This window comes from Priestia sp. ST2, from assembly GCF_055810735.1.
Genome location: NZ_JBVVNT010000003.1, coordinates 865,071 through 922,741 on the forward strand (window position 1 = coordinate 865,071; position 57,671 = coordinate 922,741).

A 57,671-nucleotide genomic window follows, 5' to 3' on the forward strand; every position below is an offset into this window, starting at 1 on the left:
CACTGAGGTACACCTGGGAACCAAAACTCCATATATACTCCCACAGCTGTAATTTCAGCCATACATGTAATAATCCACATAAACCAGTAGTTCCAGCCTGTTAAATAACCAGCAAGTGGTCCTAAATAATCGTTAGCATACTTACTAAAAGAACCGGCTACTGGATTTTGTACTGCCATTTCACCTAGCGCTCTCATAATAAAAAACATAATAAGACCACTGATTCCATACATGATAAGAATACCAGGACCCGCTAACCGAATAGCGGATGCAGAACCTAAAAACAGTCCAACTCCGATAGCTGCACCTAAAGACATTAAGCTAATATGTCTTTCCTCAAGTCCACGGCTTAATTCTTTTTCTTGCGTGTTCCCTTGCATAATTCTCTCTCCTAACATATCCATTTCATTTAATAGCGATAGCGGCTACGTGTATAGTATTAACTTATTTTTTAGCTAAATAATTCTAAACAGTGTATGTACTAAAAATCTGATATTGCAAGTTTCACACCTACACTTTTACCGTTCTCACATCTATAAAATACAATATTAAAAAAACTTCACTTTGTTCATTTTATCAAAAATCACAAAAAATGCGATAGTTTTTTGTGATTTTCACAAATAAACTTACGATCTAAATATAATAAAAACCATTTTTTACATTATATGTTCTTATTCCACTATAGTTATCTAACTATTAAGAATAATCAATCGATTATTCTTCTATATTTTCAATTATAGATGCTTACTTTTCCCTAAAAAGGGTAAAGATAAGATAACTGTTTAAACACTATTATGAACATCATCATGAAAAGATCAGTAGGAGGGTGCTATGAATTGGTATGAAAAACTAAGTCAATATTTTCCCATTGAAGAAATGAAATCAAAGAAGCATATCGAAACGCTTTTACAAGAACGCAGCGATATTTATCATAAAAACGAAGGACCTCATCACGTATTAATGTACGTGGAAACAGACCAATTTATCTTTATTGATTACCTCTTTGTTTCAAAAGACGCTCGAGGTCAAGGGCTTGGCGGTAAATTAATTGATGAGTTAAAACAGCATAACAAACCAATTATCTTAGAAGTAGAGCCTGTAGACTATAAAGATTCAGACTCGGCAAAACGACTGCATTTTTATAAACGTGCAGACTTTAAGCATGCTCAAACAATTGGCTATAACCGCCGGTCATTAGCCACAAATGAAATTAACCAGATGGAAATTCTATATTGGTCTCCTACTTCTGAAACAGAGGAAAGCATTTTAAATAAAATGAAAAAAACGTACGAGTTAATTCATACGTACAAAGACAAAGAAATATATGGTGCGTCTTATCAGCCGGCAGATCAAGTATTAAAAATTGACAAAAATCGTAAAGACGGCGATATCTTAGCAGATTTATAAAAAGAAGGTAGACGCATGTCTACCTTCTTTTTATAAATCTTGAATTATTATTCAATAAAAAACATTATTAATCACTTATATTCCTTTAGTTATAAGGTTTAAGCATAGATATTTTGTCTTAAATATAAAATTCTGAAAATTTTCAATAGTATTTTTCAATCCTTTACTGTATAATACCTGTAAAGCGCTAATGTTACTTGTTCTTACATGTTTTTTGCAACTTGAAGCTTAGTGTTCTTTGATAACTAAATAAAAAACGACCTCGTTGTGAGATCGTTTTTGTTATGTTGTATATGTGGCAAATTCTGCTTGAGAACAAGACACGTAGTGACCGGGAGATACTTCTCTAAGCTCCGGTTCTTCACCGTTATAGTCATGGATACTTGGATCATAAATTTTGCGCTGACGCGTTTTTTCACTGTCAGGATCGGGAAGCGGAATAGCTGAAAGTAACGCTTTTGTATATGGATGCACAGGGTTTCGATAAAGTTCATCACTTGGTGCAAGCTCTACAATCTTACCTCTGTACATAACGCCGATACGGTCACTGATGTATTTTACCATTGACAAATCATGGGCGATAAATAAATATGTGAGTCCACGTTCACGCTGTAACTTCTTCATTAAGTTAACAACTTGAGCTTGTATAGACACGTCCAACGCTGAGATTGGTTCATCTGCGATGATAAAATCAGGTTCTACTGCCAGTGCTCTTGCGATACCGATACGCTGACGCTGGCCGCCACTAAACTCATGTGGATAGCGATTTGCATGTTCTTTGTTAAGCCCCACTGTTTCAAGAAGCTCGTGAACTTTTGCCATACGCTCCTTTCTCGTCTTAGCTAAACCGTGAATATCAATGCCTTCTGCTATGATATCTGCTACGGTCATACGAGGGTTAAGCGACGCATATGGATCTTGGAAAATCATTTGCATTTTACGATTAAATTTTTTAAGCTCTGAGCGAGATTTGCGACCATGTACATTTTCGCCATTAAATAGTACCTCACCGCTAGTAGCGTCATATAAACGAATAATCGTTCTCCCTGTCGTTGACTTTCCGCAACCGGATTCACCTACAAGCCCTAATGTTTCTCCGCGGAAGATGTCAAACGTCAGACCATCAACTGCTTTAATTGTTCCTTTACTTGTGAAAAAATGTTGTTTTAAGTCTTTAATCTCTAATAATTTATCTGTCATGTTATTCACCATCCTTCGCTACGAGTACAGGTGTACTGTATACATTGTCAACTTTACGCATGCGGCGCTGAACTGAAGCAGGCGGCTCTACTTTTGGTGCATCGGGATGTAACAGCCATGTTTTCGCATAGTGCGTATCAGATATTTTGAACATTGGAGGTTCTTGCTCAAAATCAATTTTCATTGCGTATGGATTTCGCGCTGCAAATGCATCTCCTTTTGGAGGATTCGTTAAATCTGGCGGCGTTCCAGGAATAGCAGCCAGCTCTTCTTCTGCCTCGTTATCTAAGCTTGGCATAGAAGCTAGCAGTCCCCACGTATACGGATGTTTTGGATCGTAAAACACTTCATCCACTGTGCCCATTTCAACAATTTGACCAGCGTACATAACGGCTACTCGATCTGCTACATTTGCTACTACACCAAGATCATGGGTAATAAAGATAATAGAGGTATCCGTTTTTTTCTGAATGTCTTTCATCAGCTCTAAAATTTGGGCTTGAATTGTTACATCAAGCGCCGTTGTTGGTTCATCAGCGATCAATAGCTTCGGATTAGAAGCAAGAGCCATCGCAATGACAACACGCTGTCTCATCCCGCCGCTGAATTCATGCGGATATTGATTCACACGCTGTTCTGGAAAAGGAATTCCTACAAGCGTTAATAACTCGACTGCCCGTTTTTTCGCTTCTGCTTTAGACACTTTGGAATGCTTAATTACGACTTCGCCAATTTGAGCCCCAACTTTCATCGTTGGATTCAAGGAAGTCATCGGATCTTGGAAGATCATACCGATATCTTTACCGCGAATAGCTTCCATTTCTTTATCCGTTTTCTTAGCTAAATCAATGCCGTCAAACAGCATTTCACCGCTTTTGATTCGGCCAGGAGGCATCGGAATAAGGCGCATGATCGTTTGTGAAGTTACACTTTTACCAGATCCTGACTCACCAACAATTGCTAAAGTTTCACCTTTATTTAAGTGGAAGTTAACGCCGCGAACAGCTTGAACTTCTCCGCCATATGTTTTAAATGATACAGCTAAATTTTTTACTTCTAATAAACGTGACATATGAGTCCACTTCCTTACTTACGTAGTTTTGGATCTAACGCATCTCGTAATCCATCACCAATTACGTTGAACGCTAAGATTGTTAAACAGATAAACAAACCTGGGAAAAATAAGCGCCAAGGATAGTATTCCAAAGCAGGTAAGCCTTCTGAAGCCATTGTTCCCCAACTTGCAAGCGGTGCCGGAACGCCTAGTCCCAAGTAGCTTAAAAATGCTTCTGTAAAGATTGCTGAAGGAATCGTTAGTGTCATTGTTACTAAAATTGGACCTGTTGCATTAGGAATAAGATGTTTAAATAAAATACGTTTTGTTGTTGCTCCTAATGTTTGTGAAGCCATTACGTACTCTTGGTTTTTTAACTGCAATACTTGTCCACGTACAATACGGGCCATGTTAATCCAGCCGGTAATAGTCATCGCCAAAATCATCGTGCCTAACCCTTGGCCAAGCATAACCATTAAAATAATAACGAGTAAAAGGTAAGGAACACCATATAAGATATCCGCAACACGCATCATTGTTTCATCCGTACGGCCACCGCGGTATCCAGAGATGCTTCCCCAAACTACGCCGATAAATAAATCAATTAAAGCTGCTGCTAACCCGATAAATAATGAAATACGCGCGCCTTCCCACGTACGAGCAAAAACATCACGCCCTAATTCATCTGTACCGAACCAGTGCTCAGAAGATGGAGCCTGATTAGCATTCAATAAATCATTGGTTGCATAATCATATTTCACCATCAATGGACCAAATATAGCCATAAAAACAAGGAGAACCATTAGTACTACCCCAAACATAGCAAGCTTGTTTTTGCGAAAACGAATAAAAACATCTTGCCAGAATGAAAGACTCGGTTTTTCAATCTTTTCTGCCTGAGCGCGGTCAATCCCTGCTGTTTCAAACATTTCTTTAGGAATTTTTGGAAGTTGCTGCATAGTTACTCTCCTTTCTTAGCACCTGTAAGTTTAATTCGAGGGTCAATGAATCCGTATGCAATATCTACAAGCAAGATACAAAAAAGTAGTAAAATACTGTAGAACACCGTTACGCCCATAATCGTTGTATAATCTCGGTTTGAGATACTGAGTACAAAGTGTGAACCTAATCCCGGGATACCAAATATTTTTTCAATAACAAAGCTACCTGTTAAAATCCCTGCTACTAAAGGTCCCATATAGGATACGACTGGAAGCATCGCATTTCGCATGGCGTGCTTAACTGTAATCACGCCTCTGCTTAAACCTTTTGCTTTCGCTGTACGAATATAATCATTGCTTAATACTTCAAGCATACTCGAACGAGTTAATCGTGCGATAAACGCCATAGGGGTTGAAGCAAGCGCGAGAGCTGGTAACACCGTGTGTGCCCAAGATTCCCAGCGTGCAACCGGAAAAATTTGTAGTTTCATAGCCAGAACGTATTGTAATACCGCTGCCATGATAAAACTCGGAACTGAGATTCCTAGAACTGCAATAACCATCGCCGTATAATCTTGCCACTTATTATGTTTTAAAGCAGCAATAACACCAAGTACTACACCAATAGCAATTGCTATTAAAATAGCTTCCATCCCTAGCATGAATGAAACAGGGAATCCGCCGTTAATCAAATCATTTACCGTTTGGCCTTTATATTTGAAAGATGGACCAAAATCCCACTTTAAAATTGATGTTAAATAATCAAAGTACTGATGGTACCAAGGCTGGTCTAAACCGTAATACTGATTTAGATTTTTTTGAATTTCAGGGGGAAGCTGCTTTTCTGATGTGAATGGACCTCCTGGAACAGCACGCATTAAGAAAAAGGTCGCTGTTACGATCAGCCATAATGATAGAAACATATAAATAAGTCGTTTTCCTATATATTTGAACACCCTGACACACCTCCATATTTTTACAAAATCCGCGCACAAGAAAGAAAAGTATATGGAGCACCAGGCCCCATATACCCTTTGTCACAATTGATGTTACTTACTCAAAATGAGCCCACTTAATCTGAATGTCTCCAAGTCCAGACATCACAACATCTTTCAGCTGCTTGTCTTGTACCCAAGCGTTTGTGTAGAAGTAGATTGGTGCCACTGGCATTTCATCCATAAAGATACCTTCTGCTTTTTTCAACATTTCCAGACGTTTTTTAGGATCTGTTTCTTTTTGAGAGTCAATTAATAACTTTTTATATTCTGGGTTTTCCCAGTTTGTATCATTATTTCCGCCTTTTTTATCACGGAACAATTCTAAGAAGTTGATTGGGTCGTTAAAATCTCCTAACCAGCCCATACGTCCAACTTGATAATCTCCTTGGTGTAACTTTTCAATGTAAACAGCCCACTCAGAGTTGTCTAACTGTACTTTAATGCCAAGGTTTTTCTTCCACATATCTTGAACAGCTTGTGCAATTTTTGCATGTTTTTCATCCGTGTTGTATGAAACCTTAATTGCTGGTAGTTCTGAAGCATCTTTAAGGCCCATTTCTTTCAAGCCTTTTTCTAAATATTCTTTTGCTTTTTTCACATCATTGTCTTTGAAGTAACCTTTTTTGTTATCTTCAAACATTGTTGGTGGTACAGCCGCCATCGCTGGAACTGAACCGTCTTTTGTAATTTGTTCTGTAATACCTTTACGATCAATTGCATAAGCTAATGCTTTACGAATGTTCACGTTGTCTAAAGGTTTTTGTTCTGTATTAAACTTGTACCAGTAAGTACCTGCAATCTCTTGAATGTTTAATGAACCGTCTTTCTTTAATTCAGGAAGTGCATCAGCTGGTAATTGACCAGTAGGCATACCCGCCCAGTCTAATTCACCGTTTTTGAACATTGAAAGTTCAGTGTTGTTATCATTGATCATGTACATTTCAACTTTTTTAAGTTTTACAGCATCTTTATCCCAATAGTTTTCATTAGGAACTAACTCGATTTTGTCATTATGTTTCCAAGCTTTAAGCTTGAAAGGACCGTTTGACGTATAGTTTTCGCCTGCATTTGTGTACCATTTTTCATTTGATTCAGCAATTTTCGTATTCACTGGGAAGTACGTATAGAAAGCTGTTAATTCTAAGAAATATGGCGTTGGGTTTTCTAATGTTACTTCAAGCGTTTTATCATCTGTTGCTTTAACCGCAACATCATCTAATGAACCTTTTCCTTCATTAGCAGCTTGTGCATTTTTAACATAGTATAATTGATATGCATATTGAGATTCGTTTTTAGGATCTAACGCCCATTTCCATGCATATTCGAAATCTTTTGCTGTTACAGGGTCACCATTTGACCATTTTGCATCGTCGCGAATTGTAAACGTATATTTAGTTTGATCATCGCTGACCTTCACATCTTTCGCCATTGCATTTTCAGGTTTTCCATCTTTACCGATACGAGTTAAACCCTCAAATGTTTGTAATAATACGTTTGATGACGTTGAATCATTAGCTAAGCCTGGGTTTAATGAAAAAGGCTCAGTTTTAATGTTTACGCGAAGCTCTTGCTCTTTTTTCTTTTCGCCGCCATCACTGCTAGCATTTTCACTGCCACCAGATTCTTTGTTAAATCCACATGCAGCTAAAAACAAGCTCATTACAAGCAGCAAACTGAAAAGAATCGACAACCTTTTCTTCATTGCGTGTTACCCCCTATTAAATTTTGTTTGTGTGGCAACCATATTTTTTTGATATGTACTAATTTCTTAATCCTCTTTCAATACAAAATAATCAGTTATTTTTTCACGTAGTAGAGCATTAAAGACCTCACTGCAAAATTATTCTTCTACTCTATGAAACTGTCATCAATTGTTTACATGCTGTAAATCCAATGTATGCGCTTAATATGTAGAAGACTCATTCATTACAAAATTCGCTAATTGAAACAAAACATTGTCTATTTTGTGTTTTCTGAAAAATTAAGAAATTGTAATACCTTTGTAAAAAATATGTTTGTTACGCCTATTATAAATATTTTAAAAATTTATTGCAATACTATTATTTAATGGTATTTTTTTGTCATGAGGGAAAAAACCTTATCTTATAAGGATTGTGCCTACTTGTCAGACTTCTAAAATCTTTTTTGTAGTATAGGTATTACGATAGTATTACAAAGCCATTAGAAATATTAAATAAAAGATTTTTACCAAATCCTCCACCAAATTTTCATTAAGAAATGCTTTAATTAAAAGGTTCTTGTCTTTTTTTGCCGCTGAAAAATTCCAGTAAATTGTCTTATAAAACTTTTTAGCGATAAGATGTTTAAATTCCTGCTTTTTCGCGTTATAATAACGAATAACTATATAATTAAAGCTGTGAAAAAGAGTAGTATGCAGAATTTTCATTTTTAGAGAGTTTGTGGCTGGTGAGAACAAACATTGAAACCTGCAGAATGGACTTTGGAGCTTTCAAGTGCAAAGCTTGAACGTTGACCTCAACGTTACATGAATAAAGATAGTTCACAATTATGTGTGCTAATTAGGGTGGCAACGCGGTCCATTCGCCCCTAGCTTATGCTAGGAGCGGATGGGCCTTTTTATGTTGTATCCGTAAATTAGCATCATATATGTGCAGATGAAAGGAAGATTTGATGAAAACAATTTTTTCAGGTATTCAACCAAGCGGTACAATCACTTTAGGTAACTACATTGGAGCGATGAAGCAATTTGTTGAACTTCAACATGACTATAACTGTCATTTTTGTATTGTAGATCAGCATGCAATTACAACGCCTCAAGATCGTTTAGCACTTCGTAAAAACATTCGAGGCCTTGCTGCTCTGTATGTAGCGGTAGGAATTGATCCAGCAAAATCGACTTTATTTATTCAATCGGAAGTGCCTGCCCACACAGAAGCGGGATGGATGTTACAGTGCGTAGCGTATATCGGTGAACTTGAACGTATGACTCAGTTTAAAGATAAGTCCGCTGGAAAAGAAGCAGTATCAGCAGGATTACTAACTTATCCTCCATTAATGGCAGCGGATATTCTTTTATACAACACCGATTTGGTTCCAGTTGGTGAAGATCAAAAGCAGCATTTAGAATTAACGCGTGACTTAGCTGAGCGCTTTAACAAAAAATACAATGATATCTTCACTATTCCTGAAGTACGTATTCCAAAAGTGGGCGCACGCGTCATGTCTCTTCAAGATCCTACGAAAAAAATGAGCAAGTCCGATCCAAACCAAAAAGCTTTCATTACGCTTTTGGATGACGCTAAAACAATTGAAAAGAAAATCAAAAGTGCCGTAACGGATTCAGAAGGTATTGTTCGCTACGATAAAGAAAATAAGCCAGGTATTTCAAACTTATTAAGTATTTATTCAATCCTAGCCAATAAATCGATCGAAGACATTGAAGCGATGTACGAAGGCAAAGGTTATGGTGACTTTAAAGCTGACACAGCCAAAGTGGTAGCTGAAGCACTTGCTCCAATTCAAAAAAGATATTATGAATTAGTTGATTCTAGCGAGCTAGATGATATTTTAGATCAAGGTGCCGATAAAGCAAATGCAACGGCTAATAAAATGCTTCGCAAAATGCGAAACGCAATGGGAATTGGCCGTAAACGTTAAAAAAAACGACTGCTATGCAGTCGTTTTTTTTAATTAACTTTTGGCTCTTGTTCAATTTCCCAAAGTTTTTCAAAGAAAGGTTGTCCTTTTACTAAGCGCTCGCATAATAATTTATGCTTCGGTGACCACCCTGACTTCGTTTCATCGTATAGCTGACTCCACACGTCTTGAAACGGCATCTCTTGAATGTCTTCGTACTTCGTTGGATTCCACTCCGTGTACCAGTAGCGGATTTGAGCTGTATTTTTTGTTGTATGTAGCTGATCAAGTGCCATAAATAACAGCTGTTTTAGCTGACGTTCTTTACGTGTTAGTCCTCTCATCGTTTCAGGAGACGGTGAAAGAATATGATGCTCTTTTTTATTCAGCTCGTCTTCACTGAACTTATATTCTAGCTCTTCTTGATCCGCAATCATCTCATAGACTAACTGTTCCTGTCTTGGAATTAAGCGGCTTTTTCGAATTGGAATATGATATCCCATCGTATCAATTGCTAAAATATTCGTTCCATCTGTAACAATAAAACAATATTCAACCTGCGTGCGTTCATGATTTTTCCGAATGTATGCTTTCTGATAGACATCTTGTAGTAGTTGTTGAGGTAGCTCGGAAAGATCATTTTCAATGTAATGAAATAAAAGCGGATTTACTTTTAATAACGGTGCTTGATCGAGCAGTTCTACACAATCGTCTTTTCTCCACTCATGGAAATGACACACATTATAACCGTTTTCTTCGCCTTCAAACCAATTAACCCATACATCATGAAGATATAGCATAATTTACCCCTCACTTACTATCTGTTTGTTATCCATCAGTATAGGCAGAGAAAGGAATTTTTATTCCAAATGATGTTATTTTTCTAAAAATTAATTGTAAAATGCCTTCGTTTTTGGCTATTATTCAAATGCACTTGTTTCGAAGCTCAGATATAACGCCAGTGCTAATGATTGCTAAAGGCTTCATGAGCTATATTCACACCTATAAGCAAAAAAAATCCGAGTTTCTTCTATAGTAATAGGTTTGTCAGGAGGTCTGACAAACCTAAAAAAATCTATCACACTTTTGTGATAGATTTTTAACGAAGAGATTTGGGATTCAAAGCATCTTTTAATCCTTCACCAATGAAGTTGATAGCTAGGATCGTAAATGTAATAGCTAAACCTGGCGGAACCCACATCCAAGGCTTATTCTGCAGCACATCTGATTCCCTTGCTTCTGTCAGCATATTCCCCCAGCTTGGCGTATCAGCCGGCACGCCAAAACCGATAAAGCTAATCGCTGACTCAAACACAATAAGGATCGCCATCTGCAAACTGGCTTGAACCACAATTGTTGAAAACACATTTGGCAGCAAATGTTTAAAGATGATTTTAAACGGGCTGCACCCAATCGAAACGGCTGAAAGCACATATTCATTTTCTTTTTCAGCCAAGATTTTGCTTCGAACCAGCCGGGCCGTACTTCCCCAGCTTAAGAAACTAACAACTAGGATGAGCGTCCAAACGCCTGAGATCTTTCCAATTAGGATTGTATTTAACACTACAACGAAAACAATTAGCGGAAAGTTTAATACAAAGTCTGTAAAACGCATTAAGAATTGATCCACTTTGCCTCCGTAATAACCCGCAATCGAACCAATAAAAGTTCCGATTAAAATAACGAGTGTTGTACAAGCAACTCCAATCAGTAACGAAGTTCTTCCTCCATACAATGTACGTGCAAATACGTCTCGTCCATTTGTATCCGTTCCAAACCAATGCTCACTAGAAGGCGCTGCATTCATCGCCATATAGTCGATACGTGTAATATCTGCTTTTGTAAGCAGCGGTGCAAAAATGGCAAGAAGCGTAATCACAATCATGAAAGCTAAACTTATCATGGCTAGTTTATTTTTAACAAACTTCTTTCGCGCAATCGCCCATGGAGAAAGGTTTTTAGGAGCTTTCATATTCACTTCTGGCTGTACATCTTTTTTCGTTACAATTTCCATACTTTCTCCTCCTAATCCAAACGAATACGCGGATCTGCTACGCCGTATAACAAATCAGCAACCAGATTCCCAACCAGTGTTAAAATTGAAAACAACATTGTAAGCGACATCATAACTGAGTAGTCACGAGTTGCTACAGAGTCAACAAACAATTTTCCAATTCCTGGATACGTAAAGATCGTCTCTGTAATGATAGAACCGCTAATGATTGTTACAAGATCAAATCCTAAAAACGTAATAAGCGGAATCATTGAGTTGCGTAAGATATGAACATTATAAATTTTAGATTCTTTTGTCCCTTTTGCTCTAGCAGTGCGCACAAAATCTTTGCGACTGTTTTCAATAATATCATTGCGCAAAAACTGGGTATACTGCGCGGTCGACATCAAGCCAAGAATCAGCGCGGGTAATATAACGTGATGAATTCTACTTTGAATAAATTCCCATGATCCCTCTTTCAATCCTACTTCAACAGAACCGCTAAACGGAAACCAACCTAACTGAAAGGAAAATAAATAAATGCCTACGATCCCTGCAATAAACGATGGAACCGCTAATGCAAAGTAATTATATCCTGCAATAAAGTTATCTGCTAAGGTATACGGTTTTCTTCCTGCATACATACCTAAAATAAATGCAAACACATACGTAATCAAAAGCGAAGTCAAAGCTAAAAAGATAGTATTAGGCATACGCTCTAAAATAATATCTAATGTCGGTAACTTATGAGTTGTTGACTTTCCTAAATCTCCTTGTGCCACTCCCTTTACCCAGTTCCAATATTGAACGTAGATAGGATCGTTATATCCTAGCTTATCACGCATTTCCTCAATGTATTTTGGATCTGTATTACTAGGGTTGATTTCTCCCCCAAAAGGGTCCCCTGGCATCATTTTTGCCAGGGAAAACACAACAAAGGAGATCAGAATCAACATTGGAATCATCCCTAAAATACGTCTTAGTGAGTATTGCAGCATGGTTGACTCTCCTTTACATGTAAAATACTTATTCCGTTACAGACCATTTCTCCGGATCTACAACTACCGTTGATGGATCTAGAGTTACGTTTTTCACACGCTTATTCACAGCATAAATATTGATATTTTCCCATAAAGGAAGTGCTGGCAGCTGCTCATTAAAGAATTTTTGCCATTTTACATATACATCTTTACGGTATTTATCATCAAATGATTTTTCACTCAAACCGTCTTTAAGCATTTCATCAGATTCCTTATTTACCCAACGGCCATAGTTCCATTCAGCATCAGAGCTCCATAATCCTGTAGGATCTGGATCGGAACCAGTGTCCCAAGAACCAAAGAATGCTTCTAACGCCTTATCGTCGTTATCTTTCATTTCATTGTACAAGTTAAATTCAACAAGTGAACCCGTTGCTAATTTTGTTTTAATACCAATATCATTCCATGCTTGCATAATAGCCTTCGCACGACCCTCGAAGTTGGCTGGACCAGCATAGTGACCGAATGAAATCGTAAATGGTTTTCCGTTTGGATCTTCTACAAAACCGTCATTATTCTTGTCTTTATAACCAGCTTCAGCTAATAATTTTTTAGCTTTTTCAGGACTATACTTGTACTTTGTTAAATCTTTTTGGTCAGCAGCAATCCAGAATACAGACGGAATAACTGTGTTAGAAACAACCGCTTTGTCGTTCATAAATGCTTTTACCATTGCTTTTCTATCTATTGCATAAAGCAATGCTTGACGAAGTTTTAGATCTTTGAACTTTTCGTAATCATCTACGTTTTTACCAGCTTTTTGATCACGATGTCCAAATCGTAGACCAATATACGAATAACTAGTTGATTTCCCTTCCAAAAAGTCTAAGTTTTCTGCTTTTTCAACTTGCCCTAGATCAGCTGGGCGAACATCCATAATGTCGACATCGCCTTTTTTCAATGCTCCGGCGGAAACAGATGGATCCAGTACTTTTACAACAACACCATCAAGGTGAGGTTTACCTTTCCAATAATCATCATTACGTTCCATTTGGACATATTCACTTGCTACTACTTTTTTCACTTTAAACGGTCCAACACCAATAGGCTCTTTACGAACTTGTTTGGACTCTGCAAGATCTTTTACAGCAATTCCTTCGTAATACTTTTTCGGCATTGGATACGGCCATAGATTGTCTAAGTTATTTACACGAACTTCTTTAAACGTTACTTTAAATGTTTGTGGATCTACTACTTCAACTCCGGAAATAGAATCCGCTTTGCCGTCGTGATATTCTTGAGCGCCTTTAATGTGCTCAACGTTTACATAGCGTGGACCTGTATAGTCTTTATCGGCAATCGTTTCATACGTATATTTAAAATCATCTGCAGTTAATGGATCTCCGTTATGCCACTTAATCCCCTTTTTTAATTTAAACGTGTAAGTTAGTTTATCACCACTCACGTCCCAAGTAGCTAAGTCAGATTTAATTTTTAATTTCTTATCATAAGTAAAGAGACCTTCATTGATAAATTCCAATATTTGGCTATCATATGCACTACCATACAATGCGTACTCAAAAAGCCCTTCCGGCGCTCCGTCAATCCCATACGTAATCGTTCCGCCATCTTTTGGCTTGTCTGTTTTTGCACCTTCAGTTTTTGTTTCTCCGCCTTCTTTATTACTAGAAGATGAAGAACTGCTTCCACCGCTGCATGCCGCTAGAAAAAGCGATAGCACAAGCAAAATGGAAACAAGTGATAAAAACGATTTCTTTTTCATCATGACGTTCCCCCTATTTAACTAATAATCTGTTCGTATGTAGCTTTTACGAGTTATATAAATGGCAAGCTACTTGATGGCCAGGTCTCACCTCCTTTAAGGCAGGTTTCGTTTGGCTGCACTCCGCCATTGCATGTATACAGCGAGGATGAAACGCACAGCCTTTTGGCGGATCAATTGGACTTGGTACATCTCCCTGTAAAATAATACGCTGTTTTTTCTTTCGCGGATCTGGTTCAGGTATAGCCGATACAAGCGCTTGCGTATAAGGGTGCAATGGCTCTGCGTACAGACTTTTCTTATCAGCAATTTCCACTAAACCGCCTAGGTACATAACACCGATACGGTCACTCATATGTTTAACAACACTCAAATCATGGGCAATAAATAAAAAGGTTAGGTCGAATTCTTGTTGAAGTTCTTTTAGAAGGTTTAAAACTTGTGATTGGACAGAAACGTCGAGTGCCGATACCGGTTCATCAGCAATAATAAGTTTTGGACGAAGTGCAAGTGCACGTGCAATTCCAATCCGCTGACGCTGTCCACCGGAAAATTCGTGAGGATATTTATAGTATGCATCTTCCGGTAACCCTACTTTTGTAAGTAGATTCATAACTTCTGATTTTAATTGATTGGTTGATTTTCCTGTAAAATTCCGAATTGGTTCAGAAATAACATCTCCAACCATTTGCATTGGATTGAGGGAAGCATAGGGATCTTGAAAAACCATTTGAAAATCTTGTCTAATTTTACGGAGAGAAGTTCCTTTTGCTTCTGTGATATCTTTACCATCGAAAATAATTTTTCCGCTAGTTGGTTCCAACAGTCTTAGAATTGTTCTTCCTGCCGTGGATTTTCCACAGCCAGATTCTCCTACTAGACCGAGCGTTTCTCCTTTTCGAATAGCAAAAGAAATACCGTCAACTGCTTTTACATCACCAATTTTCTTTCGGAAAAATCCGCCGTGAATAGGATAGTAGGTTTTTAAATGCTGAACTTCTAGCAATACATCTTTCACTGCTTTAGTCATTAGCTTGTCTTCACTCCTTTTGACGGATAGCTATTTTTATACAGCAGACATGCGACATCATGCCCCTGTGAATCCTGGCGAAGAACAGGCGTAACGGAACTGCAGTCTTCCATTGCATGAGGACATCGGTTAACGAAACGACAGCCTGTCCGCGGCATGTTTACAAGAGAAGGCACAATTCCTTTGATCGTATTTAATACTTCTACATCATCTTCCATGCGTGGAATTGAGTGAAGAAGCGCTTTCGTGTACGGATGTTTTGGCGCATAAAATAACGTATCAACATCTGTATGCTCCACAATTTTCCCGCCATACATGACAATCACTTCATCACACATCTCAGCAACTACTCCTAAATCATGTGTAATCATAATAATAGACATATCATTGCTTTCTTGAATTTCTTTTAGCAATTCTAAAATTTGAGCTTGAACCGTAACATCTAGGGCCGTTGTCGGCTCATCAGCAATTAAAAGTTTAGGCTGACAAGCTACCGCCATGGCAATCATGACACGCTGCCTCATTCCTCCTGACAGTTGATGCGGATATTCATCGATGAGCTTTTCGGATCTCGAAATACCAACGCTTTTTAAAAGCGCAATGCTTTTTTCACGCGCTTCCGCTTTCGATATATTCATATGGTTAAACAATACTTCCTGCAGCTGATACCCAATGGTTAACACAGGATTAAGGGATGTCATCGGTTCTTGGAAAATCATTGAGATGTCTTTCCCCCGAACGTCATTCATCTCATCTTCTGATAAGTGCGTAAGATTCTTTCCGTTAAATAAAACGCTTCCGCTTCTAATTTGACTATTTACTTTAGGTAATAGCCCAATGACGGATAAAGACAATACGCTTTTTCCACAGCCAGATTCTCCTACAACCCCTATAATTCGCTTTCGTCTGACTTGAAACGACACGTCGTCCACAGCATTATGCCAGGAATCATTAATGGAAAAAGCAGTTTGTAAATTTTTCACTTCTAGTAAAGGTGTTGATTCGACGGGCTTTTTATCCATTTATAATGCACACCTCATTTTTCTAAAAATTGTTATATTTGAATAAGATATTATTACAATTTCATTACAAAATCAATATATTTTGAAAATTAATTATATTTTTTATTTTTAAAATAATGATTTCTGAATATCTCTTCGGCACTTTAACGCATAAACCTCCTAATTTTTTGTTGAAAATAGGATAAAATTTACTATTTTTAACTTTAGGTATATAGAACTTGTTTTTTTACAGTTGGAACGCAGATTTTTTTAAGATAGTATTGGTGCTAAGAGGAAGCAGCTCGGTAGTAGTTAAAGTGTGAGGCTTCATACATGAAGTAACAAGGTGATAACCAATATTGTAGCCCATCATTTCTGGATACCAATTTTGGCCGAATAACAGTTGATCATATTTCTTTTCGTCGGCGCGGAGATTGTAATAAGGTTTAACATGCTTTTCCCACATTTTTTTAGCTTCTTCAATGGTATAATAATTTGTCCACGGAGCTAAATATTTTTTACCACAATACTCCTCTACAGCTCTTTCAGCTAACCCTTCCATCATCATAGCGTCTAACAAAGTAATCGTTTCATCAGATTTATTAATGGCTTTTAGCCTGCAAACGTGATGGTATTCATGGGTAAGCACCGCTAACATTTCTTCATCGGATGTATGACTTGTCATAAACACAAATAATTTATCGGTAAAAGCGACACCTGCTCTTCCATTAAATTCACGCTGCATTTTTCGATTTCTAGGATTGCTTGGAAGCACTAGCACCGCTACATCGGGCCCATTCCATGCTTTTTTAAGCTTCTCATAATGTGCTTTAACTTTCTTCCAAACCTGTCTTTTCTTCATTTCTTCTAATTCTTTTATAAACATTAAAGAAGGCGGACACATTCCATAGTTAAAAAGTAATTCCATATATTCTTTTTCTTTTAATTTCTTAAAATAGCGCGCAAGATAACGGCTTATTTCTTTCGGCTCCGTCCAAGTAGAAGTTGAAACAATCGGCATGTTTTCCCCTCACTTTCTTCTTCCTTTTGTTTCATGATATGTTCACAGCTACTCTTTTGGTTATTAAAAATAAAAAAAATTCTAGGCATCAGCCTAGAATTTTTCATTATGCTTCGTATTTTTTAAAGATGATTGTTGCATTGTGACCGCCAAATCCAAGTGAGTTGCTTAGCACCGCTTTTACTTCTTGCTTACGCGCTTTGTTTGGAATGTAGTCTAAATCACACTCTTCATCAGGTGTTTGATAGTTAATTGTTGGAGGAAGAATACCGTCTTGAATTGCCTTCACACTAAAAATAGCTTCTACTCCGCCAGCAGCTCCTAACAAGTGTCCAGTCATTGACTTTGTTGAACTAATTGCTACTTTTTGAGCGTGGTCGCCAAATACTTCTTTAATAGCCATTGTTTCAAATTTATCATTGTATCCTGTACTTGTACCGTGAGCATTGATGTAATCAATATCACTTGGCTGTAGGCCTGCATCTTCAATGGCATGACGCATTGCACGAACGCCGCCTTCTCCTCCTGGAGCTGGCGCTGTGATATGGTGAGCATCTCCTGTTGAACCATAACCCACAATTTCAGCATAAATACGTGCGCCGCGCGCTAGTGCATGTTCAAGCTCTTCAAGCACAATAACACCCGCACCTTCTCCCATAACGAAGCCGTCGCGGTCTTTATCAAACGGACGAGATGCTGTTGCAGGATCTGGATTTGTAGAAAGTGCTTTATTCGCACAGAAACCAGCAATAGATAAACGCGTGATTGGCGCTTCCGTACCGCCCGTCACCATCACGTCTGCATCTCCGCGTTGAATGACTTTAAACGCATCACCAATAGAGTTTGTACCTGTTGCACATGCCGTTACCGTACAAGAGTTCACGCCTTTGGCCCCTAAAGCAATAGAAACTTGTCCTGTTGCCATATCAGGAATCATCATCGGAATGAAGAATGGACTTACGCGGCGGGCACCTTTTTCTAATAACGTTGAATATTGGTTTTCAAACGTTTCCATACCGCCAATTCCAGAACCAATCCAAACGCCGACGTTTGGAGCAATTTCTTCTGTAATAGTCAAATCCGCATCTTTAACAGCCGCCAATGCAGCTACCATTGCATATTGAGTAAAGCGATCCATCTTACGAGCCTCTTTGCGGTCAATAAAATCTTCCACGTTAAAATCTTTTACTTCAGCCGCTACTTTAGCCGGGAATTCATCTGCATCTAGTCTTGTTAAAGGACCAACGCCAGACACGCCTGCTACTGCGTTTTTCCAAGCTGTTTCTACGTCATTTCCAATTGGTGTAAGCCCACCAAGTCCTGTTACAACTACACGTTTTTTATTCATCGTACATTCATCTCCTTCAGTTGCTTTAAAAATGTAGTGTTATTTTCCCCATCTAATAGCAATAGCTCCCCATGTTAAGCCGCCTCCGAAGCCAACCATTACAATTAAATCATCATCTTGAATTTTCCCTGCTTCAAGCTCATGAACAATTGAAATTGGAATCGATGCTGCTGATGTATTGCCGTAGTATTGGATTGTTTTAGACATTTTTTCTTCAGGCAAGTCTAATCGCTGTCTTGCAGCTTCCATAATACGAATATTCGCTTGATGAGGTACGAGAAAATCAACATCCTCTTTTGTTAAACCTGCTTTTTCAATTACATTAACAGCAGATTCCCCCATTTGTCGAACAGCAAACTTAAATACTTCACGTCCGTTCATGACAATATGATCAAGCTCGTTTTGATACAAGTGCTTGCCTCCCGTACCGTCGGACCCTAGTTCAAAGGATAAAATACCTCGTCCTTCTGATACAGGTCCCATTACAACTGCACCTGCTCCGTCTCCGAATAAAACAGCCGTGTTACGGTCGTCCCAATCTGTAATCTTAGAAAGCTTTTCTACACCGACCACTAATATATGCTTGTAAGCATTGGTTTCAATAAATTGCTTAGCTGTAATCATGCCGTACATAAACCCTGCACATGCGGCACTCACATCGTAAGAAGCTGCTTTTTTTGCTCCCAATTTTTCTTGTAGCATACATGATACTGTAGGAAACGGTTGATCTGGCGTTACCGTAGCAACAATGATCATGTCAATATCTTCTGCCTCGACGTTAGCTTTATGTAAAGCTTCAACTGCTGCTTTATAAGCTAAATCAGATGTGTCCTCGTTATCGGCTGCAATTCGGCGCTCTTGAATACCTGTGCGCGTACGAATCCACTCATCTGATGTATCCATTACTTTTTCAAGATCTAAATTTGTTACAACTTTCTCTGGTACATAACGTCCAATTCCTAGAACACCAGCGTTCATATCAACCTCTCCTTTAAATAAAAGGCTTATATTCCTATAAAACCTATATCCGTCATTTCATTTATCGATTATATAATCAATTATTATGAGTTGGTACTAATTTTACTTCATTTTTTATTTTTTGTCTATATAGGTGTTCGTCCTACTCAGGTATCTATCATGCTACATATAGTAATGATACGGGACCCTCTTACTCTAGTATGGGACATTAGGTAAGAACTTACCCACCATTAAAATAGTGAAAGGAATGAGTATCATGGCAAGAAGACAAAGAAATGAAGGTTTTTCTGATTTTATGTTTGGAGCTGGGCGCAGAAAATCAAAAGAAGAAAGAGAGCGAGAGGAGTGGGAACGATTATTTAAACAAATCGATGAAATTGTACTCGCCGTCGAAGAACTAGCTCCTCTTCTTAAACAGTTTGCCCCTTTAGTCGATTTATTTTCCAAACAAAAATAACAGCTCGGATTCTACCGAGCTGTTTTCTTTAGTTGTTTTCATTTTCAGCTAATGCATCTTGCTTGCCAAGCTCATAGGCATCGTTCATTACTTTTGTTAGTAATGTCAATACCGGCTGTACGTGTTCCATTGATAACTCAACGCCTGTTTCATCTAAGATCTGTTTTGCTTCTGGCAAGTACTTCATTGCAATTTGCATGAATTGCATATTTTGCTCTTCCATAGTGAAATCTCCTTTATTAAAAACATTTATTCCTCCTTATATTAGCGAATCTATTCTATAAGTACAACTTTCTCCTTTTAATGAAGAGGTAAAAAGAATGTTCTCATATGTTTTTTTTGCAGATAAATGCCTTCTTTAGCCGTTACTTTTGAAGAAAAATGCAGCAGTTCTTTCGCTTTCCTGCTGATTTCATATTTTTCTTGAGCCGCTTCTTCCTTCACCTCCATATGAGTAATGTTTGCTCCTGCGCTCCAAGGCTGTAACTTTTCTTCAACTAAATGAACGACTTCATATGAATATGCAGCAGTTTTACAGCGTCTAAGTGCACTGACGGCATCTTCAATATAAATAATAAAATCCGTGCCTTCCATAATGTCAAAAGCCTCTTCGTACCCGGCAATATTTTTGGAATAGCACATTGACAACGGCTGCCAAGGTCCGTAAAGAGTCGGCGTTCTGACAATTATAATGGGCCATCCATCATCTTTATATTTCTCTATCATTCGCTCAAAATGAACGTATAGCCTTCCTTCACTACTGTCCGGTTCTGGAATCGTTGTTTCTTCAATTTTTCGCTGCTGGTCTCCAAATACGCGCATGGTAGAAACAAACACAAATCGAATGTTGAATTGACGGCATTTGTTAAGCGCTTGAATGAGCACTTGCTGTGCTTTTTGCATTTCTTGTCTTAAAAAATCAGGATGATAAAAATCTCCTCCATCGAAATACGTAAAGTAGACAACATCCGTTTCTGAGGTAATCATATCTAATGACTCTCCAACTTCAGTCGATGCATAATTAGCGTTTCGCCCTAAGAAAAATTTCATCTCTTCCTGCAAATCATCTTCTTCTTTATGAGCAGAATGTGTATACCCTTTTACTTCTGTACCTTCGTCTAAAAAAGCCATACATAAATGAAAACCAATAAAGCGGTTTGCCCCTATTACTACTACATTTCCCATATCGCTTCCTCCAATTCTTCATTCATCATTTATTCAACAAAAAGCTTAAATCCCTATAGTTATAGAGGGCACTCATTCCTTATTTCAAAGAGGTTCATCTGTAAAAGCATCATGAACTCTTTTTTCATTTTATCTCTTATACAAAAAGCCCCTATGATATGTATAATCATAGAAGCTTTGCTTATAACACTTTTTCATGCTGTTTATAAAATTGGAGAAGGGACCGTTCAAACAAATAGTTTTTTTCCGGTAAATAAAGTGAAAGCATAATCGGAGAGTGAAGTTCTTCACGATGTAGTTCATATTTTTTACTGTGTGCAATTGGATAATGAGTAGAGGCATTAGGCGCCGTCCATATCTTCACGGGCAGCGTTGATTTTAATTCTGTAACAGAAGGGTACTCCTTAATTAACTTTGATACTTGCTTCCGCTCCACTTTATAAGCTTGAGTCAAGTCCTTCGTGAATTGTTTATAAAAGAATTTATTATTTTTTTCATGTTCTGCATGCGTATGAAGATCAATACATGGATTTAGTAAACCAGCTGATCGAACGAACGTATTCCCGTCATTTTCCATTAGCTGCAGCGCTAACAGAGCCCCCATTCCTTCAGCTAAAATATGAATTCGTTTATTTAAAATTTCTTGTTTCATTACTAAATGATAAAGTTGTTTTGCAAGGTGATATGCTTCAGGAGACCCCCAATGCCGGGCATATAAATTGGAATAAAATACTGTGTATCCTTCATCTTGTAAACATTGCAACAGCTGTGACCTTCCGCCGTGCTGAATCCATAAGCTAGTTGAACTTTCAACAAAATGATCTTTATCACCCAATACTAACACACCGAAACCATTCGGTCGTTCAGGGACATGTACGACATTCCATTGCGTATCTAAGCTAAAAAAGCGTCGATGTATCATAGCTCTTCCTCCGTAACTTACTAGTTGTTCCATACAGTGTATGATAGAACCATCAAAAAGCGCACTAGAATAATGCCTATTTCTGACTTATTGCTCTTTTGTTTCTGCATGGGAACACGCCCCTTATTTATTCATAAAAAATTCAATTTCTTATTTGACTGCTATATGCTAAAATGAAATCAAACTGTACTGTAAACGAGGTGAATAGAATGCGTGTCGTAATGGCTTTTGTTTGGGGCTTTTTACTAATGAATATGGCAGTGTACGTAATCTCTGCAATGACGGGCGGTACTTACAGTTTCGCAACCGCTTCCATTCTTGGAGTAGTTTTCACGCTAGTTGTAATTTTGATTGGAGAACTGGGTGTACCGAATAAACCAGCAAATAATCATCACTAAAAAGTGTTGGCTGTAAAGCCAGCGCTTTTTTTATCTTTTGGCATAAGCTCTTCTCAGCAATTTCTTTCGTTAACTCGTATTCAAAACAAATGACTGAAGCTGTTTTTTACATTTATATACATTCATAATCATTGATTATCCCAACCTTTAACTATATAATTTTAGAATAATCAAACTATTAATTTTAGGAGTGAATACTGCTGTGACTAAAGAAAAAATTGGTTTTATCGGAACAGGCGTTATGGGTCAAAGCATGGCCGGGCATTTAATTGACGCAGGATATGAAGTCCTTGTTTATACGCGAACAAAAACTCGTGCTCAAGCACTACTTGAAAAAGGGGCCAACTGGAAAGAAACCGTTCAAGAAGTGGCAGAACAATCTGATGTTATTATCACCATGGTAGGCTACCCTCACGATGTAAAAGAGATTTATTTAGGAAAAGACGGCATTATACATAATGCAAAGAAAGGCTGCTATACAATTGATATGACGACATCAAGCCCTATACTTGCTCGTGAGATTTATCAAGCAGCAAAAGAGAAGCACATTCATGCGCTTGACGCTCCTGTTTCAGGAGGCGATATTGGGGCTCAGAAAGCAACATTAGCGATTATGGTAGGAGGCGATTCTGAAGCATTCTCTGCCGTTACGCCTATACTTGAAAAAATGGGGACAAATATCGTTCTTCAAGGAAGCGCTGGTGCTGGTCAACATACAAAAATGTGCAATCAAATTGCTATTGCCTCTAATATGATGGGCGTGTGTGAAGCGATACTCTATGCTGAAAGAGCTGGGTTAGATCCAAACACCGTTTTAAAAAGTATTGAAACAGGAGCAGCTGGAAGCTGGTCGTTAAGCAATTTAGCTCCTCGCATGATTAAAGGAGACTTCGAACCAGGTTTTTATATTAAACACTTTATTAAAGATATGAAAATTGCCATTGAGTCAGCTGAAGAAATGGAGTTGTATACACCAGGGCTAAAGTTAGCAAAATCGCTTTATGAACAGCTCGAAAAACAAGGCGATGATAGTAAAGGGACACAGGCTCTGTACACCCTTTTAAAACAGCATGCCCTAACTGTATAAAAACAGGCAGCTCATTACGAGCTGCCTGTTTTTATTAATGATTTACGCTTCATTTAACGAATTCATAAAACGACTGAATGCGAGCTGCCCTTCAGTGTTTTGTTTAAACACACCTGCATGTTCTAAAATAGTTGCAAAGACCAAACCGAGCTCTTGTTGGAGAATGCTTTGGACATTTTGCTCTTCAATATGTGGATATTTTTTCTTGATTTGTTCCGCCCACTTCACGTGTTTTTGCACTTGATCATGTCTGCTGGCTAACTCGCTCAGGTTATTCTGAACTAACCCTTCGGCCACTAGACTCATTTCGTCTTTCAAACGACCGGGTAAAACCGCAAGCCCCATTACTTCGATTAAACCTATGTTCTCTTTTTTGATATGATGAACTTCTGCATGGGGATGATAAATGCCATCTGGATGTTTGCCGTTTGTTCGATTGTTTCGCAGTACTAAATCTAATTCGTACAAATCCCCTCTTTTCCTAGCAATAGGCGTGACCGTGTTGTGAGGAGTTTGATCTGTAAAAGCTAAAATATCAGCACTTTGATCACTATACGATTTCCATTTCCTCAAAATGAAATCCGCTGCTTCTACTAATGGTGCAAGGTGCGAACTTTGAAGACGAACGACCGACATCGGCCAATGAACAATTCCAGCTTTCACGTTTGGATATGCTTTAAGAGAGAACAATTTATTTATTTTTGCTTTAGCCATAGGAAAATCATGATAGCCGCCTTGAAAGTGGTCATGAGTTAAAATAGATCCTCCTACGATGGGTAAATCTGCATTTGACCCTAAAAAATAATGTGGAAATTGTTCAACGAAGGCAAGCAGCCGCTTAAACGTTTGCTTTGAAATATGCATGGGTGTATGTTCACTCGCAAAAACAATGGCATGTTCATTATAATAGACATAAGGTGAAAACTGCATGTACCACAGCTCTTCCTGCAATTCCACAGGAATAATCCGGTGATTTTGACGAGCTGGGTGGTTAATACGACCTGCATAACCAGCATTTTCTTTACATAGAAGACACAGCGGATAGTTGCTTTCCTTCAATGATTTGCTTGCTGCAATTGCTTTTGGATCTTTTTCCGGCTTTGATAAGTTGATAGTAATTTCAAGTTCTCCAAAGTCAGTTTTTGTTACCCACCTTTCGTTTTTAGCAATTCGATCTCTGCGAATATAGTGAATGTCTTTTGACAGCTTATAATAATAGCTTGTGGCTTTTTGGGGGCTTTGCTGATAGTGATCATAAAATGTCCGATTAACCTCTGAAGGCATGCTTGCAAAGCATCCCATTATTTTGGTATCGAATAAATCTCTATACGTGATAGAATTCTCGGCGATTCGATTGTTTTCTGCAGCCCAATCAAGCATGTTGTCTAAAATAGCAGCTGGATGTTCTAGACGTTCTTCTTTGACTTCTACTATAATACATTCGTCGAGCTTTAACACTTCCAGCAGTTTATTTCTCACCACATCTATATCCCATTTTGTTAATAGATTCTTTTGTAAACCATATTGAATAAGTCGGGTGATTTCTTCATGAATGTTGACTGACATACACTCGTTCCTTTCTCTATCTGTTTTCTCTTATACTGCTTCTAATGTGAGTTCACGCGCTCCTTCTCCAACCGTAACCACATAAAATTCAGCTTCTAAACTTGTTTTCTTATAGTAGGCGTCTTTTACTTCCTCAATAAACCTATCAACCTGTGCTTTTTGTACGATACTGATTGTACAGCCGCCAAAGCCTGCACCTGTCATGCGTGATCCAATCACACCTTCTTGCAACCAAGCTGCTTCTACAAGAGCATCTAGTTCTTTCCCGCTTACTTCATAGTCATCTCGCAGTGAGCAGTGCGATTCATTCATCAATTGACCAAACCCTTCTAAATCACCGTTTTGCAATTTAGCAACCGCTTCTTTTGTGCGTTCATTTTCATATACCGCATGTTTAGCGCGCTTACAATCTACTTCGTTTTGTATCAAAAATTTATGCTTTTCAAATTGTTCTTTGGTTAAATCACCAAGCGAATTAATGGAAAGTGACGTTTGTAAATCTGCCAGCGCTCTTTCACACTCCATGCGGCGCTCATTATATTTTGAATCTGCCAGCCCTCTTCGCTTATTTGTGTTAGAAATAACGAGCACAGCATCTGTTAACTGCAGCGGGCTATACTGGTATTCAAGAGTTTGACAGTTTAACAATACGGCTTGATTTTCTTTTCCCATTCCAATTGCAAACTGATCCATAATCCCGCAGCTTACGCCGATAAATTCATTTTCAGCTTGCTGCGCCATTTTTACAAGGTCCATCATATCAATATTCAATTCAAGAATTTTATTTAAAAGTACGCATGTGACTAACTCAATTGATGCCGACGATGAAAGTCCTGCTCCATTAGGAATATTGCCGAAAAACAAGATATCAAATCCAAAAGGAAGGTCATATCCGTGCTTTTTAAAGGTATCCATTACTCCTTTTGGATAATTAGCCCAATCATCTTCGGTTTTGTACGTTAATTGCTCTAAAGAGGATTCAATAACGCCTGCTTCAGAGAAGTTTTTTGAGTACATACGTATTTTTTGATCATGACGTTTTTGTACTACCGCATACGTTCCTATACTCAATGAACAAGGAAAAACATGCCCTCCATTATAATCAGTATGTTCTCCAATTAAATTGACACGCCCTGGCGCAAAAAAGCAGCGAATAGCTTCTGACGAATGAAATATTTGTTTGAACTCTTCGATTAATTTTCCCAGCATTTATTATCACCTATTTTAAGTAGTTTTTTGGAAACGGATTCATATGTACATTGTAAAGTCCAATTTTCCTTGCCTCAATGGTAAAATTACTATCGATAATCGGTACTTTTTTGCTTATCCCTTTAAAAATGATTCTTTTGAATTGACGATGAACTACTCTTGCGCCAAAAAGGTGTTATCTTTATATGAGCCTTGACTTGCAAATGATAAGAAAATAATAGATTTAGAGACATTCCCTAAAAATAATCACGATATTTTCAAAAAATTATAGAAAAATGAAAGCGATTACGTTAAAGTAAGAATTAAGTACTACTTTATTTCAAAAAGAAGGTGAAAATTTGCTCTCACATTTCCAAGCTCAAGAATATTCAACGTACGCATACAGGTTTTTAGAATCCCGCACAAATGAAGTTGCGCAGCTATGGTCTGTTGGGTGGGATGAAGTTTTCTCTCCCCTTTATAACTGGAGCGGAAATCAGCGAAAAGACGTAGGGAAATATATTTTTCAATACACGGTTTCTGGGTACGGAATGATTGAAATAGATGGACAAGAATATAAAGTGGATGCTGGGAAAGCATTCATCGTCAATATACCTGGAAATTATCGCTATTACTTACCAAAGGAAAGTGAAAACTGGGAGTTTATTTTTCTTACATTATACGGAGATGAAGTACAAAAATGCTGGGATTATATTCAGTCAACCCACTCTCCTGTAATACGGTTTCATCCTGAATCAGCACCTGTTCAGCTGCTTGCTCAAATATATAAGCGGGCAAGCGAAAAACATATAGCAGATCCATTTCATGCCTCAAGCTTATCTTACCGCTTTGTAATGGAGCTGTACCAATATATTAAAAGCATGGACAGTTTTACAGAAGATTGGCCTGAAAGTATCATTAGCTCTATTTTATTTGCCCGTAATCATTATCATGAAGAAATCGGTCCGGATGAAATGGCAGATGCAGCTCATTTATCTCGCTATCATTTTAGCCGGTTATTCAAACAAACAACTGGGATTACGCCGATTCAATATTTAACGAAGCTTCGCATTCAAAAAGCGGCCGAGCTATTGCATCAAACCAAGTACTCAATCGAAGAAATTGCTGAAAACGTCGGTTATGCAAATGCCAATTATTTAACAAAAGTATTTCGCAAAACAACCAATATGACACCCGGGCAGTATCGAAAAAGTGATGCATCCATTGATGAGCACTTTGCATTGCCAAAATAAAAACGACTTCCATAAAAGGAAGTCGTTTTTATTTTTTATCGGGAATTTCTACTACCACAGAACCTTTTTCGTAAATAAAAGTCAATTTTTTACCCGGGATAATCATATTTTCTAAAATATCTCGTGCAGCTTGAAGTGCAAACTCTGTCCGTTCTGCCTTTTCCTGCACTTCTTCATTTTCAGCTTGAAGATCATTTTTATCCAGCGCTCTTATTTTAGTTAATGCCTGATCTATAAAATCGTATGCTTCGTCATATATAAGCTCTATACGGTCCTTCATGTGCTCATTCATGCTCCTTTGCCCATTTTGTATTATCATAAATGAATTAGATATATTCTACAACCTAAAACTGAATAAGTTTTTACGCTTAGCTCTCACGTATTTTCTTTCATTTCTTTTTATTTATTTTAAAAGAAGAGCTGCTTTTAATAGCAAAAAAAGACCATTCAATTTATCATGAATGGTCTTTTTAGGAAACTTATACGCTGACAACAAACTTATCATCTTTTATATCAACTGTCACTTGACTATAATCTTCAATTTTCCCTGCAATTAATTCTCTGGCAATTTTTGTTTCAATATATTTTTGAATAAACCTTTTTAAAGGGCGAGCTCCGTATACCGGATCAAATCCGGAGGCTGCAATATAATTTTTTGCTTCTTCTGTTAACGTTAACGAAATATGACGATCGGATAAACGCTTTTCAAGCTGAACCAATAGCTTATCAATAATCCCTTTTACTTCATGAACAGTTAGCGGTTTGAATAAAATCGTGTCGTCTACTCGATTTAAGAATTCTGGACGAAAATGCTGTCTTAATTGAGCCATCACTTGCTCTCTGGCTTTTTCAGTAATCTCGCCTTCACTTGTTAAACCGTCTAATAAAAATTGAGAACCGATATTCGACGTCATAATAATAACTGTATTTTTAAAATCAATGACTTTTCCTTTTGAATCTGTTGCTCTTCCATCATCTAGTATTTGAAGGAGCACATTAAATACTTCGGGATGGGCTTTTTCAATTTCATCTAACAAAACGACTGAATAAGGCTTGCGTCTCACCGCTTCCGTTAGCTGGCCGCCTTCTTCGTATCCTACATAGCCAGGAGGCGCTCCTATAAGCCTAGAGACCGCATGCTTTTCCATGTACTCAGACATATCAATACGAACCATTTGTTCTTCACTGTCAAATAAAGAATGTGCCAGCGTTTTGGCTAGCTCCGTTTTTCCTACTCCGGTAGGTCCTAGGAAAATAAATGACCCAATCGGACGGTTCGGGTCTTTAATGCCTGCCCGTGCGCGAATCACAGCATCCGTCACTAAGGATACAGCTTCATCTTGCCCAATCACACGCTGCTGTAAAATTGACTCAAGCTTCAACAGCTTTTCTCTTTCCCCTTCAACTAGTTTTGATACCGGAATTCCCGTCCATCTTCCTACAATTTCAGCAATTTCTTCTTCTGTTACTTCTTCTCTTAACAAACGGTTTTCTTGTGCTTTTTCAGCAGCTGTTTCTTCCAGCTGTTTTAGTTCTTTTTCAAGAGCTGGAATGCGTCCGTGGCGAAGTTCAGCTGCTTTATTTAAATCATATTTCCCTTCAGCTTCTTCTAGGTCTCGCTTCGCTTTTTCGAGCTGCTCCCTGACATCTTGCACCGTTTGAATCGACTGCTTTTCTTTTTCCCACTGCAGCTTCATTATATCTGCACGTTCTCTTAAATCAGAGACTTCTTTTCGAATTGCCTCTAACCTTGTGATGCTTGCTTGATCTGTTTCTTTACTTAATGCCGCTTCTTCAATTTCAAGCTGCATGACACGTCGTGTAACTTCATCTAATTCTGATGGCATCGAATCAATTTCTGTTCGAATAGTTGCGCATGCTTCATCAATTAAATCAATTGCTTTATCAGGTAAAAAGCGGTCTGAGATATAACGATCAGACATAACCGCTGCTGAAACAATCGCTCGGTCGTGAATATTCACCCCGTGATGAATTTCAAATCGTTCTTTTAAACCACGTAAAATAGAGATTGTATCTTCTACTGAAGGTTCTTCAACCAGCACCTGTTGAAAGCGTCTTTCAAGCGCTGGATCTTTTTCAATATACTGACGATACTCATCAAGAGTTGTAGCTCCTATACAGTGAAGTTCTCCTCTAGCAAGCATTGGTTTTAAAATATTCCCTGCATCCATCGCTCCATCCGTACGGCCTGCTCCAACGATTGTATGAAGCTCGTCAATGAATAAAAGAATTTGACCGTTGCTTTTCTTAACTTCTTGAAGAACAGCTTTTAAACGCTCTTCAAATTCTCCCCTGAATTTCGCTCCTGCTACTAAAGCTCCCATATCTAATGAAAAGATGGTTTTATCTTTTAATCCTTCAGGCACATCTCGGCGAACAATACGCTGTGCTAGACCTTCAACAATCGCTGTTTTACCAACGCCAGGTTCTCCGATCAAAACTGGATTGTTTTTTGTTTTTCGCGATAAAATGCGGATAACGCGGCGAATTTCTCCGTCTCGTCCAATGACTGGATCAATGTTGCCTGCTCGTACTTCTGCTACTAAGTCTCTTCCATATTTAGCTAACGCTTCATATGTGACTTCGGGATTTTGACTTGTAATTCGCTGATTTCCTCGAAGGCTGGTAAGCACATCTTGTAGAGCTTTTTTTGTTATACCTTGACTTGAAAATAACTTGCCATATTCACTAGAAGACGGTTCCTGTGCTAATGCTAAAAAGATGTGCTCAACTGAAACGTAATCATCTTGCAAACGAGATGCTTCTTCTTGAGCTTTAACAAACAGCTGCTGAAGTTTATTCGTAATATAAACCTTCCCTGCTTCAGCACCACTTCCTGTAACGGCTGGTTTTTTCGCAAGCAATTGATTTACCTGCTGCTGAAAAGATTGATGATCGATATGTAAATGATCTAATATGCGAGGAGCAATACCATCTTGCTGATGAATGAGCGTATAAAGCAAATGAACAATATCTACTTCCTGCTGATTTCGTTTAATAGCTTCAGACTGCGCTTCCATCACGCCTTCTTGCAATTTTTGGGTCATTTTATTTATATCCATTGAACATCCTCCTTCGATACATTTGACCTTTATTGACCTTTATTTCATTATACCCAGCAATAGGAAAACAAGTAAAGCCATTCAATTTAGAATGGCTTCTTTATTTTTTACTATTTAAGGCTTACGCATGTACGTCCAGTGGCGATCATCGTTGGCCGTCTCTGGAAAACGCTCTCCTGCTTTTAATTTAACCTTTTGAGGATTATTTACGTTACTTCCTGTTTCACCAATTTCAATATACACTCCGTTATTAGGAGCTTTTTGACCCGGTGTGAAATGACGATTTTGTCCCATTGTCCTGCCTCCTCATTCCTGAAATGAAATGTTCTCCTATACTATTCCCTTAAGATTTCTGTTTCATAATGGAGATGTTTTCATATTAGGCAGAGAAAAAGAGCAGACCTTTAGATCCGCCCTTTTATATTAATGAGTAAATTTGATAGCTTGTTCGATTTCAGTTTCTCCAGCTAGCATTTCAAACGTTTTTCCTATCGTAGCTTCTTCGTTTAGACATTCTACAAGTACGGCTGCTACATCTGCTCGGGGAATCGTCTGAGATTTATCTTCAATATCATTATTGATATCAATTTTCCCAGTAGCTTGATCATTCGATAAAGTTCCTGGTCGTACAATTGTATACTGTAGATTAGACTGTTTTAAGTATTCATCCGCTATCGCTTTTGCACGCAGGTAAAGCTGTAAGCCTTCTGGTCCTTGTTCAGGCGCGCCTGTTCCCATTGAACTTAACATAACAAAGCGCTTTACACCTTGATTTTTTGCTTCATCAATGATATTTTTAGCGCCGTTTTGATCCACAGCGATTGTTTTTTCGTCTCCCGTATGTCCTCCAGAACCTGCTGCAAATATGACAGCGTCCATACCTCTTAAAGCATCTGAAACATCTTGCTCCAAGTCACCAAGCACAACGTTGGCACCCAGCTTCTTTAACGCGCCTGCTTGCTTTTCGTCGCGAATCATCGCATAAGCTTCGTGCTGCTTGCTGTTTGCAACTTTTTCTACCACTTGTTTTCCCGTTGTTCCGTTTGCTCCAACAACTAATACTTTCATCATAAATCACCTTTCGTTCTGTTTAGTATACAGTTGGTGTTCCCACAATTAATTCCCTTTAAACAAAAAACCCCTTCTGATATTCTCAGAAAGGGTTTTTCTCTTAAGCTAAAATGGCTTGCAGCAAAGCTTTTTGTACATGCATACGATTTCCAGCCTGCTGAAAAACAACAGAATTTGGTCCGTCAATAATGCTTGCTGTTACTTCTTCTTCACGATGCGCAGGCAAGCAGTGCAGAAATAAATAGTCTGACTTAGCATAGGCAGCTAGTTCTTCATTTACTTGATAAGGAGCAAATATTTTCAAACGCTGCTGTGCTTCTTCTTCCTGTCCCATACTTGTCCATACGTCTGCATAAATAGCATCGGCATTTTTCACAGCTTCTAAAGGATCTTTTGTAATCGTAACCTTCGCACCTGTTGTAGCAGCTATTTCATGAACATAAGCTGTGACAAACTCTTTTGGCTCATATCCATCAGGGCATCCAATTGAAATATCTATTCCCATTTTTGCACAGGCAATCATTAACGAATGCGCTACATTATTTCCGTCTCCAACATAAGCTACTTTTAGCCCTTCAAATGATTTCTTGTGCTCGTAAATCGTTAATAAATCAGCTAGAGCCTGACAAGGATGATAATCATCTGTCAAACCATTAATAACGGGAATGGATGCGTAATCTGCAAGCTCTTCGATCTTGCTGTGTTCAAACGTACGAATCATTATAGCATCGATGAATTCAGATAGTACGCGTGCTGTATCAGCAATCGTTTCTCCGCGTCCAATCTGTAAATCTTGGCTGCTTAAAAAGAGGGCGTTTCCTCCAAGCTGCATCATTCCCGCTTCAAATGAGACTCTTGTTCTTGTTGAAGATTTTTCAAAAATGAGCCCCAGCGTTTTTCCTTTTAACGATGTTACGATTTCACCATTTTTATGCTTTTCTTTCAGCTCAATGGCGCTTTCCAAAAGTGACATAATATCGTCTGATGATAAATCTTTAAGTGTAAGCAAATCTTTTCCTTTTAAATTCGTATTTACCGATACTTTACTCATGATACTGTCACTTCCTTTTTAGTTTTTTGAAACCATTCTTGCAGTGATGAAACGTGATATTCATCGACTTGGAACGATTGGAAAAATAGCGAAGCCGTTTCTGCCTCCGTCATAACCATTAAACCGTGTTTTAATGCTGACATACGGCTTTCTTTATCTTCAGGCTGTAAACTTACATATAATAAAGCTTCTTTCGTTTTCACCCATTCACTAACTTCTTTATCTTTAACAAGAGTTAAGCCCGCGCTTTGCACAAGTTCTTCAAGGCCCTGCGCTTCTCCGTTGATATACACTTCTGCAGCACCTTTTTTACTTAACACATACTGATGGAATACTTTTTTTGCTGCTTCTTCAATCGTTGAAGAAATCGCAATTCCTTCACCAGTTGACTTCATTTCCGGTCCAACAAGTGGATCAACTCCTGATAATTTACTTGTCGAAAACACTGGAAACTTGATAGTTGTGTAAGCTGGATCCGGCAATAAACCTAGCTTTTCACTAATTTCCGACAATGATTTCCCAAGCAATATTTGAGTTGATAGCGAAACAAGCGGCGTGTTGCACACTTTGCTTACTACAGGGACTGTACGGCTGGCACGCGGATTAACTTCCAGCATGTAGACTTCATCGTTGTAAATAACATATTGGATATTCATAATCCCTTTATATTGAAGTTTGCTTACAATTTTTTGAGCGTAGCTCACCATTTTTTCTTTATGTGCTGCTTCTACTGTTTTTGCTGGTAAAAGCGCATAGCTGTCTCCTGAATGAACGCCGGCTTTTTCAATATGTTCAACGATTGTCGGAATCAACACATCTTTTCCGTCTGCTACCACATCAACTTCTGCTTCTTTTCCAGGGAAGTAAGCATCAATAAGCATTGGGAAATGAGACGCTTTAATAGCCGGTAAACAAGACTGAAGCTCCGTTTCGTTTTGAATTGTCAGCATTCCTTTTCCGCCAATCACGTAAGAAGGACGAATGAGTAATGGGAATCCCGTATCTTTTGCTTTTTGTACAAGTTCTTTCGCGTCTTTCGCCATTTCACCTGGAATATGAGGAATATCGCAGTCGTCTAAGAGCTTATAAAACAGGTCACGATCTTCAAGCGCATCAATGACATCATTTGTAATACCTAATAAATTAACACCAGCTTCTTCTAGACCTTTAACAAGCGAAATAGCCGTTTGACCTCCGTATTGAACAATTACATCTGTCACATTTTCAGCATCAAGAACATTTAATACGTCTTCTACTGTTACAGGTTCGAAATATAAGCGATCTGCTACTTCAAAATCCGTACTTACCGTTTCTGGATTATTGTTAATTAAAATCGTTTCGTATCCTTCTTTTTCAAGAGCTAGCACACCGTGTACAGAGCTGTAGTCGAACTCTACTCCTTGCCCGATACGAATTGGTCCAGAACCGATAATCGCAACTTTTTTATTCGTTGATGGTTCAATCTCACTTTCCCCGTAGTAACTAGAGTAGAAATAAGCCGTTGAAGATTCAAATTCCGCTGCACATGTATCCACCATTTTATAGCTTGGCGTAATATGTAGTGCTTTACGTTTCGCTCTTACGTCAAGCTCCGGCACATTCCATACGTTTGCTAGATACGCATCTGTAAAACCATGCTCCTTTACTTGTTTAAAGTGTTCAGCTGTAATCGAATCAAAACGCACTTCTTTTAAAGAGGCTTCCATTTTAATCAGCTGTGCAAAGTGTGTTAAATAGAAATAATCAATTTGTGTTACTTCATGGATATACTCAGGCGTTGTGCCTCGGCGTAAAAGCTCAAGGATAACAAAAATACGCTCATCGCTTTGTTCGCCCAGCTTGCTTTTTAATTCATCTGTTGAAAGTTCTTGCAGTTCTTCTACTTCTAATCCTTGTAAGTCAATTTCTAAAGAAGATAATGCCTTTTGGAAGCTACGTGTAAAGTTACGGTCAATAGCCATTACTTCTCCAGTTGCTTTCATTTGGGTGCCAAGCGTTCTTTCAGCGTAGAAAAACTTGTCAAACGGCCATCTTGGAAATTTCACTACTACATAGTCAAGAGCAGGTTCAAAGCTTGCATACGTGTCTCCCGTCACAGGATTTAATAACTCATGAAGCGTGTAGCCTACCGATAGCTTTGCAGCAATTTTAGCAATCGGATAGCCAGTTGCTTTTGATGCAAGAGCAGACGAACGGCTCACACGCGGATTTACTTCAATTAAATAGTACTGCTTGCTTTTTGGATCAAGCGCAAACTGAATGTTGCAACCGCCAATAATGCCAAGCGATGAAATAATTTTAACTGAAGCAGAGCGAAGCATTTGATATTCCACGTCTGTTAACGTTTGAGAAGGAGCAACGACTACCGAATCTCCAGTATGAACGCCTACGGGATCAATGTTTTCCATATTACAAATGGTGATGCACGTATTGTTTACGTCGCGCATAACCTCGTACTCAACCTCTTTAAATCCAGCGATGCTTTTTTCAATTAAGCATTGAGTAATAGCACTTTCACGTAAACCTGACGCTGAAAGCTTTTCAAGCTCTTCCATAGAATGAGCAATTCCTCCGCCCGTTCCGCCTAACGTATAAGCAGGACGTACAATAACAGGAAAACCAATTTTCTTGGCAAAAGCTAACGCTTCTTCTACTTTTGTAACAACTTCACTTTCCGGCACCGGTTCATTCAGTTCATTCATCAATGCGCGGAACTCTTCACGGCTTTCACCTTTTTTAATTGATTCAATCGGCGTTCCTAAAAGTTTCACATCATATTTTGGCAAAATGTTTTGTTCATGAAGCTCAAGGGCTAAGTTTAAACCCGTCTGTCCGCCTAATGTGGCTAACAAACCATCGGGCTTTTCTTTTGCAATAATTTTCTCTACGCAGTCTACTGTTAATGGTTCAAAATAGATTCGATCTGCTACGTGAGTGTCCGTCATAATTGTAGCTGGATTATTATTGATTAAGATAACTTCATAACCTTCTTCTTTTAATGACAAGCATGCCTGAGTTCCTGAATAATCAAATTCTGCTGCTTGCCCGATTACGATTGGTCCTGATCCGATTACTAAAATCTTTTTTAACGTTTGGTCTTTAGGCATATACTTTTCCGCTCCCTACTTGCTGTACTTTCGTCATAAATTCATCAAAGATATACGTGCTGTCACTTGGTCCAGGGTGTGCTTCTGGATGATATTGAACCGACATAACAGGAAGGTCTTTATGCATTAAACCTTCAACCGATCCGTCATTCACATTTTTAAATCGAACGTTTAATGGCGTAGACGTAATCGTCTGTTCGTCTACGACATAGCTGTGATTTTGAGAAGTCATACACACTTTGTTAGTCGTTAAATCAATTACAGGCTGATTAGCTCCTCGGTGACCGAACGCCAGCTTTTTGGTTTGCGCCCCAAAAGCGAGCCCAATTAACTGATGTCCAAAGCAAATTCCCAAAGTTGGATACGATGAAATAATTTCTTTTAATTCATCCAGCTGACTGCTCACTTGAGTTGGATCTCCAGGTCCGTTTGATAAGACAATGCCATCCGGCTGCAGCTCTTTTACTTTTGAAGAGCTTGTAGAATAAGGAACAACTGTTACTTTGCACTCTCGATTTAACAGCTCTTGTAAAATTGATTTTTTATACCCAAAGTCCATTAATACAACGTGTTTTTCACCGTTTCCGTAAGTAACAGGCTCTTTTGTTGATACTTCTTTTACTACATATCCATCGCATTCAGCAGTAAATGCTGGCGATTCAGCAGATGTCGAAAAGGCAGATTGCATCGTACCTTCTTTTCGAATTCGTTTTACGACCGCTCTCGTATCCACATGTGTAATAAGCGGAATGTTCCATTTCTTTAAATATTGTTTAAAGCTGTACATCGCTTCGTAATGGAACCCTTCATCTGAACATTCGTATACGACAACGCCTGCTACGTGAGGCTTTTTGCTTTCATAATCTTTTTCATTGATACCATAGTTCCCAATCAAAGGGTACGTAAAGACGATAATTTGATCTTTGTAAGATGGATCAGTCACAACTTCTTGATAACCAGTCATTCCAGTAAAGAAAACAATTTCTCCTTTTGCCTGGTGCGTTGCTGTATGTTCAATGTGTCCGGCGAACGAATCGCCGTTTGCTAAGTGTAAATATCCGTTCATTGTGCATCCCTCTTCGAATAATTATTTATAAAACAGAATTTTTATACAAACATATTCAAAAAAATTTGTATTATGAAGTAATTTTTGTTTGGCTAAACGCTTCTTCAATGATATGAATCGCTTGGTCCAACTCTTTTTTTGTTACAGTTAAAGGCGGCAGCAATCGTACTACATGCGGTCCTGCTCCCAGTGCTAGCAATCCTTTTTCACGCATAGCTGCAAGCAATGCTGACTGATGTTCCCCGCATTCAATTCCAATCATAAAACCTTTTCCGCGAACATCGGTTACAAATGAATAAGCTGCTAAGCTATTTTTCAAAGCATTGGTAAAATAAAGGCTTTTTTCTGTAACCTCTGCCAAAAATGCTTCATTAAAAATAATGTTTAAGGTTGCTTTGGCTGAAGCTAGTGCAATTGGGTTTCCTCCAAAGGTTGTTCCGTGAGTACCAGGTCCAAATGCTTCTTTGAGATATCCTTTTCCAATCATCGCACCAACCGGCATTCCGCTTCCTAATCCTTTAGCTGCTGTAATAATATCTGGTGAAACGTTAAAATGCTGATAAGCAAATGGTTTTCCTGTTCTGCCGATTCCAGTTTGCACTTCATCGACTATAAACAGTGCTTCGTGCTTTTTACACAGCTCTTGAATGGTTAATAAAAATGCTTCGGTTCCTGGAACCACTCCGCCTTCTCCTTGAATGACTTCAACCATAATGGCTGCTACGCTGTCGTCCACTTCTTGTTTTAATGCTTCTTCATCATTGTATGGCACGTAAACAAACTCATTAACAAGAGGACCGAAGCCATCATGAATTTTTGCCTGCCCTGTAGCTGTCATTGTAGCAAATGTACGTCCATGAAATGATTTTGTAAACGTAATAATTTTGTGTTTTTGTGTGTACTTGCGCGCTAATTTAATCGCCGCTTCGTTGGCTTCTGCACCGCTGTTACAGAAAAATACTGCATCACCGTTTGAGTGTTCCACAAGCTTACCTGCTACGTCTTCTTGAATCGATTGATGAAATAAATTTGACACGTGCCACACTTTATTTAACTGCTCTTCGACCGCTTTTTGAACATCAGGATGACGATGACCTACGTTACAAACAGCGATACCTGAAATAAAATCTAAATACTCATTTCCTTTGTTATCTATTAATTTTGTTCCTTGCGCCTCTTCCACATGGATATCAAACCGTTGATATGTTGGAAACAATGAACTCATCGCTATCTTCTCCACCTTTTCCACTATATTTAATTGCTGTACCAATCAGCTTCCCTTCCTTATCTAAAAATCCATCAGTTCCGCTAATAATATGAACTTCTTCAAGCAAAGGAGATAACGCATTTACCGCTGATGTTACTTTCGGAATCATTCCGCCATAAATTACTTTTTCTTCAATAAGTGCATCAATCTCTGACTTTGTAAGCTCAGGAAGCAATGCTCCATCCTTTAACACACCTTTTACATCCGTTACAAACATCAGCTTTTCAGCATTTACTGCTTGTGCAACGGCTCCGGCTGCCACGTCAGCATTAATATTATAGCTATTACCTTCTTCATCTGCTCCAATGGAAGAAACAACTGGAATATACTTACTGTCAGTTAGTTGTTTTAATAATGTATCGTTTACGCCTTTTACTTCTCCAACGTAACCTAGACGTTCCACATCAATTGCCTCTGCTTTAAGCAATAATCCATCAATTCCTGATAGTCCTACCGCTTTTAAGTTCGCTTTTTGTAGATCTTTTACAAGCTGCTTATTAACCTTGCCTGCTAATACCATCGTCACAACTTCTAATGCTTCTTTGGACGTTTTTCGAAGCCCATCTACAAATTCCGTTTCAATGTGAAGTTTGGTAAGCGTATCTTGAATATCAGGTCCGCCTCCGTGCACAACAATGATCTGATATCCATTTGCTTTTAGCTGCTGAATGCTTTCAAAAAAAGCGCTTGTTAACTGGTTGACAATGCTGCCTCCGCATTTTACAACGACGATTTTTTCATTGCTCATTTCACTCTCTCCTTACGTTCGATAACTGGCATTGATTTTGACATAATCGTAAGTCAAATCGCAGCCCCACGCTTTGCCGATCCCACTTCCCTGCTGTAAGTCCACATAGACTTCGACCGTATCATTTTCTAAATAAGCCTTTGCTTCTTCTTCACTAAATGAAACAGGCTGACTGTTTTCTAACATCTGGATATTGCCTAACGAAACATTCACTGTTTCTGGATTAAGCGCTACTCCGCTGTATCCAACTGAACAAATAATTCGTCCCCAATTAGCATCGGCTCCATACATGGCCGTTTTCACTAGGTTCGAGCCCACAATTTGTTTAGCAATCACATTTGCTTCTTCGTTTGTATGAGCACCAGATACGTTTACTTCAATTAGTTTTGTTGCTCCTTCACCGTCGCGTGCAATTTGTTTGGCTAAATCTTCACACGTCAAGCGCAGTGCTTCATAAAACGAATTCCATTCAGGATGATCTGGTGTAAGCGACTGGTGATCAGCTTTTCCATTTGCTAAAACAACAACCATATCGTTGGTGGACGTATCACCATCCACTGTAATTTGATTAAAGCTTTTATTTGTAATAGAACTTAGCGCATCTTGTAGCACTGAAGCTTCAACCTTAGCATCTGTTGTGATAAAGCTAAGCATCGTAGCCATATTTGGGTGAATCATGCCTGATCCTTTCGCTGTGCCTCCAATGGTAACTACTTTGCCGTCAATTTTTGTTTCATAGCAAGCTGACTTCATCACTGTATCTGTTGTTAAAATAGCCGTTTGAAATTCTTCTGCTTTTTCTTTGTTCGATGAAGGACTTAATAACCCAATACCTTTAACAATTTTTTTCATATCTAGAAGCTCTCCAATTACGCCTGTAGAAGCTACCGCTACATGATGAGGTAGGATATTAAGCTTTTCTGCACATGTATTTCGCATTTGGTATGCATCTTTTAATCCTTGTTCTCCAGTACATGCATTTGCACATGCGCTGTTCACAACGATCGCTTGCAGCTTCTGCTCCACCGCTACACTTTCTTTTGTAACAGCTAAAGGCGCTGCTTGAAAGGCATTAAGCGTGTAAACAGCCGCGCAATTAGCTGGCACGTCGCTTACAATAACTCCTAAATCTTTTTTAGCATAACGTAAACCAGCGTGAACGCCATCTGCTGAAAACCCTAGCGGCGTTACAATTGTACCGTTCTCTATTTTCTTTATCTTTTCTTTCGTTTGTTTAACCGTAATCACTATACGTTCCCTCCTGCTTTTATCGTGATTAGTGATGCTGTGTCTTTATGGGAAGACAGGCAGTAGCCCGATACCCGCTTGCTGTTCAAACCCCATCATGATATTGGCATTTTGAATGGCCTGACCGGCTGCCCCTTTAACTAAGTTATCAATGACAGAAACAATTGTGACACGCTTTGTTCGTTCGTCAAATGCAACACCGATATCGCAATAATTTGATGCACTTACTTCTTTAGTAGACGGAAATTCACCAGCTTTTCGAACGCGAACGAACGGGGAGTTTTGATATGTATCTACATATAGCTGATGAAGCTCTTGTACTGAGCTTTCTTTAGAAAGTTCAGCGTATATTGTACTCATAATCCCTCGCGTCATTGGAACTAAGTGCGTATTGAACGTAACGTGGCCAATTTCTTCATCCCACTTTTCTAAAATAGATTCGATTTCTGGGATATGCTGATGTTGATTAACTTTGTATATTTTCATATTTTCATTGATTTCAGCATAATGAGCCATTTGCGAAAGACCGCGTCCTGCTCCTGAGATCCCGGACTTTGCATCAATGATAATAGAGTTTGATTTTACCATTTGTTTACTAACGAGGGGAGCTAGCCCAAGCAGTGTAGCTGTTGGATAACAACCCGGGTTCGCAACGAACGTACTGCTTTCGACTTCGTCTGCAAACCATTCTGATAATCCATACACAGACTGCTGTAAAAATGCTTCAGCTGCAGCAGGCTTTTTGTACCATTTTTCATAAAGCGCTTCTGTTTTTAATCTAAAATCTCCAGATAGATCTACCACTTTTATTCCTTCTTCTATTAATTGAGGTACAAGTTTGCTAGAAACACCGGACGGAGTTGCTGTAAACACTAAATCTAATTCTTCAGCCATCTTCTTAGGGTTTATATCTTGCAGCTTATATACAGTATTAGAAAGGTGAGGATAAACTTCTGCTAGTTCCATCCCATCCTGAGAGGATGAATAAACTGCATAAACATAAAAATGTGGGTGATTCGCTAACAAACGAATCAGTTCTACTCCTCCATACCCTGTTGCTCCAACAATTCCTACCTTGTATTCTTTCATTTTAAAACTCCTTTTTCCACGTATCTATTTGAATTATTTATCATTATAATACCGTATAAAAATAAAATCAAATGAATATTTAAAAAATCCAACACTTTATTCTATATTTTTAAACATTTTTATTTATTCATAAGTTTTTATTTTTATAACTAGCTTTCTATTTTTGTTTAGAAATTGTTCACAGATATTTTTGGAAAACACTGGTTGTTTTTGTGTATAATAAGAATATCGATAAAAATCATCCGTATGATATTTTTTATACGGCCAGTGGACGTACAGCATATACAGACTGTTCTAACTTAATAGATTAATAAGTAGCAGTCGCAAAAATTTTAATTAAAAGGTGATAACATGATGAACATCACAACGGATTCTTTTTCAAATGAGCTGCAGCAATTTTTTATGAACTTTGATCATAAACTTTCGTTTAAAAAAGGTGACTTTCTCTTTCAAGAAGGTTCACCTTCAACTCATTTATTTTTTATTACGTCAGGGGCCGTGCAAGTAGGTAAAGTGACGCCGGAAGGACGCGAGCTGACGCTTCAGCTGGCGAGTTCCGGAGACTTAATCGGGGAAGTCATGCTGTTTTGCGGATCTACTCCCCATATGCTTCAAGCAAAAGCTATTGAACCTTGTACGGCAATCAGTATTCAAAAACGGTTGTTAGAAAACGAACTAGCACAATACCCTGCTCTTTCTATGGAGTACATGAAGTGGATGGGACTACAAATTAAGCGAATGCAGACAAAATTTAGAGACTTAATTCTAAATGGAAAAAAAGGTGCTCTTTATTCTACTCTGATCCGCATGTCTAATAGCTTTGGAGTAATGAAGCCAAATGGTATTTTATTAAACGTAACGTTAACCAATCAAGAAATCGCCAATCTATGCGGGACATCTCGAGAAGTAGTCAATCGCATGCTCGCTGAGTTGCGAAAAAACGAAGTGATTTCAATGGCAGATGGAAAAATCATCATTCATAAGCTTTCTTTTTTAAAGAAAGAAATAGACTGTGAGGACTGCCCTGTGGAATTGTGCAGAATTGAATAAGAAAAAAAGCCATCGTTGATGGCTTTTTTCTTATTGAACACCTAATGCAATTTTAGCGTAGCGCGTCATGCGACCTTTATCCCATGGCGGATTAAATGTGATATTCACTTCTACATTTTCTACTTCTTCAAGCGAAATTAATTGTTTTTTCACTTGTTCGCCAATCACACCAGCCAGCGGGCAGCCGATAGAAGTTAACGTCATCGTCACGATAACAGTATTGTTTTCTTCCATTTCTACACCGTACACTAAGCCTAAATTTACGATATCAACGCCAAGCTCTGGATCAATTACTTCTTCTAGTGATTCCATGATTTTATCTTCTAACTGTTTATCCATATTCATTCTCCTTTCTTTTACTTCCGTAATTATCTTCACGTATTAAATATACCCTTAAACAATTTATCGTAAGCAATCAATAACTATGTCTTACACCGTAACAAGACAGCTTTTGCATGTCAATCGTTCTGCTTTGCTCCTAAGGAAAAGTTGTGTAAAATATGGGAATACAAGCATGAGTATTAGTAGAATTCAATATAATCGTATAACTACTTCAATTTAAAAGGAGCCCTATATGAGAAACGATCAACACTTAATCGCCTTAGATCTGGATGGAACATTGTTAACGAATGAAAAAACCATTTCACCTACAACGAAACGGGTATTAGAAAAAGCAAAACAAGAAGGACATATTGTAATGATTGCAACTGGTAGACCTTATCGTTCCAGTGCTATGTATTACAGCGAATTAGATTTATCCACGCCTATCGTAAACTTTAACGGAGCGCTTGTCCATCACCCCCTTCAGCCTGATTTCGGCACGCATCACGAACCTTTAAACCGCCGCACTGTCCATGACATTGTGACAGCTATGCAAGACTATCGCATCAACAATATCATGGCAGAAGTACAAGATGATGTGTATCTTCATTTTGAAGATCGAAAATTAATGGATGTACTTAGCCTAGGGGATCCTAAATTACAAACGGGTGATTTGCGTCATACGCTGCAGCACGATCCAACGTCTATTTTAATTCACGCAGATGAAGAACATGTACAAGATATACGCTCTCACCTTTCAGATGTTCATGCAGAAGTACTAGAACATAGACGCTGGGGAGCACCTTGGCATGTCGTTGAAATTGTAAAAAAAGGACTTAATAAAGCTGTAGGTCTTGAGCGCGTAGCTAATCATTATCAAATTCCACGCGAACGAATTATTGCGTTTGGAGATGAAGACAATGATTTTGAAATGATTAAATTTGCAGGACACGGTATCGCTATGGAAAATGGCATTAACGAATTAAAACAGCTAGCGCGTGAAGTAACAAAATCGAATGAAAATGATGGTATTGCTTATTATTTGGAAAAAACGTTAAATTTATAACTTAGCTTTTTTTGAAAAGCAAGGTAAATTTTTATCGCTATCATTTTTTTTATTTAGCACACACTATAACCGACACTTCTTAAGGTGTCGGTTTTATTTATATTACGAGGAGGAATTTATGATGGGCAGAGGCAATCGATCAAAACGTTTTGTGAAACAAGGTGCAGACGCAGTTCAAAAACATGATGAACGAATTCCTTATCATATGACTATGGCAGAGGCAGAAGCATTTCAAGCTCAGCAGCGCCAAACTCCTCATGGAGGACAGTAACTTATGAAAAATTCACTTTTTGGTCAAGTAAAAGATGCGATTCGAAATGCAGTATCCGGCCATTCAGAAGATCAGCTTCACCGTCAAAAGCACAGCAATGGTGAGCTTGATATTTCAGAAGGCGTATTAAATAGTATTGCTTCTAACGCTTCTCCTGAGGAGCAAGAGCAGCTGAAGCAATTTCAAAACTCATTGCATCAAGCGTATGATACAGATGGAGAATCACATTCACAAGAGAAAAGCGCAGACATTACGTCTGATACGCTGTCTCATATCGTTCAGAATGCTTCTTCCGAAGAGAAGGCACAGCTTGAACAGCTTCAAAACACTTTAGAAGGCGGGCAGTCTCACGCTCACGGTAAAGCTCACACGTCCAGTGAAAGCGTGGCAGCTGATATATTATCTCATGCACAGCAAAATGCTTCTCCTGAAGAAAAGAGCCAGCTTGAACAGCTTCAAAGCACTTTAGAGGGCGGGCAGTCTCACGCTCATGGTGAAGCTCACACGTCTAGTGAAAACGTAGCAGCTGATATGCTGTCTCATGCACAGCAAAGCGCTTCTCCTGAAGAACAAGCTCAGCTTCAGCAGCTTCAGAATACATTGGGAGCTGCTGGTCAAAATCATCAAACGTCTCAGGCTCATACGTCTGCAGCTTCTGATGAAAACATTGCAGCTGATATGCTGTCTCATGCGCAGCAAAATGCTTCTCCTGAAGAACAAGCTCAGCTTCAAGAGCTTTCTAATGACTTAAAAGGCACACATTAATACAAAGGGTCCAGGTAATGAATACCTGGACCTTTTTTAATCCTTGCGAAACAAACCAAAGATTCCCGTTGTCTGAACGATATTGGTAAATGCTTTAGGATCTACCTCTTTAATCACTCGCTCCAAGTCAAATAATTCGTATCTAGTCAAAACAATCATCAGCATTTCTTTATCTTCGTTTGTAAAGCCGCCTTTAGCCGGTACCGCCGTAATCCCTCGCACAAGTTTGGCGTGAATCGCCTTTCTTAGCTCCACTCCTTTTTTCGTTACGATCATTGCTGTGAGTTTGACATGACGCGTATGAATAACATCAATGACGCGAGTAGTTGTATAAAGCGTCACAAGCGTATAGAGTGACTTCTCAGCACCATATAAAAGACCTGCTAGCACGATAATAATTGCGTTTAATATGAACATATAAGTGCCAATTGGTCGGTCCTTTACTCGAGATAAAATCAGGGCAATAATATCGAGCCCACCAGTTGAAGCTCCAAATTTCAACGTAATTCCTACCCCTACCGCTAAAATAACGCCTCCAAAAACTGCGTTAAGGATGATGTCTTTAGAAAGTGCTTGAATAGGAATAATTCCAAGAAACAAAGTTGTTGCAGCAACGCTGATAAAGCTGTAAACAGTAAATGACTTCCCAACTTTTTTCCACCCTAAAATAGTTACAGGAATATTTAACAACAACAGCAGCACTCCAGTGGAAATAGTAAAAGGGGTGTAATCTGTCACGATACTCGAAACAAGCTGCGCTACTCCTGTAAAGCCGCTCGAATATACATTAGCAGGTATCAAAAACAAGTTGAGCGCAAGCGCATTCAATAATGCTCCTACCAAGACGACTATCGCTTTTTTTGTTTCAAGCCACATATTCAAATGACCGACCTCCGCTTTTTTAAAACTTCTTACTCTCCTATACCCATTTATAAAATGAATAAAGTCAGCATCTTTAAAATAGTTAGTACATATAGTATGTACGATTTGGCAGAATTAAAAAAACTTATTCAAAAATTGTATTTTCCTCAAAGTGCTTATACACTAATACTATGTCGTATATAACGCTTCTCAATGTTTATACATCAAATTCATTTAATATTTTATAAATGCAATTAGGAAGGTGACATTTATGTCAATTAAACTTTTAACCGATAGTGCAAGCGATTTGCCTTTATCCTTTTTTCAAGAAAATAACGTTGGCTTTTTACCACTTCGCGTAAGCCTGGATAATCAAGAATTTTTAGATCTACAAACGATTGAGCCAGCTTCTGTCTACGAAGCCATCCGTAAAGGCAAGATGCCAAAAACATCTCAAGCGGCTCCAACTACTATGTATGAAGTCTTTGAAGACATAGCTAAATCAGGTGACTCGTGCGTTTATTTAGCTTTTTCTTCAGAATTATCCGGTACATATCAAACAGCAATGATGATTCGAGAAGAACTCCTAGAAAAGTATCCCGATTTTCAATTAGAGATAATCGATACGAAATGTGCATCTCTTGGCCAGGGAGTAGTTACTTATTATGCAGCACAATTACTACAACAGAACCTCTCACTAGTAGAGATGACAGAAAAAATAAAGCAATACGCGCTGCATATGGAACATATTTTTACGGTCAATGACTTAGATTTTCTTGCTCAAGGAGGACGCGTGAGCAAAGCTTCTGCTTTTGTAGGAGGTCTGCTTAATATTAAGCCGCTGCTTCATGTGGAAGATGGAAAATTGATTCCAATCGATAAAATCCGCGGCCGTAAAAAAGTATTTAAGCGCATGCTTGATGTAATGGAAGAGCGAGGAAAAAACCTCTCTTCTCAAACCATTGGAATTAGCCATGGAGATGATTTAGAAACAGCTCTTCAGCTGAAAGAGATGATTCAAGAACGTTTTGGAACCAAACATTTTATTATTAATATTATTGGTGCAGCCATAGGTTCTCACTCTGGCCCAGGGACGATTGCAGTCTTCTTTTTGAATGAAACCATCGAATAATTTAAAGAGGTCAGGGCATTCTAAAGATACGACCAAAAAGGGGTGTATCACAATGCCAAAAACGAGCGATAACGATAAAAAAGCAAAAGATAATAACGCAAAGCTTCACGAAAAGAATCTGCAAGCTAAGCATAACCGTGAGCTTGGAAAACATTCATTTTCTAAAAAAACTGATCACTTATAAAAAGAAGCCGCTGAATTTTCAGCGGCTTCTCCTTTTAGTTTTCTTCTTTTTTAAAATATGTCCATCCTTCTTCTTGATAAACTTTTCCTTCTTTCATCAGTTTACCAAGCGCACGTTTGAACGCAGCTTTACTCATATTAAAGCGCTCGCGAATATCTTCCGGATAGCTTTTATCCCAAAATGGCATAACGCCACCGCGGCTTTCCATGTAATCGTATAGTACTTGTGCATCTTCATCCATGCTTTCTTGCTTGCGCGGAAGAAGCGATACGTTTAGCGTTCCGTCTTCTTTTACATTAATTACGCGGCCTGTTACATACGTACCAAGCTTTGGTTCTTTGCGTCTCTCGCTTTCATGAATAAATCCAACATATCCTTCATCTGTCATAATAAATGAACCTACGCGCAGTACGCGATAGATGTATCCGCTCACTTCACGATTAAAAAGTTCGGGCGGAGCATCTAATGCCATTGCTTTCATCACATCGTCTGTAGCAATTTTTCCGTACATCTTACCGCGCTTTGAAATCTTCATTGTACAGTAAACCTTGTTTCCGACTTCTGGCCACAGATCTTCTAGGGCAGGTAAGTCTGTTGAACCAATTAACATATCTTTGTTCATGCCGATATTTACAAACACGCCCAAACCTGGATTAACATCTACGACCTCGACCCACTCATAAACACCTTCTTCAACAAGAGGTAAGTGCATCGTTGCCGTTAAACGGTCATGCTGATCAAGGTATAGAAAAACTTCTACTTCTTCTCCTTCAGCAAGTTCTCTTGTTGTTTCATTTTTATGTAGCAAAATTTCTTCTTCACCTTCTGCTAACATATAACCAATCGGCGTTTCCCGGTTTACTGTTAAATACGCTTTCATCCCAGCTTCTACATTCATCGTTCTATCCATCCTTTATATAAATTAGTAGTGATTATTCCGTCACCACATACCTTCTCACTTTGCATCGAACAGCATTTTAACTTTCAAATCAACTTAAATGCATGCATTGTTTAAAAAAGCTGCTTCTATAGCTTACAACAAAAAGCATAACTTGTATTGTATCAATTACCGGCTCTCTATTCAATATCAGTTGTATACAGTTTGTGTTTTATTTATAATAAAAGAACAAACTCTTTACATATGGAGGTTATTATGGCTAAAGATAGTTCATTTGACATTGTGTCACAAGTCGATTTATCAGAAGTAACAAACGGCATTACCATGGCAACAAAAGAAATTAAAACCCGCTACGATTTTAAAGGTAGTAAAAGCGAAATCTCGCTTGAAAACGAAGAGCTTGTTCTTATTTCTGATGATGAATTTAAGCTTGAACAGTTAAAAGACGTACTGATCTCCAAGCTTATTAAACGCGGCGTACCTACACGCAATATCTCATATGGAAAAATTGAGAACGCCTCTGGAGGAACGGTTAGACAACGCGCCAAGCTAATTCAAGGTATCGACAAAGACAACGCTAAAAAGCTAAATACAATTATTAAAAATACCGGTTTAAAAGTAAAAAGCCAGATTCAAGATGATCAGCTTCGCGTAAGCGGTAAAAATCGTGATGACCTGCAGCAAATTATTTCAGCTATTCGCAGCGCTGATTTACCTATTGACGTACAATTTATTAATTACCGCTAAAAAAATGGATGCTCCGGCATTCATTTTTTCTTTTAAAGCCTTTTTTTATTCGTTCAGGCTTATTCCTATGCATAGATACACTTTCTTAACAAATACTAGTATACGCTTACATACTCATATTAATTAAGGAGTGTATACCAATGAATCAAAATCAAAAACAAAACTTCCCTCCTCAGCATCAGCAAACTCAGCCAGGTATTGAGAAAGATATGCATCCAATCCCTACCTCTATCGCTCCAGACTATAAGGCAAGCGGAAAATTACAGAACAAAGTAGCTGTTATCACCGGAGGAGACAGCGGTATCGGACGTTCTGTCGCTTATCATTACGCTAAAGAAGGCGCAAATGTTGTCATAACCTACCTTAATGAACACGATGATGCAAATGAAACCAAAAAACAAGTTGAACGAATGGAAGCTTCTTGTTTATTGCTTGCTGGCGATATAGGAGATGAGCATTTTTGTCAAGAAGTCGTCTCAAAGGCGATTCAGACTTTCGGAAAAATAGACATCTTAGTCAATAATGCAGCTGAACAGCATCCTCAAAAAAGTATTACGGATATTACGACTGAACAGCTTACTCGTACGTTTCAAACGAATATTTTTTCAATTTTTCATCTGACCAAAGCTGCATTGCCTCATTTAAAACAAGGAAGCGCTATTATTAATACAACGTCTGTGACAGCTTACCATGGGCATGATCAGCTGATTGATTACTCTTCAACCAAAGGTGCTATCGTTGCTTTTACACGTTCTTTATCAGCTTCGCTCGCAACAAAAGGCATTCGCGTAAACGGCGTAGCTCCGGGACCCATTTGGACACCTCTTATTCCGTCTACGTTCGACGAACAGCAAGTTGCGACATTTGGGTCTAATACACCTATGAAACGGGCAGGACAGCCTTCTGAGCTCGGACCGGCCTATGTATACTTAGCAAGCTCTGATTCTTCTTATATGTCCGGGCAAGTTCTGCACATTAATGGGGGATCTATTGTAAACGGATAACATTTCTCTTCGGTCATTCATTTATTTTTATGTGGAAACACTATCAGAATTCAGCTATTTTTGTTTAAATAGAGATATGAACACCGCTAAAGGAGAGTATTTGAATGACCGATACATTAAGCACTCTTAAACATATATACGAAACCATTTTAAATAAAGTCGATGCCGGTATCCATGCGGTCGATGAAACAGGAAAAACTATTATTTATAATGAAAAGATGACAAAGATGGAGCTGATGGATGAACAAGACGTTTTACATAAAAACTTGTTAGATGTGTTTATGTTCAAAGAAAATCAGCAAAGCACGCTTGTACAGGCGCTGCAAAAAGGAAAAGAAACGGTTAACGTCAAGCAGACGTATTTCAACAATCAAGGACAAGAAATTACGACGATTAATAATACCTTCCCTATTTTAAAAGACGGGGTCATTCAAGGAGCGGTTGAAATTGCTCAGGACGTGACGAAACTAGAGCGTCTAATCCGGCAAAACATTAGGCAAAAAGGAAACACACGCTTTACGTTTGATAGCATCATTGGAAACAGTCAAGCGGTTCATGATGTGATTGAAGACGCCAAGCGCGCTACTAGAACTCCTTCTTATGTCTTAATCATTGGAGAAACAGGCACGGGAAAAGAACTGTTTGCTCAAAGCATACATAATGGCAGCAGCCGCTCTTCTGCTCCTTTTATTTCACAAAACTGTGCTGCGCTACCGGATAATTTAATTGAAAGCCTTTTGTTCGGTACGAAGCGCGGAGCTTTTACAGGTGCAATGGATAATCCTGGCCTTTTCGAACAAGCGCAAGGAGGCACATTACTGCTAGATGAAATCAACTCGTTAAACCCAAATCTTCAGGCTAAGCTTCTTCGAGTGCTGCAGGAAAAAACCGTACGAAGAATTGGGGATACAGTGGACAAACCGGTTAACGTTCGAGTGATCGCGAACATGAATGAAGATCCAATCGATGCAATTGCAGAAAACCGATTACGCAAAGACTTATATTATCGACTTGGCGTCGTGACGCTTTTTATTCCTCCTCTTCGTGAACGAAAAGAAGATATTATTGAATTAACAAAGTTTTTCATCAAAAAATACAATGATTTATTTCAGATGAATGTAAAAACCGTAGATCACCAAGTCATGTCTTCTTTTCTCTCTTATGACTGGCCAGGGAACGTACGGGAATTAGAACACATTATTGAAGGTGCAATGAACTTAGTAATGGACGAAGATGTTATTCACTATTCTCACCTTCCTTTCCAATACAGAACGAAGTTCCAGCTAAAGCAGCATGAACATTTTGAAAATAAAGCAAGCAGTGACGCACCTTCTTATCCAAGCGCTTTTCACCCTTCTCTTCCTTTAAAGGAACAGCTGTTAGCGTTCGAAGCAGAATGTATTAAACAAACGCTTGAACAACACAGCCACAACATCTCAAAAAGTGCTAAGATACTAGGGCTGACTAGACAAAGCTTGCAGTATCGTATGAAACGATTAAACATCCGCTCTAAATAAAAAAGAAGTGCACAGTGCACTTCTTTTTTATTTTGCTTTATAAACCGGTGAATCCGATTGTTTTTGATCAATATTTTTCTTGATTCCTACGTGATAATACACGTAGAGCACAATGATTAAAGGGACACCACAGTAAAGACCAATTCGTTGATCCGGAATAAAAATTAAGCTGATTAATACAAGTCCATACAAACAAAAACCTAGAATAGGAACGAACGGATAAAGCGGCGTTTTAAATTTCAATTCCTTTATGTCTCCTCCTTCCGCTAAAAAACGACGGCGGAACATAAATTGAGAGGCACAAATGGACATCCAAACAATAATGGTCACCATTCCTGAAATCGAAATAAACCAAAGATATACGGTTTCAGCAGCCACGACGCTTGTAATCAACGAGCACCCTGAAATAATCATTGTCACAATTAATGCGTTAATTGGAACACCTTTTGAAGATAATTTCTTCAAAGGTTTTGGCCCCATATTGCTGTTTGACAGTGACCAAAGCATACGAGAAGCAGCATAAACGCCGGAGTTCGCCACTGATAGAACGGCTGTTAAAATGACAAAGTTCATGATATCCGCTGCGTATGGAATGCCAATTTGATCTAATACGGCAACAAACGGACTTTCAATGACGCCTGCTGTTTTGTATGGCAGAATAGAGACTAAAACAAACATAGCTAACACAAAGAAAAACAGCGTTCTCCAAATGACGTTTCGAATAGATCTCGGCAACGTTTTCTCAGGACTTTCACTTTCTCCTGCTGCAATGCCGACAAGCTCCGTTCCTTGAAACGAAAAGTTAACCGTTACTAAAGTCAATAAAACTGCCAGTATTCCATTTGGAAAAAGACCTGCGCCTTGGGTGAAATGTGAAAGAAACGGTGCGGGTTCTCCTCCCTTGAAATCGATAAAACCAAAAACAGCAGCTCCTCCAATTAAAATAAATAGAATAATAGCCGTAACTTTAATACTCGAAAACCAAAACTCAGTTTCAGCATAGCTTCGAGCAGAAAGAGCGTTAATTAAAAATGTAATGACGCCAAAAATCAAGCACCATGACCATATAGGTACATCAGGAAACCACCTCTGCATTAAAATTCCTGCTGACGTAAATTCAAGCCCCGTCGTATTTGCCCAGCTGAACCAGTACAGCCATCCAATCATAAAGCCTGTAGAAGGCCCTAAAAACCTTGTAGCGTATTCTTGAAAGGAACCTGAAACCGGCATTGCTACCGCTAGCTCTCCTAAACAAAGCATAACTAAGTACATGAGGAAGCCGCCTATTACATATGCAAGAATGGCTCCTCCCGGCCCTGCCTGGCTAATAGTAAAACCCGAACCTAAAAATAGGCCTGTTCCAATCACGCCTCCTAACGCAATCATAAATAAATGTCTGCTTTTCATTGTTCTCTGTAATTGGTTTTGTTCTGTATGTCTATTCATCCGTACCTCCGTTCTTCATTTTCTTATATGTGGTTTGTACAAGCATGCCTACTTTTTAGCATCTGAACAGTTGTTTCTTGAATCAACTTAGGAAGAACTCCGAACGAATAAGGCTTATACACTCGCTCTGTCCACTTATGTCCGTCTTTCCCATATACTCCTATATTGATGGACGGAATATTTAACTCTCGAATTTCACGGAAAGGAATCGCCCCTGCAATCCCCCACCCCGGAAAGTTACGTGTAAAAGCATCGATTTCCTCATCTGTCTCATGAAGAGATAAAAAGCTGCCATCCGCTAGGTAGGGAAAAAATTTTTTAAACTGAAACGTCTCTCCCGTCTGTTTTCCAACCTTCTCCACAGCTGCTTGCAAGGGATAAAGAAGCTGCTGATCCCTGTTTTCGTCTTTCTTCAAGTGATTATGAGGCAAGTAAGGCGGTGCAAAAAAGACAATTACGCGCGGACTTTGATGCGGATCTAACTTTTGAAGTTCTTCAATTACTTTAAAGCACCTTGTTCTAAGTTCTAAATGCCCATACTGTTCGAAAGCTCGTTCAATACAAGCCTGAGCATTTATCCCTTTTTGATCCAATTCTTCCAGGTAATCTTCCAAACTCACAACATCCACTTTCCAAGACAAGTTTCGCTTTGGTAAATTCGTTCTCTGAACAAAAAGTTCGTAATAATCAGAAAGTTTTTCCTCCACTTTTTCACATGCTTCGATTGATAATCCAATTAATTGACTCATCACTTCTTTTGCCGTTCGTTCATAGATGAAATAGTTAAAATACAAATGACTGCTTACAGCAGTTTGCACATTATAAGCCTCTTTATTATCTCGTTGATACAGACAGGAAGGTGGCAGTACCAGCTCTCCTTCAATATTTTCAGCTAGATTAATATTGTTATGGATGCTTCCTGTAATCTCAGATGCAATCAAATTAGGATCTATACCAGCAAGCGTATCTCCTACGTGTACCTCCCTTCCGTAAATATAAAAACATGGAAGCAGTTTCCCAGCGGCTCCTGTATAAATATAGCGCGTGGAATCTCCATCGTAAAGAGGTGTAATAAAGTCGGTATTAATCGCTGCTACATATGAAAGATTTTTTTCTTTTTTCAAACGGTTCAGTTCAGAAACGGCAGAAATAATTCCAGCATGCTGACTTTCCTCATCTGGGTTGACCATAAAAAGGACGTTTCCTTCTAATTTATTTGGATGCTTAGTAAAATGCAGCACATTGGCTAAATGTACAGCAATTCCACTTTGCATATCAACGGCTCCTCTTCCAAACATCCATTCACCTGAGCGAGCATCTCGCTGTACATCTTCATTAATGTTATGCGTAGAGAAATAGCGCTGAAGTTCTTCTGGATCTAATGCTATGTCTTTTAATGGACCAAAATCTTCAATGCCAACCGTATCTAAGTGAGCGTGATAAATCATTGTTTGAGCATTTTTTTTGCTGCCTTGAATAAAAGCAAATACATTTTTTCTACCTAGCGTATCGCCATTAATTTTCTGTTCCCAAACGTGGAGGGGATTTTCTTTGAAATAAGGAAAACTTTGAAGCGTGTTTTTAATGAAATCAGCAATCTTTACTTCGCCGCTTGTCCCATTGATACTTTTGATTTTCACTAACGCTTTTGTTAAACATTCAACTTGCTCTTCCATGCTTAGCTGTGAGAGTTGGATATACACTTCTATTCCTCCTGCCTATCAAATAAAAACGTTATTTAGCTGCATATGAATAAAAATAGTACGATATATACATATCGTACTATTTTTATTTATTTTAAACCGATTACTCAGCAAATACTTTTTCAATTCGTTCAATTGCCCAGTCTAACTCTTCTTTTGAAATCGTTAGCGGCGGAGCAAAACGAATAACCGTACTGTGCGTTTCTTTACAAAGCAAACCTTGGTCTTTTAATTTTTCACAATAAGGACGAGCTTCTTCGTGTAATTCTACCCCAATGAATAGACCTCGGCCGCGCACTTCTTTAATAACTGGATTGCTTAAGCTTTGGAGCTTCTGCTTGAAATAAGAACCTAATTCTAATGAACGCGCTGGAAGTTCTTCATCTTCAATTACTTCCAAAGCAGCTAATGATACGGCGCAAGCAAGCGGGTTTCCTCCAAATGTTGAACCATGAGAGCCAGGGTTAAAGACACTTAAAATGTCTTCATTAGCGACTACGCAAGAAATAGGGAAAACTCCTCCTCCAAGCGCTTTACCTAAAATTAGCATATCTGGTTCTACGCCTTCCCAATCACAAGCAAACATTTTGCCTGTACGCGCTAAGCCAACTTGTATTTCATCAGCAATAAATAGCACATTATGTTCTTTACATAAATCAGCTGCAGCTTTTAAGAAGCCTTCTGGAGGTAAAACGATACCTGCTTCACCTTGAATTGGCTCAATTAAAAATGCGGCTGTATTTGGTGTAATAGCAGCTTTTAACGCTTCTAAATCACCATAAGGAATGGTTTGAAGCCCTGGAAGCATCGGTCCAAAACCACGTTGATATTCTGCTTCAGACGATAAGGAAACAGCTGTCATTGTACGACCGTGGAAGTTGCCCACACATGCGATGATTTGTGCTTGATTTTCAGCAACGCCTTTCACATCGTAAGCCCAGCGGCGTGCAGCTTTAATGGCTGTTTCCACCGCTTCTGCTCCCGTATTCATTGGAAGAGCCATATTTTTATTTGTTAATTTACAAATCTTTTCATACCATGGACCAAGCTGATCATTATGAAAAGCTCGTGACGTTAACGTTACTTTATCAGCTTGACGTTTTAATGCTTCAATAATTTTTGGATGACGATGTCCTTGGTTAACAGCGGAATAAGCACTTAGCATATCCATATATTTATTATTTTCTGGATCGTGTACCCATACGCCTTCTGCCTTTTCAATTACAATCGGCAGCGGATGATAGTTGTGTGCCCCAAATTTTTCTGTTTGCTCAATGATTTTCACCGTTTTTTGTGTTTCAGTTGTCATATTTACTCCTCCTTATTTTCTAATTAGAATGTTTCAGATGTTGTTTTTGCTTGCATGTGAAGAACAAGATAATCCGGTCCGCCTGCTTTTGAATCCGTTCCTGACATATTAAATCCGCCAAAAGGCTGGTAACCCACAATCGCTCCTGTACATCCTCTGTTAAAATACAGATTTCCAACATGGAACTCTTCACGAGCGCGCTCAATATGCTCGCGGTTGTTTGATAATAAAGCGCCTGTTAATGCATATTCTGTATTGTTTGCAATCTCCATCATATGATCAAAATCTCGCGCTTTAGAGAATGCTACTACCGGACCAAAAATTTCTTCTTGCATGAGACGAGCTTTTTCATCTACATCCGCAAAAATAGTTGGCTGAATAAAGTATCCAGTTGAATTGTCTGCTTCTCCTCCCGCAACAAGCCGTCCTTCTTCTTTTCCAATTTCAATATACGATAATACTTTGTTATACGACGCCTCATGAATAACAGGTCCCATATAAGTTGAAACTTCTTCCGGGTTTCCAACAGTTAATGTTTTTGTTAGCGCAACTGCTTTTTCAAGCACTTCATCATACACATCTTGATGCACAACAGCACGAGAACCAGCGGAGCACTTTTGCCCTGCAAAACCAAATGCAGAGTATACAATTGAAGAAGCAGCTAAATCAAGATCCGCATCTTTGTCTACAACCACCGTATCTTTTCCGCCCATTTCAGCAATAACGCGTTTTAGCCATTTTTGGCCCGGCTGTACTTTTGCTGCTCTTTCGTAAATGCGGCAACCTACTGCGCGCGAGCCGGTAAATGAAACAAAACGTGTTTTTGGATGTTCAACTAAGTAGTCACCGATTTCAGGTGTAGCACCAGGAATAAAGTTTAATACGCCTTTCGGTAAACCTGCTTCTTCCATTACTTCTACAAATTTCGCTGCTACTACAGGAGTGGCATCAGCTGGCTTTAATAAAATCGTGTTGCCTGTTACGATAGCTGCTACTGCTGTTCCAGCCATGATAGCTAACGGGAAGTTAAAGGGTGAAATAATAATACCTACGCCAAGTGGAATATAATTGTACTGATTATACTCACCGTCTCGACTCTGTACTGGAGAACCATCTTTTAACGTCAGGACTTGACGTGCATAGTACTCTAAAAAATCAATTGCTTCTGCTGTATCAGCATCTGCTTCGTTCCAAGGCTTTCCTGCTTCTTTTACAAGATAACTAGAAAATTCATGCTTTCTGCGACGGATGATGGCCGCTGCACGGAAAAGAATATCCGCGCGATGTTCTACTTTCCATTTTTTCCACGTTTCAAAAGCTTTTAAAGCTGACTGCATCGCTTGTTCTGCTAAGTCTTTATTTACTGTAGAGACATATCCAATCACTTCTTTTATATTCGCTGGGTTAACAGACGTAATTTTTTCTTCAGTTTCCACTTTTTCACCGTCGATCACAAGCGGGTACGTTTTGCCAAGCTGTGTATTTACATATGTTAATGCTTCTTGAAATGCCTTTTTATTGTTTTCGTCCTTAAAATTTGTAAATGGTTCATGAGAATAAGAAACTACCATGATATATACCTCCTAGTATGCAAATCTTTGTTTACTTTATAGTTATGCAAATAGCGTGCCAACTTTTAATAAAACTTTACAGCCTATTTGTCATCAAGGTTTTCACCACTTATATCATTCTTTCTTTTTGATAAAGAAAAAAATAATTGGCACGTGTATATTTTTTTTGCACTTTAAACGCCAATATCTTTGGCACAGAAAATATATTGAGACATACCAAAATCAATCCAATCTAAAAACGAAAAAATCCGAACAAGTTTGATTCTCCATCAAGAATCAAACTCGTTCGGATCTTCCTTCAACTACAATACTTTTGTCCCAGCCTCTTTTCTCTTTGTATATAAAGTTATCTCTTCGTCATTTGAATGGTTTTACAGGATTGTCTTTCAATCATTTTGTGGGGAACGCGCACTTGTTCTGCAACAGCATATGGCGTTTCAATCTGCTTAATCAAGCAGCGTACAGCCTGATAACCAAGTTCAAAAATATTAATATCAATAGATGTGAGAGCAGGTCTAGCCATTTCGGCGATCAGAACATTATTAAAACTGACAATCGAAATGTCTTCAGGAACCGAAATCCCCATTTCATCCAATGTATTTAAAACGCCTAATGCCATTAGATCGTCTGCTACTACCAGAGCTGTTGGACGTTCTTTTAGAGATAAAAGTTCGCAAACAGCTTCTTT

The 57,671-nt window shown here is 38.6% G+C and carries 54 protein-coding genes and 1 other annotated feature (2 of these 55 cut by a window edge); of the genes, 15 read left to right on the forward strand and 39 right to left on the reverse strand.

Annotated features, from left to right (window positions below):
* A protein-coding gene (locus AC0KUU_RS16760) for an amino acid permease (protein ID WP_043980476.1) crosses the window boundary here: on the reverse strand, positions 1 to 380 show its start. The gene continues 985 nt to the left of window position 1, outside the view; the window shows 380 of its 1,365 coding nt (coding positions 1-380); it begins with the start codon at positions 378 to 380; the stop codon falls past the left edge of the window.
* Positions 381 to 831: 451 nt separating this feature from the next.
* Here AC0KUU_RS16760 and AC0KUU_RS16765 point away from each other — a divergent pair, with 451 nt between their 5' ends.
* A complete protein-coding gene (locus tag AC0KUU_RS16765; RefSeq protein ID WP_013055419.1) occupies positions 832 to 1,407 on the forward strand; it encodes a GNAT family N-acetyltransferase in 576 nt (191 codons plus the stop codon).
* A 282-nt stretch (positions 1,408 to 1,689) separates the two neighbouring features.
* Here AC0KUU_RS16765 and AC0KUU_RS16770 read toward each other — a convergent pair whose 3' ends face one another.
* The 5 genes from AC0KUU_RS16770 to AC0KUU_RS16790 form a co-directional block, all read right to left on the reverse strand.
* The gene (locus tag AC0KUU_RS16770; RefSeq protein ID WP_020465427.1) at positions 1,690 to 2,607 is read right to left on the reverse strand and encodes an ABC transporter ATP-binding protein; all 918 of its coding nucleotides are present in this window, start codon (positions 2,605 to 2,607) and stop codon (positions 1,690 to 1,692) included.
* 1 nt (position 2,608) lies between these two features.
* Positions 2,609 to 3,679, reverse strand: coding sequence for an ABC transporter ATP-binding protein (locus tag AC0KUU_RS16775; RefSeq protein WP_016763049.1), 1,071 nt, complete (start codon positions 3,677 to 3,679; stop codon positions 2,609 to 2,611).
* Between the two features lie 14 nt (positions 3,680 to 3,693).
* Entirely contained in the window at positions 3,694 to 4,620 is a 927-nt protein-coding gene (locus tag AC0KUU_RS16780) for an ABC transporter permease (RefSeq protein ID WP_013055416.1), read from the reverse strand.
* A 2-nt stretch (positions 4,621 to 4,622) separates the two neighbouring features.
* Entirely contained in the window at positions 4,623 to 5,558 is a 936-nt protein-coding gene (locus tag AC0KUU_RS16785; protein ID WP_013055415.1) for an ABC transporter permease, read from the reverse strand.
* Between the two features lie 97 nt (positions 5,559 to 5,655).
* A complete protein-coding gene (locus AC0KUU_RS16790) occupies positions 5,656 to 7,302 on the reverse strand; it encodes a peptide ABC transporter substrate-binding protein (RefSeq protein WP_043980478.1) in 1,647 nt (548 codons plus the stop codon).
* A gap of 666 nt (positions 7,303 to 7,968) precedes the next feature.
* Positions 7,969 to 8,173 (forward strand) — a binding site (T-box leader).
* A 76-nt stretch (positions 8,174 to 8,249) separates the two neighbouring features.
* Here AC0KUU_RS16790 and trpS point away from each other — a divergent pair.
* The gene (gene trpS / locus AC0KUU_RS16795; RefSeq protein ID WP_116733220.1) at positions 8,250 to 9,239 is read left to right on the forward strand and encodes a tryptophan--tRNA ligase; all 990 of its coding nucleotides are present in this window, start codon (positions 8,250 to 8,252) and stop codon (positions 9,237 to 9,239) included.
* A 29-nt stretch (positions 9,240 to 9,268) separates the two neighbouring features.
* Here trpS and AC0KUU_RS16800 read toward each other — a convergent pair whose 3' ends face one another.
* The 9 genes from AC0KUU_RS16800 to AC0KUU_RS16840 form a co-directional block, all read right to left on the reverse strand.
* Complete coding sequence (locus AC0KUU_RS16800) at positions 9,269 to 10,018, reverse strand: YjbA family protein (RefSeq protein WP_016763046.1); 750 nt, start codon at positions 10,016 to 10,018, stop codon at positions 9,269 to 9,271.
* A gap of 299 nt (positions 10,019 to 10,317) precedes the next feature.
* Positions 10,318 to 11,232, reverse strand: a complete 915-nt coding sequence (gene opp4C / locus AC0KUU_RS16805; RefSeq protein WP_043980484.1) for an oligopeptide ABC transporter permease — start codon at positions 11,230 to 11,232, stop codon at positions 10,318 to 10,320.
* An 11-nt stretch (positions 11,233 to 11,243) separates the two neighbouring features.
* Complete coding sequence (gene opp4B / locus AC0KUU_RS16810; RefSeq protein ID WP_013055410.1) at positions 11,244 to 12,209, reverse strand: oligopeptide ABC transporter permease; 966 nt, start codon at positions 12,207 to 12,209, stop codon at positions 11,244 to 11,246.
* 28 nt (positions 12,210 to 12,237) lie between these two features.
* The gene (gene opp4A / locus AC0KUU_RS16815; protein WP_013055409.1) at positions 12,238 to 13,977 is read right to left on the reverse strand and encodes an oligopeptide ABC transporter substrate-binding protein; all 1,740 of its coding nucleotides are present in this window, start codon (positions 13,975 to 13,977) and stop codon (positions 12,238 to 12,240) included.
* Between the two features lie 43 nt (positions 13,978 to 14,020).
* Entirely contained in the window at positions 14,021 to 15,004 is a 984-nt protein-coding gene (locus AC0KUU_RS16820) for an ABC transporter ATP-binding protein (protein ID WP_016763042.1), read from the reverse strand.
* Positions 15,004 to 16,026: an ABC transporter ATP-binding protein gene (locus AC0KUU_RS16825; protein ID WP_322551728.1), complete on the reverse strand. Its 1,023-nt coding sequence runs from the start codon at positions 16,024 to 16,026 to the stop codon at positions 15,004 to 15,006. The genes AC0KUU_RS16820 and AC0KUU_RS16825 overlap by 1 nt, the downstream gene beginning before the upstream one ends.
* 226 nt (positions 16,027 to 16,252) lie before the next feature.
* Complete coding sequence (locus tag AC0KUU_RS16830) at positions 16,253 to 17,026, reverse strand: DUF2268 domain-containing putative Zn-dependent protease (RefSeq protein ID WP_060746425.1); 774 nt, start codon at positions 17,024 to 17,026, stop codon at positions 16,253 to 16,255.
* A 106-nt stretch (positions 17,027 to 17,132) separates the two neighbouring features.
* On the reverse strand, positions 17,133 to 18,374 hold the full coding sequence (gene fabF, locus AC0KUU_RS16835) for a beta-ketoacyl-ACP synthase II (RefSeq protein WP_013055405.1): 1,242 nt from the start codon (positions 18,372 to 18,374) through the stop codon (positions 17,133 to 17,135).
* 39 nt (positions 18,375 to 18,413) lie between these two features.
* A complete protein-coding gene (locus AC0KUU_RS16840) occupies positions 18,414 to 19,352 on the reverse strand; it encodes a beta-ketoacyl-ACP synthase III (RefSeq protein WP_013081747.1) in 939 nt (312 codons plus the stop codon).
* 256 nt (positions 19,353 to 19,608) lie between these two features.
* On the opposite strand from AC0KUU_RS16840, the gene AC0KUU_RS16845 reads away from it, so the two are divergent.
* Complete coding sequence (locus tag AC0KUU_RS16845) at positions 19,609 to 19,809, forward strand: hypothetical protein (RefSeq protein WP_016763038.1); 201 nt, start codon at positions 19,609 to 19,611, stop codon at positions 19,807 to 19,809.
* 28 nt (positions 19,810 to 19,837) lie between these two features.
* Here AC0KUU_RS16845 and AC0KUU_RS16850 read toward each other — a convergent pair whose 3' ends face one another.
* The 3 genes from AC0KUU_RS16850 to AC0KUU_RS16860 form a co-directional block, all read right to left on the reverse strand.
* A complete protein-coding gene (locus AC0KUU_RS16850) occupies positions 19,838 to 20,032 on the reverse strand; it encodes a ComZ family protein (RefSeq protein ID WP_013081746.1) in 195 nt (64 codons plus the stop codon).
* A gap of 77 nt (positions 20,033 to 20,109) precedes the next feature.
* Positions 20,110 to 20,994: an NAD-dependent epimerase/dehydratase family protein gene (locus AC0KUU_RS16855; RefSeq protein ID WP_016763037.1), complete on the reverse strand. Its 885-nt coding sequence runs from the start codon at positions 20,992 to 20,994 to the stop codon at positions 20,110 to 20,112.
* A gap of 181 nt (positions 20,995 to 21,175) precedes the next feature.
* Positions 21,176 to 21,916: an alpha/beta hydrolase gene (locus AC0KUU_RS16860; RefSeq protein WP_162213622.1), complete on the reverse strand. Its 741-nt coding sequence runs from the start codon at positions 21,914 to 21,916 to the stop codon at positions 21,176 to 21,178.
* A gap of 209 nt (positions 21,917 to 22,125) precedes the next feature.
* On the opposite strand from AC0KUU_RS16860, the gene AC0KUU_RS16865 reads away from it, so the two are divergent.
* The gene (locus AC0KUU_RS16865) at positions 22,126 to 22,314 is read left to right on the forward strand and encodes a YjzD family protein (protein WP_013055400.1); all 189 of its coding nucleotides are present in this window, start codon (positions 22,126 to 22,128) and stop codon (positions 22,312 to 22,314) included.
* Positions 22,315 to 22,516: 202 nt separating this feature from the next.
* Entirely contained in the window at positions 22,517 to 23,401 is an 885-nt protein-coding gene (locus AC0KUU_RS16870) for an NAD(P)-dependent oxidoreductase (protein WP_237074507.1), read from the forward strand.
* Positions 23,402 to 23,443: 42 nt separating this feature from the next.
* Here AC0KUU_RS16870 and galT read toward each other — a convergent pair whose 3' ends face one another.
* Both galT and AC0KUU_RS16880 read right to left on the reverse strand, forming a co-directional pair.
* Positions 23,444 to 24,967 carry a UDP-glucose--hexose-1-phosphate uridylyltransferase gene (gene galT / locus AC0KUU_RS16875; RefSeq protein WP_322551726.1) on the reverse strand — a complete coding sequence of 508 codons (1,524 nt, stop codon included), beginning with the start codon at positions 24,965 to 24,967 and terminating at the stop codon, positions 23,444 to 23,446.
* Between the two features lie 30 nt (positions 24,968 to 24,997).
* Complete coding sequence (locus AC0KUU_RS16880) at positions 24,998 to 26,176, reverse strand: galactokinase (RefSeq protein WP_043980494.1); 1,179 nt, start codon at positions 26,174 to 26,176, stop codon at positions 24,998 to 25,000.
* 338 nt (positions 26,177 to 26,514) lie between these two features.
* Between AC0KUU_RS16880 and AC0KUU_RS16885 the strand changes: the two genes are divergently transcribed.
* Positions 26,515 to 27,408, forward strand: coding sequence for a helix-turn-helix domain-containing protein (locus AC0KUU_RS16885; RefSeq protein WP_013081740.1), 894 nt, complete (start codon positions 26,515 to 26,517; stop codon positions 27,406 to 27,408).
* 28 nt (positions 27,409 to 27,436) lie between these two features.
* Here AC0KUU_RS16885 and AC0KUU_RS16890 read toward each other — a convergent pair whose 3' ends face one another.
* From AC0KUU_RS16890 to argC, 11 genes are all read right to left on the reverse strand, one after another.
* Positions 27,437 to 27,688 (reverse strand): hypothetical protein, encoded by a 252-nt coding sequence (locus tag AC0KUU_RS16890; protein WP_014461601.1) that lies wholly within the window; start codon positions 27,686 to 27,688, stop codon positions 27,437 to 27,439.
* 199 nt (positions 27,689 to 27,887) lie between these two features.
* Positions 27,888 to 30,491, reverse strand: coding sequence for an ATP-dependent chaperone ClpB (gene clpB, locus AC0KUU_RS16895; RefSeq protein ID WP_322551725.1), 2,604 nt, complete (start codon positions 30,489 to 30,491; stop codon positions 27,888 to 27,890).
* Between the two features lie 114 nt (positions 30,492 to 30,605).
* Entirely contained in the window at positions 30,606 to 30,785 is a 180-nt protein-coding gene (locus tag AC0KUU_RS16900; protein ID WP_013055394.1) for a YjzC family protein, read from the reverse strand.
* A 129-nt stretch (positions 30,786 to 30,914) separates the two neighbouring features.
* Positions 30,915 to 31,559: an SDR family oxidoreductase gene (locus AC0KUU_RS16905; RefSeq protein ID WP_322552485.1), complete on the reverse strand. Its 645-nt coding sequence runs from the start codon at positions 31,557 to 31,559 to the stop codon at positions 30,915 to 30,917.
* Positions 31,560 to 31,662: 103 nt separating this feature from the next.
* Complete coding sequence (argF, locus tag AC0KUU_RS16910) at positions 31,663 to 32,613, reverse strand: ornithine carbamoyltransferase (RefSeq protein WP_322551724.1); 951 nt, start codon at positions 32,611 to 32,613, stop codon at positions 31,663 to 31,665.
* Positions 32,610 to 35,720, reverse strand: coding sequence for a carbamoyl phosphate synthase large subunit (locus AC0KUU_RS16915; RefSeq protein ID WP_322551723.1), 3,111 nt, complete (start codon positions 35,718 to 35,720; stop codon positions 32,610 to 32,612). Before AC0KUU_RS16915 ends, argF begins: the two co-directional genes overlap by 4 nt.
* On the reverse strand, positions 35,713 to 36,786 hold the full coding sequence (locus AC0KUU_RS16920) for a carbamoyl phosphate synthase small subunit (RefSeq protein ID WP_043980511.1): 1,074 nt from the start codon (positions 36,784 to 36,786) through the stop codon (positions 35,713 to 35,715). Before AC0KUU_RS16920 ends, AC0KUU_RS16915 begins: the two co-directional genes overlap by 8 nt.
* 70 nt (positions 36,787 to 36,856) lie before the next feature.
* Positions 36,857 to 38,011, reverse strand: coding sequence for an acetylornithine transaminase (locus AC0KUU_RS16925; RefSeq protein WP_043980513.1), 1,155 nt, complete (start codon positions 38,009 to 38,011; stop codon positions 36,857 to 36,859).
* Entirely contained in the window at positions 37,977 to 38,801 is an 825-nt protein-coding gene (gene argB / locus AC0KUU_RS16930; protein WP_165575567.1) for an acetylglutamate kinase, read from the reverse strand. The genes AC0KUU_RS16925 and argB overlap by 35 nt, the downstream gene beginning before the upstream one ends.
* Before the next feature lie 12 nt (positions 38,802 to 38,813).
* Entirely contained in the window at positions 38,814 to 40,049 is a 1,236-nt protein-coding gene (argJ, locus tag AC0KUU_RS16935) for a bifunctional ornithine acetyltransferase/N-acetylglutamate synthase (RefSeq protein WP_162213615.1), read from the reverse strand.
* Positions 40,050 to 40,094: 45 nt separating this feature from the next.
* Positions 40,095 to 41,138: an N-acetyl-gamma-glutamyl-phosphate reductase gene (gene argC / locus AC0KUU_RS16940; RefSeq protein ID WP_162213614.1), complete on the reverse strand. Its 1,044-nt coding sequence runs from the start codon at positions 41,136 to 41,138 to the stop codon at positions 40,095 to 40,097.
* Positions 41,139 to 41,489: 351 nt separating this feature from the next.
* Between argC and AC0KUU_RS16945 the strand changes: the two genes are divergently transcribed.
* Positions 41,490 to 42,188 (forward strand): Crp/Fnr family transcriptional regulator, encoded by a 699-nt coding sequence (locus tag AC0KUU_RS16945; protein WP_043980520.1) that lies wholly within the window; start codon positions 41,490 to 41,492, stop codon positions 42,186 to 42,188.
* A gap of 30 nt (positions 42,189 to 42,218) precedes the next feature.
* Here the strand turns inward: AC0KUU_RS16945 and AC0KUU_RS16950 are convergent, their stop codons facing one another.
* Complete coding sequence (locus AC0KUU_RS16950; RefSeq protein WP_322551722.1) at positions 42,219 to 42,527, reverse strand: metal-sulfur cluster assembly factor; 309 nt, start codon at positions 42,525 to 42,527, stop codon at positions 42,219 to 42,221.
* A gap of 235 nt (positions 42,528 to 42,762) precedes the next feature.
* On the opposite strand from AC0KUU_RS16950, the gene AC0KUU_RS16955 reads away from it, so the two are divergent.
* The 3 genes from AC0KUU_RS16955 to AC0KUU_RS16965 all read left to right on the forward strand — a co-directional run bounded on the left by AC0KUU_RS16955 (position 42,763) and on the right by AC0KUU_RS16965 (position 44,611).
* Complete coding sequence (locus AC0KUU_RS16955; protein WP_050691042.1) at positions 42,763 to 43,575, forward strand: Cof-type HAD-IIB family hydrolase; 813 nt, start codon at positions 42,763 to 42,765, stop codon at positions 43,573 to 43,575.
* Positions 43,576 to 43,693: 118 nt separating this feature from the next.
* On the forward strand, positions 43,694 to 43,846 hold the full coding sequence (locus tag AC0KUU_RS16960; protein WP_013055382.1) for a hypothetical protein: 153 nt from the start codon (positions 43,694 to 43,696) through the stop codon (positions 43,844 to 43,846).
* Positions 43,847 to 43,849: 3 nt separating this feature from the next.
* Positions 43,850 to 44,611, forward strand: coding sequence for a DUF3813 family protein (locus AC0KUU_RS16965; RefSeq protein ID WP_165575570.1), 762 nt, complete (start codon positions 43,850 to 43,852; stop codon positions 44,609 to 44,611).
* Between the two features lie 36 nt (positions 44,612 to 44,647).
* Here AC0KUU_RS16965 and AC0KUU_RS16970 read toward each other — a convergent pair whose 3' ends face one another.
* A complete protein-coding gene (locus tag AC0KUU_RS16970; protein ID WP_025749916.1) occupies positions 44,648 to 45,487 on the reverse strand; it encodes a YitT family protein in 840 nt (279 codons plus the stop codon).
* A gap of 256 nt (positions 45,488 to 45,743) precedes the next feature.
* On the opposite strand from AC0KUU_RS16970, the gene AC0KUU_RS16975 reads away from it, so the two are divergent.
* Entirely contained in the window at positions 45,744 to 46,604 is an 861-nt protein-coding gene (locus AC0KUU_RS16975; protein ID WP_322551721.1) for a DegV family protein, read from the forward strand.
* Between the two features lie 52 nt (positions 46,605 to 46,656).
* Entirely contained in the window at positions 46,657 to 46,788 is a 132-nt protein-coding gene (locus AC0KUU_RS16980; RefSeq protein WP_013055378.1) for a DUF3941 domain-containing protein, read from the forward strand.
* 34 nt (positions 46,789 to 46,822) lie between these two features.
* Here the strand turns inward: AC0KUU_RS16980 and AC0KUU_RS16985 are convergent, their stop codons facing one another.
* Complete coding sequence (locus AC0KUU_RS16985; RefSeq protein WP_013055377.1) at positions 46,823 to 47,686, reverse strand: CvfB family protein; 864 nt, start codon at positions 47,684 to 47,686, stop codon at positions 46,823 to 46,825.
* 255 nt (positions 47,687 to 47,941) lie between these two features.
* Here AC0KUU_RS16985 and AC0KUU_RS16990 point away from each other — a divergent pair, with 255 nt between their 5' ends.
* From AC0KUU_RS16990 to AC0KUU_RS17000, 3 genes are all read left to right on the forward strand, one after another.
* Positions 47,942 to 48,433 (forward strand): YajQ family cyclic di-GMP-binding protein, encoded by a 492-nt coding sequence (locus AC0KUU_RS16990; RefSeq protein WP_013055376.1) that lies wholly within the window; start codon positions 47,942 to 47,944, stop codon positions 48,431 to 48,433.
* A gap of 140 nt (positions 48,434 to 48,573) precedes the next feature.
* Complete coding sequence (locus AC0KUU_RS16995) at positions 48,574 to 49,437, forward strand: SDR family oxidoreductase (RefSeq protein ID WP_016763019.1); 864 nt, start codon at positions 48,574 to 48,576, stop codon at positions 49,435 to 49,437.
* Positions 49,438 to 49,541: 104 nt separating this feature from the next.
* The gene (locus AC0KUU_RS17000) at positions 49,542 to 50,954 is read left to right on the forward strand and encodes a sigma-54 interaction domain-containing protein (protein WP_028407442.1); all 1,413 of its coding nucleotides are present in this window, start codon (positions 49,542 to 49,544) and stop codon (positions 50,952 to 50,954) included.
* 27 nt (positions 50,955 to 50,981) lie between these two features.
* Here AC0KUU_RS17000 and AC0KUU_RS17005 read toward each other — a convergent pair whose 3' ends face one another.
* From AC0KUU_RS17005 to AC0KUU_RS17025, 5 genes are all read right to left on the reverse strand, one after another.
* Positions 50,982 to 52,400, reverse strand: a complete 1,419-nt coding sequence (locus AC0KUU_RS17005; RefSeq protein WP_043980524.1) for an amino acid permease — start codon at positions 52,398 to 52,400, stop codon at positions 50,982 to 50,984.
* 23 nt (positions 52,401 to 52,423) lie between these two features.
* On the reverse strand, positions 52,424 to 54,103 hold the full coding sequence (locus AC0KUU_RS17010; protein WP_322551720.1) for a M20/M25/M40 family metallo-hydrolase: 1,680 nt from the start codon (positions 54,101 to 54,103) through the stop codon (positions 52,424 to 52,426).
* 103 nt (positions 54,104 to 54,206) lie between these two features.
* Entirely contained in the window at positions 54,207 to 55,412 is a 1,206-nt protein-coding gene (locus tag AC0KUU_RS17015) for an ornithine--oxo-acid transaminase (RefSeq protein WP_013055371.1), read from the reverse strand.
* Positions 55,413 to 55,435: 23 nt separating this feature from the next.
* On the reverse strand, positions 55,436 to 56,983 hold the full coding sequence (gene pruA / locus AC0KUU_RS17020) for an L-glutamate gamma-semialdehyde dehydrogenase (protein WP_014461625.1): 1,548 nt from the start codon (positions 56,981 to 56,983) through the stop codon (positions 55,436 to 55,438).
* 346 nt (positions 56,984 to 57,329) lie between these two features.
* On the reverse strand, positions 57,330 to 57,671 hold the 3' end of the coding sequence (locus AC0KUU_RS17025; RefSeq protein ID WP_043980528.1) for a LacI family DNA-binding transcriptional regulator. Its footprint extends 693 nt past the window's final position; only the last 342 of its 1,035 coding nucleotides appear in the window; its start codon lies off the right edge, out of view; its stop codon occupies positions 57,330 to 57,332.

Coding starts and splice junctions, on each gene's coding strand:
- AC0KUU_RS16820 (WP_016763042.1), bottom strand. CDS start 15,004: ATGACTAAAGCAGTGAAAGATGTATTGCTAGAAGTTCAGCATTTAAAA.
- AC0KUU_RS16900 (WP_013055394.1), bottom strand. CDS start 30,785: ATGGGACAAAATCGTCATTTCACACCGGGTCAAAAAGCTCCTAATAAC.
- AC0KUU_RS16860 (WP_162213622.1), bottom strand. CDS start 21,916: ATGATACATCGACGCTTTTTTAGCTTAGATACGCAATGGAATGTCGTA.
- opp4B (WP_013055410.1), bottom strand. CDS start 12,209: ATGCTGCAATACTCACTAAGACGTATTTTAGGGATGATTCCAATGTTG.
- opp4A (WP_013055409.1), bottom strand. CDS start 13,977: ATGATGAAAAAGAAATCGTTTTTATCACTTGTTTCCATTTTGCTTGTG.
- argB (WP_165575567.1), bottom strand. CDS start 38,801: ATGAGCAATGAAAAAATCGTCGTTGTAAAATGCGGAGGCAGCATTGTC.
- AC0KUU_RS17005 (WP_043980524.1), bottom strand. CDS start 52,400: ATGAATAGACATACAGAACAAAACCAATTACAGAGAACAATGAAAAGC.
- AC0KUU_RS17000 (WP_028407442.1), top strand. CDS start 49,542: ATGACCGATACATTAAGCACTCTTAAACATATATACGAAACCATTTTA.
- AC0KUU_RS16945 (WP_043980520.1), top strand. CDS start 41,490: ATGATGAACATCACAACGGATTCTTTTTCAAATGAGCTGCAGCAATTT.
- AC0KUU_RS16995 (WP_016763019.1), top strand. CDS start 48,574: ATGAATCAAAATCAAAAACAAAACTTCCCTCCTCAGCATCAGCAAACT.
- opp4C (WP_043980484.1), bottom strand. CDS start 11,232: ATGGAAATTGTAACGAAAAAAGATGTACAGCCAGAAGTGAATATGAAA.
- galT (WP_322551726.1), bottom strand. CDS start 24,967: ATGTCAGTCAACATTCATGAAGAAATCACCCGACTTATTCAATATGGT.
- AC0KUU_RS16965 (WP_165575570.1), top strand. CDS start 43,850: ATGAAAAATTCACTTTTTGGTCAAGTAAAAGATGCGATTCGAAATGCA.
- AC0KUU_RS16915 (WP_322551723.1), bottom strand. CDS start 35,720: ATGCCTAAAGACCAAACGTTAAAAAAGATTTTAGTAATCGGATCAGGA.
- AC0KUU_RS16925 (WP_043980513.1), bottom strand. CDS start 38,011: ATGAGTTCATTGTTTCCAACATATCAACGGTTTGATATCCATGTGGAA.
- AC0KUU_RS16825 (WP_322551728.1), bottom strand. CDS start 16,026: ATGGATAAAAAGCCCGTCGAATCAACACCTTTACTAGAAGTGAAAAAT.
- AC0KUU_RS16905 (WP_322552485.1), bottom strand. CDS start 31,559: ATGAAAGTATTAGTTGTTGGAGCAAACGGAACAACGGGAAAACAAGTG.
- AC0KUU_RS16970 (WP_025749916.1), bottom strand. CDS start 45,487: ATGTGGCTTGAAACAAAAAAAGCGATAGTCGTCTTGGTAGGAGCATTA.
- AC0KUU_RS16770 (WP_020465427.1), bottom strand. CDS start 2,607: ATGACAGATAAATTATTAGAGATTAAAGACTTAAAACAACATTTTTTC.
- clpB (WP_322551725.1), bottom strand. CDS start 30,491: ATGGATATAAATAAAATGACCCAAAAATTGCAAGAAGGCGTGATGGAA.
- AC0KUU_RS16890 (WP_014461601.1), bottom strand. CDS start 27,688: ATGAAGGACCGTATAGAGCTTATATATGACGAAGCATACGATTTTATA.
- AC0KUU_RS16790 (WP_043980478.1), bottom strand. CDS start 7,302: ATGAAGAAAAGGTTGTCGATTCTTTTCAGTTTGCTGCTTGTAATGAGC.
- argC (WP_162213614.1), bottom strand. CDS start 41,138: ATGAAAGAATACAAGGTAGGAATTGTTGGAGCAACAGGGTATGGAGGA.
- AC0KUU_RS16960 (WP_013055382.1), top strand. CDS start 43,694: ATGATGGGCAGAGGCAATCGATCAAAACGTTTTGTGAAACAAGGTGCA.
- AC0KUU_RS16920 (WP_043980511.1), bottom strand. CDS start 36,786: ATGAACGGATATTTACACTTAGCAAACGGCGATTCGTTCGCCGGACAC.
- AC0KUU_RS16950 (WP_322551722.1), bottom strand. CDS start 42,527: ATGGATAAACAGTTAGAAGATAAAATCATGGAATCACTAGAAGAAGTA.
- AC0KUU_RS16975 (WP_322551721.1), top strand. CDS start 45,744: ATGTCAATTAAACTTTTAACCGATAGTGCAAGCGATTTGCCTTTATCC.
- fabF (WP_013055405.1), bottom strand. CDS start 18,374: ATGAATAAAAAACGTGTAGTTGTAACAGGACTTGGTGGGCTTACACCA.
- pruA (WP_014461625.1), bottom strand. CDS start 56,983: ATGGTAGTTTCTTATTCTCATGAACCATTTACAAATTTTAAGGACGAA.
- AC0KUU_RS16840 (WP_013081747.1), bottom strand. CDS start 19,352: ATGAACGCTGGTGTTCTAGGAATTGGACGTTATGTACCAGAGAAAGTT.
- AC0KUU_RS16985 (WP_013055377.1), bottom strand. CDS start 47,686: ATGAATGTAGAAGCTGGGATGAAAGCGTATTTAACAGTAAACCGGGAA.
- AC0KUU_RS16800 (WP_016763046.1), bottom strand. CDS start 10,018: ATGCTATATCTTCATGATGTATGGGTTAATTGGTTTGAAGGCGAAGAA.
- AC0KUU_RS16775 (WP_016763049.1), bottom strand. CDS start 3,679: ATGTCACGTTTATTAGAAGTAAAAAATTTAGCTGTATCATTTAAAACA.
- AC0KUU_RS16765 (WP_013055419.1), top strand. CDS start 832: ATGAATTGGTATGAAAAACTAAGTCAATATTTTCCCATTGAAGAAATG.
- AC0KUU_RS17015 (WP_013055371.1), bottom strand. CDS start 55,412: ATGACAACTGAAACACAAAAAACGGTGAAAATCATTGAGCAAACAGAA.
- AC0KUU_RS16955 (WP_050691042.1), top strand. CDS start 42,763: ATGAGAAACGATCAACACTTAATCGCCTTAGATCTGGATGGAACATTG.
- AC0KUU_RS16780 (WP_013055416.1), bottom strand. CDS start 4,620: ATGCAGCAACTTCCAAAAATTCCTAAAGAAATGTTTGAAACAGCAGGG.
- AC0KUU_RS16980 (WP_013055378.1), top strand. CDS start 46,657: ATGCCAAAAACGAGCGATAACGATAAAAAAGCAAAAGATAATAACGCA.
- AC0KUU_RS16880 (WP_043980494.1), bottom strand. CDS start 26,176: ATGCTGGGAAAATTAATCGAAGAGTTCAAACAAATATTTCATTCGTCA.
- AC0KUU_RS16850 (WP_013081746.1), bottom strand. CDS start 20,032: ATGGAAGAGCAAAATATGCAATTCATGCAAATTGCAATGAAGTACTTG.
- AC0KUU_RS16865 (WP_013055400.1), top strand. CDS start 22,126: ATGCGTGTCGTAATGGCTTTTGTTTGGGGCTTTTTACTAATGAATATG.
- AC0KUU_RS16855 (WP_016763037.1), bottom strand. CDS start 20,994: ATGGGAAATGTAGTAGTAATAGGGGCAAACCGCTTTATTGGTTTTCAT.
- AC0KUU_RS16845 (WP_016763038.1), top strand. CDS start 19,609: ATGGCAAGAAGACAAAGAAATGAAGGTTTTTCTGATTTTATGTTTGGA.
- AC0KUU_RS16830 (WP_060746425.1), bottom strand. CDS start 17,026: ATGCCGATTGTTTCAACTTCTACTTGGACGGAGCCGAAAGAAATAAGC.
- AC0KUU_RS16990 (WP_013055376.1), top strand. CDS start 47,942: ATGGCTAAAGATAGTTCATTTGACATTGTGTCACAAGTCGATTTATCA.
- argF (WP_322551724.1), bottom strand. CDS start 32,613: ATGAGTAAAGTATCGGTAAATACGAATTTAAAAGGAAAAGATTTGCTT.